This window comes from Psychrosphaera sp. 1_MG-2023, from assembly GCF_030548245.1.
Classification (GTDB): domain Bacteria; phylum Pseudomonadota; class Gammaproteobacteria; order Enterobacterales; family Alteromonadaceae; genus Psychrosphaera; species Psychrosphaera algicola.
The window spans coordinates 173015-230685 of record NZ_JAUORW010000004.1 but is presented as its reverse complement, the minus strand read 5'-3'; the positions used below and the strand labels follow the sequence as shown (position 1 = coordinate 230685).

The following is a 57671-nucleotide window of genomic DNA, read 5'->3' as shown; positions in this document are numbered from 1 at the left end:
TGCAAAGACTCAGTAAGGTTTAAATCTGGGAATTTACCCAAATCTTCACTCATGATGGTTTCTTTAGAGTTTATTGTTTCGCGTTTCTCAAAAAGGGCGCGGGACAAAGAGCCTCTAAAGCCTTTAACTTCGATAACTTCGACGTCTGACTTGTTTCTTTCTGCATCTGACTCATCTGCGGCGATAGCAGTGAGTGAAGTTGTTAAGCCTCCTGCCAGTATCATTGATGTCATTAACCTGTTGAGTTTGTAATTTGACTTCACGATGGTCTCCTCGTGTTTTTATAATTATTGTTAAGCTAAATTTCTAAATTGTTTGTGCTGTTTTTATACGCTTCATGTTTATTCTGATTTTAATGCATCTCCGGTTTCAATATTCTATTTTTGAAAATGCCACCGGTGGCACAAGATTCATTTAAGCTTAATTTTTTAGTGCTTGTCAATAGTCTAGTTTAAAAAATGTTCATATATTTTTTTTGTTTGAAATTTAATGATTTATTGCATATTACGATCTAAGAAAAATTAATGTAAATAAATATTTTTAATAAATACAATTATTTAGGATGTTTTTTAGATAAAAGAAACTAAAATGTTTAAAAGTAGGGTTTGACACCATACCCCATTTTTTGCCAATATTGACAGTCGTTGCCACCGGTGGCAAAATGAGTCAATGCACAGTGAGTAAATCGTTCAACAAATTGGCATGTATATGTTTGTAATTGCTCAATAATACATGACTAATTTAGGTTGCTCGGTAGGAAAATTTAAACAATACGGTTAGTTTAAATAATTATATAAAGCTCTCTTTTGTCTAATTTTAGGAGCATTTTTTGAATGACAAAAATTTCATCTTCAGGGTTAAAGCGCCGTAATTTGATTAAAGCTGCAGCCGCCACATCGGTTTTTTCGGCCCTCGCAACTAACCAAGCGCTTGCATCTTGGTTATTTAAGCCACAGCAATCACAGGATGATTGGTTAAAAGCGGCGGAAATACGCGCCAATACCTTAGTGCCTAAGTTTAGAGATCAAATTTTTAAACTTGCTGATTATAAGTTGGCAAGTGATTTAGATGACGAACTTTCTTTTCAACGCGCGATACAGGCGTGTCACAAGGCCGGTGGCGGACGGGTTGATGTTGTCAGTGGGCAATATATAACTGGCCCTATCCATCTGTTATCTAACGTAGAGCTGCACTTACAAAAAGGGGCAGTAGTAAATTTTGTTACCGATCCTAAGCGTTACTTACCGGCCGTTATTACGCGTTGGGAAGGTATGGAGTTGATGGGGTATTCGCCACTAATTTATGCTTATCAGCAAACAAACATCGCGATTACAGGGAAAGGCACGCTAAATGGTGGTGGCAATAATTCAACGTGGTGGCCGTGGAAAGGGCCTCATAAAGAAGGACATTGGGATCTAATTGCAGGTGAAGATCAAAAACCTGCACGGATGAAATTAATGGCTGATGTAGAGGCTGGCGTGCCGGTATCTCAACGATTGTACGCGGATGGCGCATATCTAAGGCCACCATTTATCCAACCTTATTTATGCCAAAATATTCTTATTGAAGATGTCACGATTACCAACTCGCCATTTTGGTTGGTTAACCCTGTCTTGTGTCAAAACGTGACAGTACGGGGCGTTAACTTTTTCAGCCACGGCCCTAACTCAGACGGCTGTGACCCAGAATCATGCGATCACGTTGTAATTGAAGATTGCTTGTTTGATACCGGTGATGACTGTATTGCGATTAAATCGGGGCGAAATGCTGACGGGCGCAGAATAGGCGTACCGAGTCAAAATATCGTAGTACGTAATTGTTTGATGAAAGAAGGGCATGGCGGAGTTGTCATCGGTAGTGAGATTTCCGGCGGGGTAAACAATGTTTTTGTTGAAGACTGCCAAATGGACAGTCCACACCTTGAACGCGCAATCCGCATTAAAACAAACTCCATTCGCGGCGGTGTTATCGAACACCTTAGATATCGCAATATCAATGTAGGCAAAGTTAAAAACGCCATTGTTGTTAACTTTTATTATGAAGAAGGCGATGCGGGTTCTTTCGACCCAACCGTGCGTGATGTTGTAATTGAAAATCTTAAATGCGGCGAAATTCTAAATCAACCGCTTAATTTACAAGGGTTTGAGCGCAAGCCCATAACCGATTTTCATCTTAAAAATTGTGAATTTAACAATGCTAAAAAATCTTCCGTTGTCCGAAATATTGATAATTTCACATTAGACAACGTCAAGATTAATGGCCAAATAGTTAACCAAGCTACGTTATTAAACGTCGGCTAATTCCCGATTGGGATAGGCAGTACAGGATAAATGAATGAGTAACCAACGCCAAAAATTAACATTGCACCCTGATAGATTGTTTTCGAGTGATGACAAGGTCATTGCTGTTGCAAGAGAGCTTTATGCAGCAATAAAAGATCTGCCTATCATCAGCCCACATGGTCATACGGACCCCAAATGGTTTGCTCAAAATAGCAATTTTGAAAACGCAACAGACTTGTTGATCCGCCCCGATCACTATGTTTTTCGCATGTTGTTTAGCCAAGGGGTCAGTTTAGAATCCCTTGGTATCCCGCAACAGGGTGAAAAAGGTGATTTAGATGCATCTCGACATGTTGATCCAAAAGCAACCTGGCAATTATTAGCGGACAATATGCATTTGTTTGCAGGCACGCCGTCGGGCTATTGGTTAGATGATACGTTCGCTAATGTATTTGGTTTTACCGAAAAACTGTGTAGCGACAATGCACTTGAATATTATGACGAAATTAACAAACAATTAGCGACACCTGAATTTACGCCGTTGGCGCTAATGGACCGATTTAATATCGAACTTATTGCGACGACTGAGGGGGCATTAGATCAATTGCCACACCACGTTGCGCTAAAAGGTACAGCGTTTGAAAGCCGCGTGATTACGTCTTTTCGTCCTGACGACGTCGTAGATGCGAGTCGCGAAGACTTTAAACAAAACGTCCAACGACTTGCTGAAATGACAGGTGAAGATACAACACTATGGACGGGTTACTTAGCGGCGATTCGTAAACGTCGTGCCTATTTTAAAGAACATGGCCGTGCGACGGCGACAGATCATGGTCATCCAACAGCCCTCACTGCCAATTTATCTGCAAGTGAATGTCAGGCATTGCTTGATAAAACCCTCGCGGGGGAGGCGGATGAAGGTGAACAAGAGTTATTCCGAGCTCAATGTTTAACGGAACTTGCCGGAATGAGTATTGAAGATGGGCTTGTTATGCAAATTCATCCGGGTGCCCATCGCAATCACAATCAACAGTTATTTGACCGCTATGGTCGAGACAAAGGTGCTGATATCCCTAGCCAAACGGAATATGTGAACGCATTAAAGCCTTTGTTAACAAAATTTGGCAATAATCCAGAGCTGAATATAATTTTATTTACCCTCGATGAAACGACTTATAGTCGGGAGCTTGCGCCATTGGCAGGTCATTACCCAAGCTTAAAATTAGGTCCAGCTTGGTGGTTCCATGACAGTCCGGCTGGTATGTTACGTTTTCGTCAACAAGTGACTGAAACAGCAGGTTTTTACAATACGGTTGGTTTTAATGATGACACGCGCGCGTTTTTGTCTATTCCAGCTCGCCATGATGTGGCTCGCAGAGTAGATTGTCGTTATTTAGCTGAGCTGGTAACTAATCACCAGATCACAATCGACGATGCCCATAAGTTAGCTTACGAACTGACTTACGGCTTAGTTAAAAAAGCATACAAATTATAATAATCAATAAAGTTGCTGGTTAGGAAGTGAATGATATGACATTAGAAAAAAGAAGCAAAATGTCGCTTATGGGTATTTCAACACTCACATTGTTAATGGGGTGTAGCGGAAATTCAACTATGGAAAATTCCGAAAAACATGATGACTCTAAAGTGGCGACCGCAGAAGTACATAACCCTTCAACATTCGACCGTCCTGATGAGTCAATTTATTTTAGTTATTACGATTTGGGATTGCCTGCCAAATTTAATAAGGCTTTGGTTTTTAAACGAAATGACCAAGTTTTAAATACTCAGGCGATCGATTCTGATTTTGACGGAAGCTTAGATGGTGTTGTTGTTTTAACATCGATGGCAAGTCGCGAAACATTTCAGCTTGACGCTTTTGTTACGAGCAATCCGCACATAACTGCTCAAAATAAACGTACTCAAGCTGAAATCTCTCAAAAAGAGGGGGGCAAATGGCAGCCTCATTCTCGTTATCCAAATAGTAAATACCAAGAATACGTTGGTGGTGATTTTGTCAATGTGGATTCGGTAACCTTGCCACCAAGCTACAATGATCATTCATTTTGGTTGCGCTATGAGGGCCCAGGTATTGAGTCTGATAAAGTAGGTTATCGGGTTTATCTCGATTGGCGTAATGGCTTTGACATTTTTGGCAAATTAACAGAACAACCGATATTACAAAATGTTGGTTTAGATGGCTACGACTCTTACCATGAGAAACAAAGTTGGGGCATGGACATCCTGAAAGTGGGAGATTCTTTAGGTAGTGGTGGTTTTGGCTTATGGCACGATAATAGCGTTGAGCGCATTACTAAAGCGGATACCCGCGGCGTGACTATCGATGCTAATGGCGATGTTTATTCTGCATTTACGATAAATTATGGTGGATGGCAAAGTGCCGTTGGCAAGCAAGACTTAGCGGCAAATATTTCTATGTCTGCCGGCAGTCACTTAGCCAACGTTACGTTAAATTTTGAAACTCCAATTGCGACAATGGCCGCGGGCATCGTTAAGCATAAAAATACAGAACTCATTACAGGTGATATGGATATCACAGGCAAAGCATATACCTATATTGCAAGTTGGGGACCGCAGTCGCTCGATGGCAGTAACTTGGGCATGGCGGTATTTTTCCGTAAAGAAATGTTGAAAGAGGTTACGACAGATAAGCACAATTACCTTGCGATTTTGACTCCCAAAGGAAATTCGATTCCATATAATAAAAATACGCAACAACTTGATTATTCGTTTGCAGCGTTATGGCAACCTGAAAGTGGCATCGCAACAAAGCAAGCGTTTGAAGTTTATTTAAAGCAACAGGCGGAACGTCTAACCGTTAAACCACGAATTAGACTAAAAACAAAATTAAGTGATACGGCAAAACAATCACCTATCGATGCCGAAGTTGCTCTATCATGGGCGAAAAAACTGGCCGATAGTGAACTTAACCGTAAATCATATACTTATGAATATGACGGTTGGGATGTTAACCGACGACGTTTACCTAAATTTGAATACGATATTATTGGTTTATACCCGCATACCTTAAATAAAATCACGGAAATAACAGGTGATAAAAAGTATCAACAAGCGCTACATCGTATTACAGGTTCATTTATCGACGCCGATGGTGGCATAAAACGCTATAAAATATCAAACTACAATATCGATGCCGTCGCCCCTGGGCGTGCTGTCTTGAAGTTGTACCAACTCACTAAAGACGAAAAGTATAAAAAGGCCGCGGCGTTAATACGTCAACAATTAGTTGAACATCCTAAAACAGTTGAAGGGGCTTTTTGGCACAAGAAAAAATACACTTCTCAACTTTGGTTAGATGGCGTTTATATGGGCATGCCATTTTTAGCGGAATATTCAAACATGTTTGAAGATGGTCACAGTTTAGATGAAGTCATTAAAGAGTTTACGTTAACCTATAAATATCTCCGCGACGCTACTACAGGTAATTATTACCATGCCTGGGACGAACAAAAGCAGCAGGACTGGGCAGACAAAAACACTGGATTGTCTCCTGAATTCTGGGCTCGAGGTATGGGATGGTTAGCGATGGCTCTAGTCGACGTACTTGAATTGATTGATGAGTCTGAAACCGAATTGCGCGCTCCTCTAGTTGCAATTTCTAATGATTTAGCAAAAACCATAAAATCAAATCAAGACGCAACAGGTACGTGGTGGCAAGTTATCGATAAACCTGGGCAAGTTGGTAACTATCGAGAGTCGAGTGCATCGGCCATGTTTACGTATTTTTTAGCCAAGGCAATTGATAAAAACATCATCAGTAATCAATATCTACCGATGACAAAACTTGCCTATGAAGGGTTAACAAATGAGTTTATTTTAGTCCATGACAATGGCGAAATAAGTTTAACAAATATTTGTTATGTTGCTGGACTTGGTTTTGGTCGCGATGGCAGTTATCAATATTATATGAATGAGCCAGTTGCCAAAAACGATCCAAAAGGAACAGTACCGTTTATGTTAGCGTCGTTAGCGATGTATGAATTATTAAAATAAACGGGCGATAATGACTAATAACGTTATCAATCCAATAACGATATACGGCACAAAAATAAGCATAAAGAAGTCCAGGTCTCCCTGGGCTTTTTTATTGGCGTTCTTACTGACAATATCGATGTTTCAAGCTAGTTCGTTTGGGGCTACTATTGCAATTGATGATGGTTATACGGTTTCAAAGCGGTTTGAAAAATATAAAAAATTGGACCCATCAATTTCCTTGCCTGTCATCGAGTTCGCCGCAAAGCAGCGCGTACAATTTAATTTAAGATATGCTGTTGTTGATGACCGCGAATTGCATCTCGACCTCTTCCACCGTGTAACTACGCTGCCAGAAAAAGGACTTATTGTGCTGATCCATGGCGGTGGTTGGCGAGCGGGTAATAAATCTCACTTTCATCCACTGGCGACGCTATTAGCACAACAAGGTTTTGACGTTGCCACGCCTGAATATCGGTTATCCATCGAAGCGCCTTACCCAGCAGCAACTGATGACATAAAAGTTGCTATGGACTGGTTGGTCAATAATAAAGAACTGTTAGGCATTAATACGCAAACAGTCACGATTGGAGGGGGGTCTTCAGGCGGGCATTTAGCGGCTTTAGTTGGTTTTAAAACTAATCACGACAATATTAACAGTAAAACTTCCAGCCCATATGAGGTTAACGCAGTTATTAGCTTGGATGGTTTACTTTCAACGACAACGGAACTTGCACTTAAATACGAAGATAAAAAAGGACACAAGTCCGCTCTTTCAATGTGGTTAGGCGGTGAATATGCCAAGCGAATGAATAAATGGCTTGAAGTATCCCCCGTCGAATACGTCTCTGATAAAAGCCCAAAGTTACTCGTCATCAGCAGTGGTCAACACAGATTTACTGCTGGCCGTGAAGTAATTAAAGGCAAGATTGAAACGCATAATGGCGTTTTTCAGTTAATAGAGTATCCAAAAATTATCCATACATTTTGGTTATTCGACCCCTACTTAACAGCGGTATCTAAGCAAATTACTTCGTTTCTAGCGACAAAATAAGTTCCTAACGAGGGACAATTGCCCACCAAATTTCCAATTTCCCACAATTCAGCTAGGCTTTAGGAAATACCACTGAGCATATTTTATGGTTTTTTAGCGACAATTAGGGACGAGACAGCAATGTGATAATTGCACCCAATTACATTTATGGAGGGAATTACATCTTTAGCTTGACCCTCTCACTTTATGCTGTTTGGATTTGACTAATTAAATACAAAAAATGGTATAGTACCGCGCTCATTAAATAGAGTTGTATTATTCTTTATAAATCAAAGGTTAAGGTTGTATGATAGACGTTTTCAAATGTTACAACGGGAGATGCGCTTGTTTCGTTTAGGTATTTTTGCGCTTGTAATATTGCTCACATGTGCCAGTTTTAATGGCTTAGCGTGTGAACTGGATCTGCGTAGTAAAAAAGTAAAACTCTACTTCCCACCCAAAATGGATACCAAGCAAGCTGAATTGGATTACGCATACCAACTTTTACATAAAGTATTAGAAGTGTCCGAAGCTCGTTACGGCCCCTGTGAGTTAGAATTGGTCAACAATGCATTATCTTTGAAACGCATTGAACATTTACTCGAACAAGGTGAAGAGTTACATGTAGGGTCATTTACCGTTACTCAGGAAAGGGATAAGCGTTTCGAAGCGGTTCCTATTCCTATCTCGTATGGCCTGCGCGGGTATCGATTGTTGCTAATTAAGAAAGGTAATCAATCAAAGTTTGAAGGTATAAAGGATTTACAGCAATTATCAACGTTCACCGCTGGACAGGGCGATGGATGGGCCGATAGCTCAATATTGCAATATAATAAATTGCCAGTTGTCGAAGCAGGAAGTATTAGTACAATTATCGATATGTTGACATACAATCGTTTTGATTATTTCCCACGAGGGGCGTTGGAAACGGTCACTGAGCTAAATAAATATATCGATAAACCTGTGCAATTAGAGGCGGGCTTGGTCTTAATTTATCCTAGTTTGAGCGTATTTTATGTTAATAAAGCGAATGAAAAACTAAAAGAACGATTGGCATTTGGGCTAAATATATTGTTTGAATCCGGCCAATTTAGACAATTTTTTGAAAACAACCAAACGGCTAAATCAGCACTAGATATACTCGATTTGAACAACCGGACTTCGCTTTTTCTATGTAATCCATACTTACCAGACTGGGTACCGCTTAATAAGCAGGAGTATTGGTTACAGCCTTGGCCGGACTATGTGAACGACAATAAATGTCTTTGAAAATCGCTTAGGCACTGCGCTGTTAAGTCGAGTGCCTAGCCGTTGATGACAGACTTTGTTAATCAGTGCGCTGTACTTTGTTAATCGTACCGTCTGCATTAAATGTTATCGGCTCCATCGCAGTCACTCGTTGTCGTTTATGACACGAGCTACCAGGGACATTTATCCATCGGTGATAAAACAACACCCATTGACCTTTAAACTGCACAATTGAATGGTGATTATTGGCATTATGTTCTTGGTCCATAAAGGTACCTTTATATTCCCAAGGGCCGGTAGGTGATTTTGCCATATAATAAGTAAGTACTCGGTTATTCTCCGGCATTGTGAAGTAATAATTATCCCCGCGCTTAAATACCCACGGACCTTCCATTTTTGGTGTATAACCGCCCATATCCATTTTGATAAATTTACCGTCAACGCTTAACAAGTCATCATTCATTTTGACCACATGATAATCATATCCTTTCGCGTGGAAATACAAGTAAGCCTGTCCGTCATCGTCGATAAATAAACTGGGATCATTGGTATAAGGTTTGGTCCAAAGCGGTTTACCTATGGCATCTTTAAATGGACCGGTCGGGGAATCACTTACCGCCATACCTAGACCCATCCATTTGGTGCTTTTTTCTGGGTTTATGCGATCTTTAAAACCGGTGCCAACAGGCAGGACGGCGTAATATTTACCATTTTTATATGCCGCATCGGGGGCCCAGGCGTAATTGTCGGCCCAACTAAAATCGTCAAGGGACATAAACGGTCCGTGATTGGTCCATTGCTTTAGATCGTCAGAGGAATAAACCAACCAATCTTTCATATGAAAGTCTTCTTGGCATTCAAGGTCGTGGCTGACATAGACGTACATTCTGCCGTCTTTCCATACGTGTCCAGATGGATCAGCGGTCAGTACATTTGGGCCAAAATCGAGTATTTTTGCATTCAGTGTGGTACTCGTCATTAACCCGATAAATGCCAACTTTATTAATGAAAATAAAGATATTTTATTATTATTATTTTTCATGGGTATGCCTTATAAACCTTTGTAATGATACTTCAAATGTTTCGGGTCTGGTGTTCGTAATTGTTGTATTAAAGGGTGATTAATTGCCCGTAGATTGGTTAACAGTAGTTGTGCAACTTCCCGTGCGCCTAGCTGATTTAAGTGGGTATTATCGGTAATGCCATTTGGGTAATTGGGGTGCAGATTGGGTTTTATATGCATAAACCTAAGAGCGGAAAGGGTTTTACCTTGAGACTGAAAATGCTGACGAGTCAATGATTCCATGTCAACAAAAGTCACATCGGTATCCTCGGCAATCTCTCTCACAATTTTCGCGTATGGATGGGTTAACTTCAGGATATTTTTGTCATCAAAGTGACGACGGGTTATTGGGGTCATCAAGATGACGTTTCCGCCTTTTTGTTGAGTGATTTGGATCATATTGCGAATGTTGGCTTCGTACTGTGCTGGTGTCGTGTAGCGGTCTGTTTTATGCGTTGATTGGTCGTTGTGACCAAACTGAATAAAAACATAATCACCAGGCGACAAATTATCTTCAATGTTTTGCCATAAACCTTCAGTGATAAAGGTACGTGTACTGCGACCATTTTTAGCTAAGTTAACTGTGTTAATACCCGGACCAAAAAAAGTAGCAAATGGCACGCCCCACCCAGTTTCGGGGTAGTCTTTGGGGTCTTTTATAGACATTGTAGAATCACCAGCCATAAAGATATTGATGGCTTGAATCGCAGGTTTTTTTGATGGTTCAGATGGGGATGGTGTTAGCTGCGCTTGATTGGCAAAGGCACAGCTTGTGATGAAAGTAATAAGTAGTAAAGGTAAAAGAATAAGTTGCGTTAGGTTGGACATTGTTTGGTTGACTCCCGAGTTATTAGGTATGGCTTCACCACTATTTTTTCCTTTTCTACACTTTGATCCGGCGAAATCGATTGGATTAGTTTTTTGGTGGCAAGGCTCGCAATTTTTTCTACTGGACGACGAATAGTGGTCAAAGATGGAATGATCCGAGATGCAATTATGTTGTCATCGAATCCAGCAATAGATAGATCGTTAGGGATCTTTAGCCCAAGATCTGTTGATGCTCGAACGGCACCGGCAGCCATTTCATCATTGTTGGCAAAAATAGCAGTCGGGCGTGGATCTTGTTTCAATAATGCCGTTGCACATTCAATACCGCTTTCGTAAGAGTTTTCACCTTCAAGTATGTGGCTTTGTGGTAATTCGATATTTCGTTTTTGCAGGGCGTTTCGAAATCCTTCAAAACGTTCCTGTGATGAACAAAAGGTCATGGGACCGGTGATCATTGCAATATTGCTATGGCCAAGGTCGACCAAATGATCGGCAATATCTGTCATCGCAGCTCGGTCATCAGTGATGACTATGTTGTCGCTATCTTCTAAGTCAGTTGACGCAATACGGATATAAGGCAACTTAATTGACTTGAACGTTTGCGCCAATAAGTCACTTTCCGAAACAGGAGGAATGATAATGACACCATCTACTCGAGAGCGACCTATGAAATTGAGACAATCGTCAATAAAGTCTTCACTTTGCCACTGACAAGGATGAACAACGAGCTCAAAGCCAAGAGATGAACATATATCTAACGCACCACGCTGAACTTGGTCGATGTAAAGGGCATCTGGGTTATCGTATATGAGTCCCAATAAATAGGAACGATTTGAGGCTAAACCGCGGGCTTGTTTGTCTGGCTGAAACTTAACTTCTTTAATGATTTCTTCAACACGCTCACGAGTGGCTTTTCCGACCATAGGCGAACCATTGATAACACGGGACACTGTTCGTTTAGACACACCAGCGATTCGTGCGACATCATTAATTGTAACGTTGGTTTTGCTTTCCATTTTCTATTCCAATTTGAATTTGCCAATTATGACTAATTGGCAAACCTACATTTCAGTATTAGTTTCAGAATTAAAGTAGTCCCAGCATTCTTGGTAGCGTTTCACTTATAGCAGGGACGTAAGTCACCAACATAAGGACGATAAACATCACAAAATAAAGCGGTATCATCGGCTTTATAATTTTATGAATTGATGTTTTTGCTACAGCACAAGATACAAAAAGGACGCTGCCGACGGGTGGTGAGACCAACCCAATTGACAAGTTTAATACCATCATAATACCAAATTGTATAGGGCCCATGCCAAGTTCTGCTGCCACCGGTAGAAATATCGGGGTAAATATTAACACAGCAGGGGTCATATCAATGAACGCACCAACTAAAATCAAGATCAAATTAATCATTAATAATATAACGATTGGGTTATCACTAAACTGCAGAAAGAAGTCGCTTATACCCTGTGGTATGTGGGCATATGACAATAACCACGACATCGCAGATGAGGCACCAATAATTAGCATAACTATTGCTGTTGTTTCACAGGCTTTTAGAAATAAAGCCGGTAACGATTGGGTGGAAATTTCTTTGTAAATAAATACCGATAACCCAAGGGCATATAATACGGCAACAGCACCAGCTTCAGTGGCTGTAAAAACACCAGCAATGATGCCGCCGATTACGATAAATACTAATAATAAGCTCGGCAACGCGGCAAACACTTTTTGCGCAACAACGTTTAAAGGTAATCGCGCTGACACCGGGTATTTTTTCTTGATGGCATACAACATACATACCGTCATAAGTGCCAAACCAACAAGTATGCCTGGGACGTAGCCGGCCACAAATAACGCTGCAATCGACACACCACCACTTGCGATGGCATAGATGATAAGAATGTTACTTGGTGGAATTAGCATTCCCGTAGTGGCTGCTGAAGCGGTAACGGCTGCGGCAAAGTTTTCGTCGTATCCGTGTTTTTTCATTTCAGGGACCATAAAGCTACCAATTGCAGATGTTGCTGCAACAGCTGAACCAGAAATTGCCCCAAACATCATGCATGACATAACGTTTACTAAAGCGAGACCACCGGGTAATGCCCCAATCAACGCCATTGCACATTCAATCAATCTTTTTGCAATACCGCCCTGGCCCATGATTAAGCCTGATAAGATGAAAAATGGGATGGCCAATAATGCAAAACTATCAATACCGCCAGCCATTTGTTGGGCGATGGTTGTCGTCGCTGGTGTAAAGTCGATGTGCATTAAAAGCGACACCAAAGTGGCTAAACCAATACAGATCGAAATAGGCACATTAAAAAACAACATGGTAAAAAATACGAGCAGTAAAACTAGGGCTGTAATGTCCATTATTTACTCTCCTTATCATTAATGATTGAGTGAAGATTGGTGACGGCATATAGCGTGATGAGTACACCAGATAAAGGAATGACGGAATAAACCCAGCCCATTTGCAACCCTAAGGCCGCTGACGTTTGTTTGAGTTCTAACGTTAATGCAACCAAGTTGACACCACCGTAGATCATGACACAGGTGGCAAAAATAATGACCAGCACTTCGATCAATAGTCGGGCGTAGGTTTTAATATGTGTTGGCAATTTTTCAACAAACAAGTCGAGTCCAAGATGCGCTTTGGTTTTGTAAGCGTAAGCTGCGCCGAGTATGCCTATCCAAATCAGTAGGTAACGGGAGAGCTCTTCTGTAAAAGAACTCGGAGATTGCAGAATAAAACGAGAGAACACTTGCCAGCTAACAGTGACAACAATAGCCAGCATCATTAACATTAGCAGGCGTTCAAGTGCATAGTTGATTTTTGAGATTAGAGAATTCATCAGCGGCGCCTTACATCTTTTTAATTTTTTTGATTTGTTCGGCAACTGGACTGTTGTCAAACGTGGCATGAAACGGGGCAACTTTTTGTTGGAATGCCACTTTATCTGGATAAACCACTTCCACTCCTGCTTTTATTACCGCGGCTAATGCGTCATCTGACGCTTTTTGCCATAACGATTTTTGATACTCAATAGAGTCGCGCATCGCTTGTGATAACCAGCCTTGTTGCTCCATCGATAAGGATTGCCAAACTGGCAGGCTGGCTAAAATAATGTCAGGCACAAAAGTATGTTCATCTAAGCTGTAATATTTTGCTATCTCATAGTGGCGCGACAAGTAATAACTCGGTGGGTTGTTTTCAGCACCGTCAACTACGCCTTGTTGCAGTGCCGCATATAATTCACCCCAGGCAATTGGCGCGGCAGCGCCACCTAACGCTTTGACCATAGCCATAGCAGTTGGGCTATTTAAAACCCGAATTTTTTTACCGAGGAGGTCGTCAGGTTTGCGAATTGGTGCGTCAGAGGTATAAAAACTGCGACTTCCAGCATCGTAATACCCCATTCCTTTAAGTCTAGCTATGGCGGTTTTATCTAATAAAGATTGGCCAATTTCGCCATCTAAAACGCGCCAAAAATGCTCTCGATCGCGAATTAAATAAGGGATACTGAATAGCTTCATTTCAGGTACGAAGCCTTCAAGCGGACTGGCGGATACTTTTGTCATAGACAAACTGCCAATTTGCAGCAACTCGATCATTTCTCGTTCTGAGCCCAGTTGACCACCGGGATAAATAACCAGCTCCATTTGACCATCAGAGTAATGCTGTAAGCGCTCCCCCATATATTCCATAGCAAGGTGCACAACATGACGTGTGTCCAATGTGTGGCCTAATGTTAGACGAGTCTTACCCTGTTTTTCACCGCAACTTGCTAAAGTGAACATCGCGATGATTATTATTAGAATTCGCATGTTTTTACCTTGGTTATCTTAATGTGTCTGGGGCATGGAAATCCATGTCACTGTAATCGAGGTTTTCACCTGCCATACCCCAAATAAAACTGTAATTTTGAGTGCCGCAGCCTGAATGAATAGACCAAGGTGGAGAAATCACCGCCTGTTCGTTATGAACCCAGATGTGCCTTGTTTCGGTTGGCTCACCCATGAAGTGACAAATAGCCTGTTCTGGTTGTACTTCAAAATAGAAATACACTTCATTGCGTCTGTCATGTTGGTGCGCTGGCATCGTATTCCATACACTGCCTTCTTTTAAGCAGGTTATGCCCATTTGTAGCTGACAAGTTTCAACTACAGAGTTGATCATAGATTGATTAATGTCGCGCTCATTACTGGTCTTTAAACTGCCCATTTGGAGTTGTTTTCCGCCACCAAATTCGACCTTTTTATTAGAGTAAGAATGATGGGCTGGTGCGGAGTTTAAATAAAATCGAGCAGGATTCGCGGCATCCGAACTTTGAAACGTAACGTGCCTATTACCACTGCCCAAATAAAGTGAGTCTTTGTAATTTAATTCAAAGGCTTCGCCATCGGCGGTTACCGTCCCTTTGCCGCCAACATTAATAATGCCCAGCTCGCGACGGGACAAGAAAAACTCCGCCTTCAGCGCATCTAATGTTGCTAACGTTAGTGTCTCGTTAACAGGCACTGCTCCACCCACCATAAAGCGTTCATAGTGAGTATAAATCCAATTGACGGTGTCGTTTTGCATTAAATTTGCAGCCAAAAAGGCATCACGTAATTGCGCGGTATCAAAACCTTTTACTTCATTTGGACCAATGGCATAACGGTTTTCAAATTTTGTTTGTGTCATGTCTAAACCTTTTCTATTGCGTATTCGTATGTATAACGATGTTGATTTAACGGGCCAACCAACCACCATCTACTGCGAGAATATGACCATTTACATAGTTACTGGCATCAGAGGATAAAAAGACCGCAGCCCCCACTAAATCTTCTGGGTTGCCCCAGCGGCCTGCAGGGATCCGATTCTCAATTTCTTTGTTACGTACCGGATCGTCCTGTATCGCTTGTGTATTGTCAGTCCTAAAATAACCCGGCGCTATTGCGTTGACCTGAATGTTGTTAATCCCCCACTCATTGGCTAACGCTTTGGTTAGCCCTGCAACCGCGTGTTTGCTGGCAGTGTAAGCAGGGACGGTAATACCACCTGAGTAAGATAACATTGACGCAATATTCACTATTTTACCAATCCCTTTTTTCATCATAGCTGGGGCAAGTTCCTGGGCTAATAGAAAACTCGCATCTAAGTTGACGGCCATCACTTTATGCCATTCTGACAATGGATAATCGACAGCAGGGCTACGAAATATCGTGCCACCAACGTTAACTAAAATGTCGACGTTAGTCGCGTGTTCTAATGCCTGTTTTGCTAAACCTTTTACCGATTGGCTATCTGATAAATCGGCACTAATTTCATATGCTTGTTGGCCAGTTTGAATGATCTGGTTAACTGTTTCGGCGCAACCACCTTGGCGACTGCTACTGCAAATAACGTTTGCACCATGCTGTGCAAGTCCTATTGCAATTTGCTGACCCAGTCCACGGCTTGCACCTGTAACGAGGGCGGTTTTACCTGCTAAGCTAAAAAACGAATTGACCATCTGACACCTACATATTGTTCGTTAATAAAGGAGCAAGGTTTATAATGAGACATTGCTCTTAAAATTGATGAATTAGTATTCTTTGCTACCGGTGGCAAAATGTCAATTAAAAAGTTGCCACCGGTGGCAAAATGTCGTAATGTTAGAAAAAATACGTAACAAATCGGACAGATAATGAAACAGTTAAATCGACAAAACCACGCTTCTAAGCGCTATCCAACCAAAATTATGCAGTTTGGCGAAGGCAATTTTTTAAGGGCTTTTATCGACTGGCAAATTAACCACTTAAACAAAGAAAGTGGGCTAAACGCTGGGATCAGCATTATTCGTCCAATCGATTACGATGCTTTGCCTCTTCTTAACACTCAAGATGGACTTTACACCACGCTTGTTCGCGGCATTGATGAGTCGGGTGAAGCCACCGAGCAAGTTGATATTATTGAATGCGTAAATGAAGAAATTCCGGTTTATAAAGAATTCGATAAATATATGGCACTGGCGGAATGTGAAACGTTAAATGTTATTTTTTCAAATACAACTGAAGCTGGTATCGAATTTATTGATACAGACAAGCTTGGCGATGCACCAGCAAAAGCATTCCCTGGAAAATTAACACAGTGGTTGTACAAACGATTTAATCACTTTAACGGTTCAGCCGATGCTGGCTTGATGATCATCCCATGTGAATTAATTGACTATAATGGTGAAAAACTAAAAGAAATTGTAATGCAATATTGTCAGTTATGGCAGTTAGACGAGCAGTTTATCGCCTGGATTAACGATTCTAACCATTTTTGCTCCACGTTGGTTGACCGAATTGTTACTGGCTTTCCGCGCTCTGAACACGACGCACTACAGACAAAACTTGGTTATCTAGACAACTTTATGGTGACGTCTGAGTACTTTCACTTTTTCGTGATCCAAGGTCCAAAAGAGTTAGAAGATGTTTTGTGTTTAAAAAACACCAGTCTGAACATCAAAGTGGTCGACGATATTTACCCGTACAAACAACGTAAAGTTGCTATTTTAAACGGGGCGCATACGGCACTAGTGCCACTTGCCTATATGGCAGGAATTGAAGCCGTTGGCGAAGCAATGGATGATAACTTGTTTACCCAATATGTCGAAAAATTGATGTTTGACGAAATCATACCGACACTGAATTTACCTAAAGATGAATTGGTACAATTTGCTAACGACGTGATTAAACGTTTCCGCAATCCGTATATCCATCATTTGTTGCTGTCGATCTCTCTTAACAGTATGACCAAATTCCATACCCGAATTTTGCCGCAGTTACTGACATTTGTAGAAAAACATCAACAAGTACCGACTTTGATGGCTCAGGCGATTGCCGCACAGATATTAATGTATCGCGGGACGCGTGACGGTCAAGCAATTGAATTAAGCGACTCACCACAGTGGATGGCGTTATTTGCTGATGTTTGGCAACAACACTCCGAAGGGACGATGACAACGCAACAGGTGGTTGAAAGTGTCCTAGGTGCAAGTTGGCACTGGGAGCAAAACCTAAACGACGTGGAAGGGTTAACACTCGCTGTTACGTCAAGTTTAGCAGCATTTTTAAACAGCGGAGTCCGTGTAGAGCTAATGCGTACTCTGCAGGCGTAAGCCGGTTTTTAAACGTTTTAACACGTGATTTGGAAGTAGAACAAATGAAACATATTATCCGTTTGCACGCGACTGACACAGTCGCAATAGCGTTGGCCCCGTTGGTTAAGGGCCAAACGTATCATGATGGCGAGACATCAGTAACGCCAATTAGCGATATTGAAAAAGGCCACAAAGTTGCACTTATCGATATCGCCGTTGATGAAGCTGTTATTAAATATGGCGCGCCAATAGGTCATGCAATATCACCAATAGCGGCAGGTCAGTGGGTTCACACGGATAATGTGAAAACAAATTTAAAAGATGAATTGGAATATCGATACCAGCCTGAAAACATCACCTCAAACTTTGCTACTGACGACTCGCCAGAAGTGCAAATTTATCGTCGTGCCAATGGCGATGTCGCCATAAGAAATGAGCTATGGCTTATCCCTACCGTCGGCTGTGTTAATGGCATGACCGCCCAAATGGTGAAAGAATTTACCCGTCGGCACAAAGATTTGGCAATCGACGGGGTGTTTGCATTTCCACATCAATTTGGTTGTTCGCAACTCGGTGATGACTTAGAAACAACTCGGGTATTGCTGCAAAATATGGCAAAACACCCCAATTGCGGTGGCGCATTAGTCGTAGGCCTTGGCTGTGAAAACAATCAGGTTGTGGTTTTCGAAGATGGACTTGGTGATTATGACAAAGACCGGGTGAAATTTTTGGTTACCCAAATGGTGGAAGACGAAGTGGAAGCTGGCGTCGCCATGATGGAACAGATTTATCTTAAGATGCAGCACGATAAACGTGAAAAAGGACGTTTATCAGAAGTTAAATTTGGACTCGAATGTGGCGGCAGTGATGGGCTATCGGGCATCACAGCAAATCCATTGTTAGGTCAGTTTTCGGACTTTTTAATTACCCGCGGCGGCACAACCGTATTAACCGAAGTACCAGAAATGTTTGGTGCAGAAACCATTTTAATGTCGCGCTGCAAAGACGAAGAAACCTTCAATGACTTAGTTGGAATGGTGAATGGCTTTAAACGGTATTACAAAGATCACAATCAACCTATTTATGAAAACCCGTCACCGGGCAATAAAAATGGCGGTATAACCACGTTAGAAGATAAGTCTTTGGGTTGTACTCAAAAAGCGGGCTTAAGTCCGGTTCAAGCCGTTTTAAAATATGGCGAGATCATGACTCAACCAGGTTTAAACCTACTTGATGCTCCAGGCAATGATGCTATCGCAACGAGTGCTTTAGCAGCGAGTGGTTGTCATATGGTGTTGTTTACCACAGGTCGCGGCACACCTTATGGTGGTTGGGTTCCTACCTTAAAAATTGCAACAAACAGTGAAATGGCAACCAAAAAACGCCACTGGATTGACTTTGACGCCGGCCGCTTAGTTACCGATACCAGTATGGAAGATTTGTTAGCTGAATTTATCGACCTGTTAGTTAGAGCTTGTAATGGCGAGCAGGTGAAAAACGAACTTAATGAAATACGCGAAGTTGCTATTTGGAAGAAAGGAGTGACGCTGTAATGAGCGAGTTTAAACTTGCCATTATCGGTGAATGTATGGCTGAAATATCCGGCCGTGCATTAGGTACAATGCAACAAAGTTTTGGCGGCGATACGCTCAATACCGCGTTATACCTAAAGACAATTTTACCAAATACTGGCTTAGTGAGTTATGTCACAGCAATGGGCGAAGATGGGTTAAGCCAAGCGATTATTGGTCGCTGGCAAGATGTTGGCATCGATACCACTTTGGTATTGATTGACCCAAAGCGTCAAGTTGGTTTGTACATGATTGAAAACGACAACAGTGGCGAGCGTACATTCCAATATTGGCGTAACGACTCCGCTGCTCGGTATTTGATGCGGCACAAAGACTTAACGGCCGTTTTTGAAAAGCTAAGTGAATATGACACGCTATTTTTGTCTGGGATATCTTTAGCGATATTGCCAGACAAAGACAAATTTCAACTCATAGATGCTCTTAAAGCATTAAAACAACAAGGTGCCAAAATAATTTTTGACGGCAATTACCGACCAAAGCTCTGGGCCGATAAACAAACCGCTCAAATGTTTTATAACCTCGTTTACCCTATTGCTGATTTGGCTTTAATTACCTTCGACGATGAGCAATTGTTATGGGGTGATGCCAATATTGAAGTTTGTCGTGAACGCCTATTAACCCATCAAATTCCACATTTAGTGTTAAAAGACGGTGCTAATGGCTGTTATCACACGCACAAACGAGAAACCCTTCATATCCCGACAACGCCAATTGAAAATGTGATTGACACCACCGCAGCTGGAGATTCGTTTAATGCGGGTTTTTTGGCTGGTTGGTTAACTAATAAACCTGTTGGGCGATGTGGTGAATTAGGCAATAAAGTGGCTGGCCAAGTCATTCAACAAAAAGGCGCAATAGTGCCACTTAATTTAACCCAACTTGCGTTATAAAGAGGTTGGTGATGAATAAAGTTATAGTGACAGTCACGTATCTTTTGCTGTTTAGTATTGGCTTATTTTCCTCACTTGTAGCGTCAACGCCTTATGGTTCTGAGCCATTATCTGGTGACACTGAATTGTTGATAGTGGGTAAGAACCAAGCTTATCAAAGTATTCAAAGCGCAATAGATGACAGTTCAAAAGCCCTTCAAACTGTGATCTTTATTGAAGATGGCATTTACAACGAACGGATTTTTATAACCCGAAATAAGATAGCTTTAGTTGGGCAGTCAGCAAAAAATACCATAATAAAAACCTCTGTTTTACGTTCAACCTGGCGCGAAACACACCCATCTGATTGGGGGGCGGCGACGGTCAATATAAACGCCTCTGACGTCACGTTAGTGAACTTATCGATTATTAATGAATATGGTTTAGTCACAGGTGATCATGAACATCAATTTGCGGTTCGAGGTTTTGAACTCAGCGACAGGATCATTACGCATAACTGCAATGTTATTGCCGGTGGAGCCGACACCTTGAGTCTGTGGAATAAACATGGTCAATATTATCACTCCCACTGTTATTTTGAAGGTCATGTGGATTTTGTCTGTCCGCGCGGAACGGCGCTTATTGAAAATTCGACATTTTATAATCAAAAACAAGCCGCCACGATTTGGCATGACGGAGAACTAGCCCCCAATTACAAGCTTGTTGTGAGCGACAGTAAGTTTGACGGCATCCCTGGCTTTTGGTTAGCTCGACATCATTATGATGCCCAGTTTTATTTACTAAATTCGACGTTTTCAAAAAACATGGCAGACAAACCAATATTTAGAAAACGATATAACAACAAAAATAAAGAGCGTGCGAATCTCTATGGTCAACGTTACTTTTTTGAAAACAATACGTCTGACAATGACTATCCATGGCTAGAGTCAAACTTTAGAACCAGCGATGTATTAACAGAAGAACATCCGACATTGGCGTCATGGGTTTTTAATAATAAATGGCAGCCAAAGCAAAGTTTAGAAAGCTTGTCTGATTATTTAAAGCAACATCTTAAATCCCATGAGTTTGACAAGTTTAAGGTCAATCAATAACTAGGAAGCATTTGTTGATAGTTCTTTAGCTCGATGATTCTTCAGCTCAATCGCTCTGGGCTTTTCGACTCATCAATGATTACCGACCTGCCTAGATTGGCAAGTCAAACAGTGAAAGCTGAAACACAATCACACACACAAAACACACACAAAAAAACAGGTACACACATGAGATCATTTCGTTCATTAATGGCTGAGCAAGTGCTTTTGCCTATTATTCAAGCCGAAACAGTAGAACAAGGCGTCCAAGTAGCAAAAGCGATGCGCGCAGGCGGCATCCATCTGGTCGAGGTTGTTCTTCGCACAGAAGCGTCACTGCAAGCAATGATTGCAATAAAAAAAGCGTTTCCAGACATGATTGTCGGGGCGGGAACCGTTGTTTGCACTGACTCACTAAAAAGAGCAATTAATGCTGGAGCAGACTTTATTGTGACGCCGGCGATAACACCGAGTTTAGGTGCTCAATTAGCTGAATGTGGTGTACCCGTGTTGCCAGGCGTGGCAAATGTAGCCGACATTCTCACTGCACGAGAGTTTGGCTTCAAAGAGCTTAAGTTGTTTCCCGCTTCGTTGGCCGGCGGCGCTAAATTTATCGCAGCGATGTCGGGATTGTTTTCAGACACTTATTTTTGCCCAACTGGTGGTGTTAACCAAGCAAACAAAGCTGACTACTTGTCGCTTGGCAATTGCTTTGCAGTGGGCGGAACTTGGGTTGCTGACACAAAGTGGGTTGCTGCGAATGAATGGCATAAAGTCACTCAAGCCTGCCAACAAGTTGGTGTCTAGAGGAGGTGATATTATGGCAAAAGAACACATACCCAACATTCCAGTAGGGGTAGTTTTTGGCAAAAACGTATCGCAATTATTTGCCGACGCAAAACAAAACCGATACGCCATTCCTGCCGTCAATGTGACCGGAACCAATTCGATAAATGCGACGTTAGAAACGGCCGCTAACGTAAGTTCGCCGGTAATCGTGCAACTCTCGCACGGCGGGGCGAGTTTTTTTTGTGGCAAAGGGATTGGATTAGAAGTGCATCAACCTTCAATCATAGGTGCAATCGCCGCCGCCCATTATGTTCAGCAAGTTGCCCCGTTATATGGTGTACCTGTGATTTTGCATACCGACCATGCAGCTCGCAATTTATTGCCCTGGATAGATGGATTACTCGATGCAGGTGAACGACATTTTGAACAAACCGGCAAGCCGCTGTTTAGTTCACACATGATCGATTTATCTGAAGAATCACTCGAAGACAATATCGACACTTGCCAACGATATTTAAAACGCATGAGCGCAATCGGTATGACGCTAGAAATTGAACTCGGTTGTACCGGCGGTGAGGAAGACGGCGTTGATAACTCATCGTTAGATGTTTCTGATTTATACACGCAACCGCAAGATGTGGCCTACGCCTATAAAAAACTCAGTGCAATATCGGACAACTTTATTATTGCCGCGTCATTTGGCAATGTGCATGGAGTTTATAAACCCGGTAACGTTAAGCTCACGCCTAAAATTCTTCGCGACTCACAATCCTTTGTAGAACATGAATACAACTTAGCACACAACCCGCTCAATTTTGTATTCCATGGTGGCTCAGGATCTGAGCCGGAGTTAATTGCTGAGTCGATTGAGTATGGCGTAGTGAAAATGAATATTGATACTGATACTCAATGGGCGGCTTGGATGGGTATTCTCAATTATTATCAGCAATATGAAGAATATTTACAAAGCCAAATTGGCAACCCTGATGGGGATGATAAACCGAATAAAAAATACTACGATCCTAGGCAATGGTTACGCCGCGTTGAGCAAAGTATGACAACTCGACTTGAGCAAAGCTTTGTTGACCTTAATTGTCTCAATAGGTGGCAATAAACATGGAAAGACTGATCCCTACATTAAAAAAAGACGGAGTTGAACTCGACCTTATTTTACTTATCCGCACGATATTAGCGGCAACCAAAGAAATTGCATTTCGCGTGAGCCAAGGCGAATTATCTGGCGTATTAGGTTCGACCTTGGATGAAAATATTCAAGGTGAGGTACAGAAAAAGCTCGATGTATTGGCAAACCAATTATTAAAGGACATGTTAAGCGACGATGATTCAGTGCGGTCAATTGCGTCGGAAGAAGAAGAATTTGTAGTGCCTGTTCATTCGACCGCTCCTTATATTGTCGCCTTTGACCCATTAGATGGGTCGTCAAATATCGATATAAATGGTCAAATAGGCACCATATTTACCATCTATAGGGCGAGGGATGATGTTGCGGCAAACAGTCCAGAGCAATTTGCGCAATTAGGCACTGAACAGGTTTGTGCGGGCTATGTTTTGTATGGCCCTTCAACCTATCTGATGATGACAACGGGAGGCCCGACAAGAGGTTATACGCTGGATCTAACCCATGGTGGATACTTACTTACGGTGCCAGAAGTGACGTTGTCGCAAGATAGCATGGAGTTTTCCGCAAACATGGCTAACTACCGTTATTGGCAGGAAGGTGTGCAACACTACTTTGACCAAGTATTGTATTCGTCAGAAGACTATAAAGACGTGACTATGAGGTACAACGGCGCCATGGTCGGAGACATTAACCGAATTTTGATAAAAGGCGGTGTTTTTCATTATCCAAGCGATGCCCGTGCTGGCAATGAGAACGGAAAGATCCGTTTATTATATGAAGCAAACCCGCTTGCAATGTTAATTGAAAAAGCTGGCGGTAAAGCAACGGCCCACGGTAAACGGATAATGGCATTACCACCGACAAGCTTGCATCAGCGAGTCCCTGTCGTGATGGGGTCAAATAACCTTGTTGATGAATTTGATAAAGCCATTTTTAGTAATTCAAATGTTTAACTGAGCAAAAAAAAGGAGAGGAATTACCTAAGTAATTTTCTCTCCTTAAAGGATTAGCCATTGAGTTATGTCATAACAAATGCAGACTTGAAGGTCGGCAATACCACAACAAAAACACCAACAACATCATCAGGGTATCGTTACATGTAAACTTGCTGGTAGTTACAGTCTCGCTTGAACAAATTGCGCTATTTGCTCATCTTTACAGTTTTCAAAGAAACACGCTTGGAAACGAGGTCCGCCAATCGCTTGTTTAATTAGCTCAGGGTCAATGGCTTCTAGTGCATCAAGGTAATCTTTTGCAACGGCAGATTTAAGCTGAGACAAAATTCCAGCATTGGCCACTTGAGACTCTTTCCGCTCAGCAGGGTAACCTTGACCTTTTTCGCCAGAAAACGCTTTTTCAAAAATGTATTTAATATTAAGTTCAGCACCCCATCCAAATCCTTTAGCAAAAGGCAGGGCAAGGGCATTGCCGTTATTAATTTGGGCAAAAAGATACGCATCTGAAGGGTCAATACAATATCCACACGCCACACCTGGAAATGCGTTTGTTGCCATTAGGGCACCTTGACCTGTACCACAACCGGTCACGACAAAGTCTACGGCTTTACTGTTTAACAATAAGCTGGCAATGATACCAAGGTGAATGTAAGTCAATCTGTGGTCGTTATCGCCGTCCATACCAACGTTAAATACTTGATGGTTTTGTTGTTGTGCGACTTCTTCAAGTTGCGTTAGTACTATAGGGTTCTTTGCCGCTTGGCTAAATTCATTCATTAAAGCGATTTTCATAGAGGGCTCCAATCTGATAATTAAAATTATGGCCGGATTTTAACGTAAACTTAGTTCAATCGCCACCGGTGGCATTAAGTTTTTTTGATCAAATTAAGCGCAGTTGATAGACATAATTTTCAGCAATTAATGTTTAGTTATCTTTAGCGCAAAACCGGCATTGAATGCCGATTTAAGCCAGGATTTGACTTAGTGCTTAGTTGGTAATGTCGCTAAACTTATTTTTTAGCTAGGCGAGTAGGGAATTAAACATCCTGATCTTCACCTGTGCACCAGCTTCGATTCGGCCGTCATTTTGAGTTAGCAAAATGTAGCAATTAGCATTACACATAGACGATAAAATACCGGAACCCTGTGAATTTAGCGCCGTGACTTCTAGTTGACCTTGTTGATTAACTGACGCGACTCCGCGTTGGAAGTCAGCTCGACCAGGGCGTTTTTTTAGCGCCGTAAGTGTGGTTGCGGTGAGCTCCATATTAGAGGTTGGCAAGGCCCCCATCATTTTGATAATGGTCGGCGCAACTAGGATATCAAAGGTGACGGTGGCGGAAACGGGGTTGCCCGGTAAGCCAAAAAATACGCTGTTTGGTAACAGGCCAAAGGCAAATGGTTTACCTGGTTTCATTGCGACTTTCCAAAAGTTGATGTCGCCAATTTCAGATAAAACATCTTTGGTAAAATCCGCGTCGCCAACGGATACGCCACCCGAGCTAATAATAGCGTCGGCGTCCTGATCGGCCTTGATAAAGGCATTTTTAATCGCCTCAACATTGTCAGGAATAACACCAAGGTCAATAACGTCGACATTTAAACGTTTGAGCATGGCTTTTATGGTTTGTCTATTTGAGTCGTATATATCGCCGACATTCAACGTTTCGCCAGGTAATTTGAGTTCATCACCAGTGGAAAATACCGCAACGGTTAACGGTTGAAAAACAGTCACGTTGGCAATTCCGAGTGAGGCCATCATACCAATGTCGACACTGCGAATTTTATGGCCGGCAGAAAATAGCGTTTCACCGGTTTTAATGTCTTCGCCACAAAAGCGAATGTTGTCGTGTAAAACAGGTACTTTTGAAAGCGTTATAACATCATCTTGGCGAACGACATTTTCCTGCATAACGACTGCATTACACTCAGTAGGTACCGGCGCGCCCGTCATTATTCGGATGCATTCGCCTTGATTTATCCGCCCGGTATAAGGATTTCCCGCCATTGCTGCACCCACAACTACTAAGTTTATGTTGCTGGAATGTTTTGGTTTGTCAGAGCTTAAGTCAACTAAGTTTACCGCATATCCATCCATTGCGGAGTTGTTTACCGGCGGGACATTAACGGTAGCAACAACATCTTCACTTAATATTCTGCCGTCGCTGTCATCAATATTGATTTTAATGGTTGAGGTTACCGACTGAACTGCGGATTGTAATTTAGCTAAGGCATCATTAACGGGGAGCAAACTTGGCGCGCTGCAACTGTCTAACATTGGATTTCCATTTTGGGCAAAGGTCGAATATGGCAGAGCCAAATATTTGAACTTGGCTCACAATTTAACGTATTGTCTGGCTTTATGTGCAAATGCGCAAATGGATTTTGTTTCTAGCGAATGCCAATCCAGTTAACAGCCAAATTTTTTGACGTTTATTAGGCTCAAGATAAATTGTTTTTTTTGCCTGAAATGCATTTTTGTGGAATAGGTTTAGGCTTTTAAGAAAACCCAAAAAAAGCCATTTAATAAACAACTGCTTGAATAAAAAGGGCTGTTCTAAAAAAAGGCTGCTTGAAAAAAGGCTGCTTGAAAAAAGAGGGGAACAAAAAATAAGGCTTCGAACAACAAAGCACGATGCCATAAGTTAAATCGGGCTTTACAAGGTAAAGCCCGATTTATCATTCTAGCGTGCGTTTGTGCTTTCAAAAATTTTGTCAGCAGAAGCTGCGACAAAACCGGTATAAAGTTTACCGTTTGGCATTTCATATCGCAGTGCAAATTCGTAGAAACAACTCGGAATGGTTTTGTTACCGTCGGTAAATTCAACAGTAGCGTCATCCGCAAGCGTGGCTGATTGTTCCAATAACACCTCAGCAGAACCTTTTATTTCACCACCCGTTGTATTCAGTGGGAAACCAGCGGCCTTCAATTTGTCGTTGACCGACTCAAGAGTATCGAAGTCCTTTAAGGTATTTACGTTCACCGTAAAGTGATTTGCACGATAACCCCAAGCGGCTGTCCAAGCAGCATATTCACTTTCTTCTAACAGCATATCGTAAGTTGCAGAATCTAGCTCCCAATGGCGGCCCGAATATAAGAAGTTATCGGCGGTGACAGCTGACGCATCAATGTTATCTACAAGCGTTTTTATCACTTGTTGCAAAGGCGCTGAGAACTTTTCTACGAGCAGTTCAGAGATGAATACTTTTGGTTGGTTTGGATCTGAGTGTTCAAAGTGCTTAGCGTATAAACATTTTGCGTCGAAATGGTATTCACCGCATTCTTTATAGCCTACAGCTTCAAAGTGTGCCGCGAGTTTATCTAAACCAACTTTAGGTAGGTTAAACGTACGTAACGCAATATGGTCATTAACAATGTCGTCTTGCTGTGTTGAACCAAGTAATTGATGAATTTTATTGGCTGAAGGTGTAACGGTTAGGTAGTTCTGCCACAAATTGTCAAAGAGTTCGTTCACGTTGTTATGCATGTGTGTGTCCTTAAATCCGGAAATATTAATTAGCTAAATTAGGTTAAATAGATAAGCCTGGCGACAAGGTTGCCGGTAAACTCACTTCTGTTGCTTCTACCGATGCGACTGGGTAGGCACAGTAGTCAGCAGCGTAGTAAGCACTCGCTCTGTGGTTGCCACTGGCACCTATACCACCAAATGGCGCTGCACTTGACGCACCTGTGGTCGGTTTATTCCAATTTACAATACCAGCTCGAATGTGTTTGAAAAACAGATCGTAATCATCTTGCGAATCACCAATAAAACCGGCTGACAATCCAAACGACGTATTATTCGCTTCATTAATGGCTTGGTCAAATTGAGTATAACGATATACTTTTAAAAGTGGTCCAAAGTGTTCTACATCTGGCAGTGGATTGGCATGTGTAACGTCGATGATCCCTGGGGTAACAAAGCCGGTATCCGTATTTGTGTGCTGCAATTCAACTAATACTTTACCACCAAGTTCAACAATTTTCTGCTGGGTAATTGCCATCCCTGCAGCGGCTTGTTTTGAAATCATTGAACCAAAAAAAGGTTGATGTTCGGCGAATGGGTCGTCAATTTTGATGTTATTTGTAGCGTCAATTAGCTTTGCTAAAATCGCATCGCCATTGGTACTCTTTTCAATAAACAATCTGCGAGCACAGGTACAGCGCTGACCCGTCGTAACAAATGCCGATTGAATAATGTCATGAACGGCAGCGTCGATGTTTTTCACATCTTTAACGATAAGCGGGTTATTGCCACCCATTTCCAATGCCAAAATTTTACCTGGGTTGCCCGCAAACTGCTCGTGTAACAAATGTCCAGTGGTTGAGCTGCCGGTAAAAAACAAGCCGTCGATACCGATATGAGAGGCCAAAGCCTTTCCGGTTTCGACCTTGCCCTGAACTAGATTTAACACACCAGCTGGAAGGCCAGCTTGTTGCCAAAGGCGAACGGTTTCTTCGGCAACTAACGGTGTTAAGTCCGATGGCTTAAATACTACGGTATTGCCAGCAATAAGCGCTGGCACAATATGTCCATTTGGTAGGTGGCCTGGGAAATTATAAGGACCAAATATCGCTACGACACCATGTGGTTTGTGACGTAATTTTGCGGTTGCCCCCGGAATGTCATTGGTCACTGAACCCGTACGTTCATTGTAGGCCTTGACCGAAATGGCAATTTTACCCACCATAGCACCGATTTCAGTTTTACTTTCCCACAGTGCTTTACCCGTTTCCTGAGCAATAATTGCAGCGAGGTGATCGGTATTCTCTTTTAACAATTCAGCGAAGCGGGTAATGATAGAAATACGTGCGTCGAAGGTCATATCTGACCAATCTAAAAATGCATGGCGTGCCGACTTAACAGCGACATCAATTAAGTCTGCACATGCTGAAGCACCTTGCCATATGCGAATATCATTGGCGGGGTTAATCGAATTGAAAATAGGGCCGGTGCCCGCTTGCCACTCACCATTAATGTATTGAATTGCTTCTGTCATTGTATTTCCTAAATTCATTGTGATGGGGTTATTTACAGCACCAAAATACGTAAAGAGTCACCTTGTTGCACGGCCAATGCGTCAGCCATCGATTGTGAAACCAATACCAGTGTTTGGTCAGCTTCGGTATGTAAAATTATTTGCTGGGTAAACGTGGCCCTAAATTGCTCAACATGAAGGTTACTAAGTCCGTAAGTTTTTGCATTTGGATCAATATTGGTTGGGAGTTGATCGTCTGCACAAATAGTGACGGTGGCCAAAAAGCTGTTTTTTACCGATTTAATCTGCGGTAATTTAGCTTCAACGGTGGGGCCTGCGTCAAACAAGTCCACGTAGCCTCTAGGTTCAAACCCTTCTTTTGTTAACAAACCTAAAGCGGGTTTGGTTTTGTCATGAACTCGACCAATAACTGCCTGCGCTTCAGGGCTTAACATACTTGAGTAGATTGGGTGTTTGGGCATCAGCTCAGAAATAAATCCCTTGTTTCCTAAGCCAATTAAATGATCAGCCATAGAAAAATCGATACCAAAAAAGTGTTCTTGTAACCATTGCCAAAACGGCGAATTACCCTGTTCGTCAGACACGCCACGCATCTCAGCAATAATAGTGTTAGAAAAACGCTCAGTGTGATCCGCCATAAACATAAACCGCACTTTTGATAATAATCGTCCGGCACGGGTTTTACGGTAAGCTTGCTCTAAAAACAGTGTGCATATTTCAGTTGCACCGGTGTAATCGTTACATACGGCTAACGTATCTAAGCTTTTATAGATCCCAAGTTGTTTAGAGTGGTGAACAATTTTACTCTGACGGTAGTGGTACAGGGGCACACTTAAGCCAACAGAGGCTTCGATGCCCGTTGTTCCAACAATTTTTCCTGTCTCGGTATCTTCGAGAACAAACAAATAACTTTCTTCTGCACGTTGGGTAAAAGGGGCGTTAATGCTATTTACCGCCCGTTCTATTTTTTCCATCAGACGCGCATCGTCAACTGGTAATGAGGTAAACCCATAACCTGAATTGATGGCAATCTGCTTGAGGCCATCAAAGTCAGTTTTTTGAATTGGTCGAACAATTAACATATGAGTTACCTATTTTGGCGATATCCGTCTTAGCTATTTACAATGTTTGCAACAGCTTGCTCAAATCGTTCTAGACCTAATTGAATGTCTTCAAGTTCGATAACTAACGACGGCGTAAATCGGATCACATTTGGTCCCGCAATTAAGCACATAACTCCAATGTCAGCGGCAGCCATCAAAAACTCTTTTGCGCGTCCTTGGTATTTTTTGTTGAGTGCAGCACCAAGTAATAACCCTTTGCCTCGAATTTCGCTAAAAATATCAAATTTGGCATTTATCGCGTTTAGGCCTTCACGAATAACGTGTTCTCGTTGTGAAACACCATCTAATACGGCTTTTGTGTTAACAGTATCAAGTGCTGCTTCAGCTACTGCACAGGCTAGGGCATTACCACCGTAGGTTGAACCATGTGTGCCAATTTTGAGGTGTTTTGCAATCTCAGTGGTGGTCAACATCGCAGCGATTGGGAATCCACCACCTAATGCTTTTGCCGTTGTCAAAATATCAGGTGTCACACCTAAATCTTGATACGCATATAAGTGACCTGTGCGGCCTACACCGGTTTGCACTTCATCAAAGATCATTAACGCATTGTGTTTGTCACACAGTGCACGAACACCTTTAATAAATTCTTGCGTTGGTGAAATGACACCACCTTCACCTTGCAATGGTTCTAACATTACAGCACATGTCTTGTCTGAAATTAGTGCTTCTAGAGACGCTAGGTTGTTGTATTCAGCGTGTGAGATACCACCTGGTTTTGGCCCAAACCCGTCAGAATAAGCCGCTTGACCACCAACAGTAACAGTGAAAAATGTACGACCATGGAAGGCTTTATCAAACGCGATGATTTGATCTTTTTCTGCACCGTAGTTATCTAAGGCAAAACGACGTGCTAATTTTAATGCGGCCTCATTTGCTTCGGCGCCTGAATTGGCGAAATAGACTTTTTCGGCAAAAGTCGCTGCACATAGTTTTGAGGCTAAACGAAGAGCGGGTTCGTTAGTCATCACATTAGACAGATGCCAAATTTTTTCACTTTGTGTTTGCAGCGCATTTACCAAATTAGGATGACAGTGACCTAAACAACTCACCGCGATACCACCGGCAAAATCGACATATTCTTTGCCATTTTGGTCCCATACACGAGAACCTTTGCCTGATACTGGAATTATGGCCGCTGGGGCATAATTTGGGACCATAACCTGGTCGAATAAATCTCTTGAAACCTTCATGTAATTCCCCTTGAACCAAGGCTGTATAGCCGTTGTTTATTATTCAGTCTTATTGATATTGGTCTATTATGTGGATTAGTGATGTTAAAATGCAGCGTCAAATGGTTAAATGTGATCATTATTTTAGTCAAATTAACGGGGTTAGTTGTCAAAATGCTAAGTGAACAAGAGATAAAGCTATTATTACTGCTGCGTGAAAACGCTAGAATGAGTGTGTCTGACTTGGCAAGGGCATTAAATTTGTCTCGCACAACTGTGCAAAATAGGATCACTAAGCTAGAAGAAACAGGGGTGATAAAAGGGTATTCCGTCGAATATGGTAGCGACTTTTTATCAGACCAAGTTATGGCCCACGTGCATATCAAAGTAAAACAACAATTGACTACTAAAACGTACATTGCTTTAAAGCAGTTTTCTATGGTTGCTGAGTTATACGCGATAAGCGGTGAATACGACTTAATCGCTGTCGTACAAGCAGAGTCGCTAAGTCAGTTAAATCAAACCTTGGACAATATTGGTAATCTCAGTGGCATTGAGCGCACTAACTCTTCCGTTATTTTAGAGACTAAATTTAAGCGTTAGTGTGACCAGACTGTCATTGAATTAAAATGTGTTAAATCATTAATTTTTAACTAAGCTTATGTAAATTGGTAGTTTACGCCACGTAAATGTGGCTAATTCACTTTGAGTCGAGATAAGTTAATGAAGTTTTTTTCTATCCTCGTAATTTTGATTTTTTGCGCCCCTCTGGTGGCTAAAGAAAAAGTAACATTACAACTAAAATGGTTTCATCAATTTCAGTTTGCTGGTTATTACGCAGCACTTGAGCAAGGCTATTACGATGAAGTTGGATTGGATGTTGAAATACGAGAACGAGACCGAAATACGTCACCGATAGATGATGTTATTAAGGGTAAAGCAAACTATGGAATATCAGACTCGAGCATTGTTGTTCAGCGTATGGCAGGCAAACCTGTAGTCATTGCATCCACTATTTTTCAAGCAAGCCCGTTAATATTTATGTCATTGGCTGATAAAGGCATTACAAGCCCTTACGATCTGGCCGGTAAACGCATTATGTTTCAACGAAGTGTTGATGACGCGCCTCTTCTTGCTCTTTTAAAAATGTTTGGGATCCAAGCAACTGATTATCAATTTGTTAAACACAATTTTAACGATGAATCTCTCATTAATGCCACCACTGATGTTATGTCTGGTTATCGGTCAAATCAACCGGTTAAATACAAAGAGCTTGGCCATGAAGTTAATATAATAGACCCGAGCAGCTACGGTGTAGATTTTTATGGTGATCTTATATTCACTACAGAAGACGAAGTTAAAAACCACAAAGGTAGAGTGAAAAAATTTGTTTCAGCGTCAAGATTGGGATGGATATATGCGCTGGAACATCAAGAGGAAATTGCAGATCTTATTATTAACAAATATGGTTCTAAAACGGCAAAACCACTATTACTTCAAGAAGCAAATGAAACTGCAAACTTGGTTAAACATAAATTTGTAGAGTTAGGCACGGCATTCCCAAACCGATTTAACAGTATCGCTGAAACTTATAAAGATTTAGGCATGGTTGGCAAAAGCAGTACGATAGATGGCTTGTTTTTATCCGAATATGAATTTTCTTCGTTTAAAGTTGATAATCGCTATTTATATCTTTTGATCTCAATTTTGATAGCGGTGCTTGCGTATTCTTATCATCAAAAGACGTTTAACCGACGACTTAAACGATTGGTAGAAGAGCAAACGATTGAGCTTGAGCAGAATAATAATAAATTGAAGGAAAATTTAACCTTATTGGAATATAGCAATCGTGAACTGGCGGTAGCAAAGCAAGCAGCAGATAAGGCGAGTAGTGCTAAGTCGTTGTTTTTAGCAAACATGAGCCACGAAATAAGAACACCGATGAACGGCATTTTAGGTACCTTACAATTACTCAAGCAACAACCTCAAAATGATGAAAGTAGCCAACTACTGAGTGATGCGTCATTGTCATCCAGGGCATTGCTAACCATCATTAATGACATTTTAGATTTCTCTAAAATTGAGGCTGGCAAATTAAGTATTGAAAATGTGCCATTTGATTTAAATGCCATTTTACAAAGTGTTGAAAGCTCCCTTAAACCAGATATTGAAGAAAAAGGTTTACAGTTTAATATCGAGAAAAAAGACAGTTACCTTCGCTATTGGTCGGGAGATTCAGTTCGAGTTAAGCAGATATTACTAAATATTGTTTCCAACGCAGTCAAATTTACTGAACAAGGCGCAGTAAATATTACATTGGCTAAGTCGGTCCAAAACTATTTAGAAATTAAAATATCCGATTCGGGTATTGGAATGTCTGACCAACATCTACATAATTTATTTAGTCGCTTTGAGCAAGCAGACAAATCGACCACTCGAAAATTTGGTGGTACCGGTTTAGGGATGGCCATTACCAAGAGTTTGGTTGACATTATGAATGGCACAATAGATGTTAAAAGTGAGTTAGGGAAGGGGACCGTATTTACTATTTTATTGCCACTTAAACATGTTGAACAACATGAGATAGGGGCAAAACATGAACCCAAACTAACCTTGCCTAAGCTAGAAAAGCTCACTGCAATTCTTGCTGAAGATAACAAAATAAATCAGACCATATTCTTATCCATGATGAAAGGCACTGGGATCCAAATACGCGTTGCAAATAATGGTCAAGAAGCCGTTGATTTGGTGGCTGACAGTGTTCCTGATGTGATTTTTATGGATATTCAAATGCCGATAATGGATGGTATGGAGGCGTGTACAATCATTAAAAAGTCACACCCAGAAATTAAAGTCATTGCTGTAACTGCTAACGTTATGGATGAAGATATCGAAATGTATTTCGCGGGGGACTTTGATTACTATTTAGCAAAACCTATCGAACTTTCTCAGTTATACCAAGTATGTAATGAATTAAATAATGAGCTTGATGTTAGATAATTTGGCAATAATATTTAAGTTAAACTTACGGGACTTAAATTATGAAAACTCCTAAAAATGTAGGACTGAACGATACTTTTATTACGTTAGTCCAAGTCGCAAAAGAAGATCCCACGGTTCAAGCAACGCTGGTGAGAATATTGTCATTACAACCAGAGCTTAGGCAGACTGCGATAAAACAGCTTGTTGGCCAACTTGAAGCAAGTCAAGCTCCAAAAGAATTTGTCGTTGCATTGGCATATTTACAAGACGATGACATTGCTAATGCACTTTTTGTCGAGCTTTCAAAAATCTGACAGATCCTAAACGAGAAGTTGATTAAACTCGCAGTCGTTGTTGACTGATATACCTCACTTGCTCAACAGTTAAACATTCACCGTTAGTTTATGTAGCACTTATAATGTATTTTTGGACGTTAAGCATGTTGTTTTTCTGTCGCTTGATTTGCGCTATCATGTCGCCTTGAAAGCGTCGAGTTGAGCCGTTATGTCAGTTGCTTTCCACTAAATAAAGCGAGTTTGTCGTAATAACGAAAAGCAGACGTTGCGACACTTGATAATTTGGATAGCTCCCCAATCTTCATAGTTTACCCAACAATATGTTGAATCTAAAGTTAGCTTTAACTTTAGAAAATTCATCAATCAATTATTCACTTTAAAGAGTCTATTTATGCCCAACCGAGTTGATCTATTTTCGTCGTTTACGTTACCAAGCGGTTTAACGTTAAAAAATCGAGTCGTTAAGGCCTCGATGGAGGAAGGGCTAGGAAATGGACAGCAATTACCAGACAGTGAAATATTCAAATTGTATCAGACATGGAGTGAAGGTGGCGTAGGCACGATTTTAACCGGAAATGTGATGGTAGACCGTCTAGCGATGACCGGCCCAGGCGGGATCGCCCTAGAACATAATACTGACCTACGTCCTTTTGTAGAATGGGCACACAAGGGTAAACTGAATGGTGCCCGACTAATCATGCAAATTAACCATCCGGGTCGTCAAGTATTCGCTAACATGGAAGGTAAAGTATTGTCACCGTCCGATGTGGCGTTAGATCAAGGCAAACACAGTAAATTGTTTGGTCAACCCAAAGCAATGACCGAAGAAGACATTACCGACGTGATCAATCGCTTTGTTACGACCTCAAAACGTGCATATGATGCTGGGTTTGATGGAGTTGAAATTCATGCCGCACATGGATACTTGATTGCCCAGTTTTTGTCTCCACTCACCAACAAACGGCATGATAAGTGGGGCGGAGAAATTGAAAATCGAGCTCGTCTTTTATTCGTCATTATCGAACAAGTTAAAGCTGCAGTGCCGTCACACTTTAGCGTCTCAGTAAAACTTAATTCAGCCGACTTTCAACGTGGCGGTTTTGATGTTGACGACGCCGAGTGGGTTGTTAAAAAGCTGTCAATGTTAGGCCTAGACTTTGTCGAACTTTCCGGTGGTAGCTACGAATCACCTGCGATGCAGGGTAAAACTGCAGATGGTCGTACCTTGCAAAGAGAGGCATATTTTTTGGAATTTGCAGCGAAAATTGCTAAAGTGACAGACCTGCCAATTATGACAACGGGCGGGATTAAACGGTTGCCAGTTGCTCGACATGTTGTCAATTCAGGACCGCAGTTAGTCGGAATTGCAAGTGCATTCGCCTTTGTTCCAAACTTAGTCGATAGATGGCAATTAGATTCTCAATTTGTTGCACAAATAAAAGTTGTTCGTTGGCACGACAAAACATTAAGCGGTTTAGCAAATATGGCATTAGTGACAAGTCAACTGCGTCGTATAGGTAACGGTAAGAAGCCGAAAACCAATGCATCTGGGATTTGGGCGTTACTTATTGATCAAATTAGAAAACGCGCATTAACAAAACGTTATATTGCTAATAAATCTGAATAATGGCTGTATCGATATATCTACGGAATATAGTTAACAATATGTTTTGTTAAGCCTTAAATAACTAATTTTCAGTAGGCAAATTATTGTCTTAGTCTTAATATAGCCTTAAGCGGTTATATGAACTGTCGCAACAGCCTCCCAAAAGACGAATGAATAGTGTAGAGGTTTGTTTTTCGTGTTTTTTTAGTTCTTTGTAACTAGGAAATTAAGTTAATAGGTAATAAAACGATGGCTAGCTCAATAAATATGGACCAACTTCATCCTGCACAAATCCGGAAAATGATCCGTGATGGTGAATGGCAAACACATACTTCTGGTTTAGCGAATGGCTATGTTCAATGTAATTTGGTGATATTGCCTGAATCAGACGCTAACTTTTTCCTGCGTTTTTGCCAACGTAATCCAAAACCCTGTCCAATAATTGCTATGTCGTCTGAAGTCGGTTCTCCATTTGTTGATGTTGGTGGTGAAGAACCAATCGATATTCGCACAGATTTACCTATGTTTAAGATATTCGAGAAGGGCGTCGTTGTCGATGAGGTCCCTGACATCAGGTCGGTATGGCGAGATGATTTAGTCGTCTTTTTGTTAGGGTGCTCATTTTCGTTTGAAGAAGCTTTATTGGCTGATGGCATCGAAATTAGAAACATTACCGAGCAAGTAAATGTACCAATGTACAACACTAACATTGCCAATAGTGCTGTTGGGCCTTTAGGAGGTCAATTGGTTGTTAGTATGCGACCTATGTTAGCGGCTGATGCAATTCGGTCTGTTCAGATCTGTAGCCGTTTTCCGAGTGTTCACGGTGCGCCTGTTCATTTTGGTGACCCAAGCTTGATTGGAATAAAGGACATTGCAACACCTGATTATGGTGATGCGGTAACGATTAAAAAGAATGAAGTTCCGGTGTTTTGGGCATGTGGTGTCACACCTCAAAATGTTGTACGAGAAGCCAAACTCGATTTTTGTATCACTCATAGTCCGGGCTGCATGCTGATAACGGATATTCCTAATAGCAAACTTTCGGTTTTATAAATAAACATGACAACAAAATTAAAATTAAATTGTGATTTAGGTGAGAGCTTTGGTTCATGGAAAATGGGACTAGACGACGCTGTCATGCCGCATATCGATATGGCTAATATTGCCTGTGGTTTCCATGCAGGTGATCCAGACGTGATGTTTAATACCCTGTTGTTGGCAAAGAAATACAATACAGTTATAGGTGCGCATCCCTCGTATCCAGACCTGCAAGGGTTTGGTCGGCGCTCGCTAAATTGCAGTAAGCAAGAAATTACCAACATGGTTGTTTATCAAGTAAGTGCTTTGATTGGGATGGCTTCGACGCTCGGTTTGACAGTAGAATATGTCAAACCTCACGGTGCGTTATATAACGACATGATGAAGGACAGCGCAATTCAAGACGCAATATGTTGTGCCATAAAATTGTTAAATCAGTCGGGACATTCGTTAAAACTCATGATGTTAGCAACCAAAGATAACGCTAAGCATGCAGACACGGCCGCACAACAAGGTGTGTCTTTATTATTTGAATCTTTTGCAGACCGTCGTTATACCGATGAAGGCACTTTACAACCTAGAAGTGAAAAAGGTTCAGTGTTGGATAAGGACGAAATTCTCGTCCAAGTGCGACAATTATTGAACGCTCAGGTAACCACTGCAACGGGTCATCAACTCGCTGTCAATTCAGATACAATTTGTGTACATGGCGATAATGAAGCCGGTGTGAGTTTAATCGCTGACATTCATAAACTATGTAATAGCTAAGTCGTTTATATTGTTCCAACTTTACTTTACAAACATAGAAAAGCAGGGCACTTAAATAAAATGTCTGACAATTTAATTCGAGTTGAAGTCGCGTCTGAACGCGCGTTGATAGTTTATTTTGAGCAAGAACTATCAACTAAATTGGCCGCTATTATTAGCCTTTTTTGCCAGCAATTAGGTCAACATCGTGGTGCGTTAACCTTAGAGGTGATCCCATCTTATACCTCTGTGCTTGTCCAATATTCACCATTTGAAACAGATCATTTTGCCATCCAAAAATTAATATCCAACGTGTTCGAACAATTAGAGACGCAACTAGCCGATACGTCAAACTCGAGTCCAACAGGTTTGGCTCAAAATAAAGCCGCAAATGTTGTAGAGTTGCCAGTATATTATGGCGATGAAGTCGCGTTGGACCTAGAACGTATTGCGCTTCATCATAACTTGTCGAAAGAACAGGTGATTGATATTCACTGCGAACAGTTGTATCGAGTTTTTGCCATCGGTTTTGCCCCTGGATTTGGATACTTAGGTGAAGTCGACAGCCGTATTGCAATGCCTCGGTTAGAAACCCCACGGATGACAGTACCAAAAGGCGCTGTAGCGATAGCCGATAGGCAAACAGCCATTTATCCAGCGGTTTCCCCAGGTGGTTGGAATATTATTGGACGTTGCCCAATTGCTATGTTTAACCCTTCAACTGTACCCCATATGCCTTTTTCGGTTGGTGATAGTGTTAAGTTTAAAGCCATAGATAAAGTGCAGTTTGTGGAACTAGGAGGCGAATTATGACAGCAGTTATCGCCAACGGATTTGTTGTAAAACAACCGGGCATGTTAAGCCTTATCCAAGACGCAGGACGTTTTGGTCAACACCATTTAGGATTAACTGAGGGTGGACCGGCTGATAAAAACGCATTTGATTGGTGTCATCGACTTTTAGAAAACGTTAATAATGAAACTGCAATTGAAGTCTCAATTGGTGGTTTGATTTTGCAAAGTCACTGCCATACAACCGGTTGTATAACCGGGGCGAATAATGTTGTGAAGAAAAATGGCAAAGTGCTACCACTTTGGCAAACATTTGAAATTGTCCCTAACGATGTTATTGAATTTGGTTACGCTACAACTGGTGTTCGCAATTATTTTTCTGTCGCTGGTGGTTTTCAAATGCAACCTCAATTTGGCAGTTGCGCAACGGTTGTCCGAGAAGGTATCGGTGGCATAAATGGCAAAGCACTCACCGCAGGCGATAATTTAGCGACAATGAGTAATAAAAATAAACGGGTTTGTTCTTTGGCAAAATCCAAACAACCTGAGTATTTAGATGCGGTTCAGTTACGTATTGTTTTAGGCTATCAACTTGACTGGTTTACAAACCATCAAGTTCAACGATTTTTAAACGCCAGTTATGAAGTTAGTAAACAATGGGACCGTATGGGCTATCGGTTATCGGGGGCAAAGATTTCCGCTAATAAAACCGCCATGTACTCTGAGGGCATAGCACTAGGCAGCGTGCAAATTCCGGCAGATGGTCAACCAATTATTTTATTGCACGATAGGCAAACCATAGGCGGGTATCCTAAAATTGGAACCGTTTTATCTTTAGACTTAGACCGACTCACTCAATGTAGGCAAGGCGCCAAAATAACATTTGAGTCGATTTCTATCGAGCAAGCGCACAATGCCTTACATTTGGCGAAATTCAATTTTGAAAATACGTCGGTGGTGAAAGCTAACGATGTTGCGGGTAGTTAGATTATGAAAAAAACGTCGAAACAAATTAGTTGTGAGATTGAAGATAGGCTAGTGGCCCTAGATGTTAGGGGAATGCAGTTTGCTCAGCGTTGTTTGTCAGAAGGGTATTATTACCGGGCGGCTAAATTACTGAACAAAGTAAATGGCACAGTGTTAATTGGCACTGGCTTTCCAATTGATGACACCTATGAAACCGATGGGCCGGTTGGGGCGATAGTGCTTTATCAAGCGCTTAAATCCTGCGGCATGTCGCCGATTATTGTTTGCGGAGACCCCCTATATTCCGCATTGGAACCTGACTTCGACTGTCTAAAATTACGAGTTGATGATGATATAAACGCTAAGTTTGTAGCGCAATCTGCATTGGCTGACATTGAACCTGATTTGATCATCTCCATTGAACGCCCTGGTAGTACGGCGGATGGCACCTACCGCAATATGTTTGGGCTCGACATTTCATCAAGATGCGCCAGATTTGATGATTTTATTCTATATGCTTCTTGCCCTACAATTGGTATAGGCGATGGGGGTAATGAAATTGGCATGGGGAATATTGCCAAGAAGCTGGCTAAGCTAGACATTCATGCGTCGACCACTCGATGTGATGAATTGTTAGTGGCAGATGTTTCTAATTGGGCTGCATACGGTTTATTAGGAATGTTGGGAGTAATTCGCCACCAAGATTATTTGGCGAATGTAAATCCAAAGGCAATCTTGCAATACTTATCAGACCGTGGAAGTGTCGACGGCGTAACAAAGCAAAATACATTAACCGAAGATAGTTTAAGTTACACAGAAGGGTTGTCGGTGATAGCTGACATTCGCGCCTTATGTGGCAATATTGAAAATAAAGCTCAGGAAACAATATGAATATCGTATTTTTAAATGGTGAATATATGGCGCCAAGCGAAGCAAAAATATCCCCGATGGATCGTGGCTTTTTGTTTGGCGATGGCATTTACGAAGTTATCCCGAGTTACGGTGGTAAGTTTGTTGGTCTGGAATTGCATTTACAACGCATGTTCCAAGGATTAGCGCATATTGATTTGGAGCACCATTTCACTATTGAAGAGTTTAATGGCATTTGTGAACACTTGGCAATGCAAAATGGCGCTGGCAACTTAGGGATCTATATTCAAATATCTCGAGGCACTTCACCTGTTCGCCAGCACGGATTTACGGATGACTTAGTACCAACCGTATTTGCGTATGCTTTCGAAATTCCGCCAATGCCAGATGCAGATGATAAAAATCGTCATTTTTATAAAGTGAATACGCAAGTTGATGCGCGTTGGCAAAAACGTCATATAAAATCGACATCTTTATTAGGCAACGTTTTACATTATCAAAATAGTAAAGACGCTGGATTTGACGAAACGTTGTTATTTAACGATGCAAATGAGCTTACCGAAGCGGCTGCTTGTAATGTCTTTATTGTAAAAGACAATGTTATCTATACACCATTACTTGATAACCAAAAGCTTCCTGGTATAACCCGCGCAATGATCATTAATATTGTTAAACAATATAGTGATATTTCATTGGTTGAAGGCGTTATTACCCGTTCAGAAGTAGAAGCTGCGGATGAAATTTGGATAACAAGCTCGTCAAAACAAATTGCGCCAGTTTGTCAGCTTGACTCAGCACCAGTTGGCAATGGCAGTGATTATCCGGTTTGGTATCAAGTACAGACGTTGTTTTCGCAGCATATGTTTGACGATACAAGTGTAAGTTAAGTGCGGTAACACGGTATTTTAAGGAAAAACGTCATTCCAATTAAACAGAATGGCGTCATTCCTAATAACACAGAAAAAACCGTCATCCCCTAGCTTGTAATATGAGTCGAGCCACAGCGATATTAGGGATCTCCAACCGAATGCAGAGGAAGTCCATAATTCGCCCTAAATTGACTCATAATTTCAGAACAAAAAACGTCATTCCAAAAGAGCCTAAGCGATATTTGGAACCTCCAACCAAGTGCTGAGGAAGTCCATAATTCACATTAAATTGGCTCATAATTTCAGAATAAAAACCGTCATTCCAAATCAACAGAAAAAACCGTCATCCCCTAGCTTGTAATATGAGTCGAGCCTAAGTGATATTTGGGATCTCCAACCAAGTGCAGAGGAATGTCATATTTAGCCTTGCAGGCTGCGCCTTTCTTTGCCTTGCGGACGGCTATTTCGCCTAAAGGCGAGTCACTTTTCTCAACAGCTAAAAAAGTAACCAAAAGAGCCGCTTTCGGCCAAATCCCTAATCCTTAATTGATATTTATATTATCGTCGAAGACGGAATGTACGCACATCCCTATGCACATTCCTTGCAACGGCGTCCCTGCCGTTCACTTCGAGATATAAATCTCAACTAAGGGGGATTTAGACGAAGTAATCTGTAGCCAGAACTTTAAGTGTAATAGTACGTTGTTTTGAATAAAACCGTCATCCCTAATAAACAGAAAAAACCGTCATCCCTAGCTTGTAATATGAGTCGAGTCACAGCGATATTAGGGATCTCCAACCAAGTGCAGAGGAAGTTCATAATTCACATTAAATTGATTCATAATTTCAGAACAAAAACCGTCATTCCAAAAGAGCCTAAGCGATATTTGGAACCTCCAACCGAGTGCAGAGGAATGTCATATTTCGCCCTAAATTGACTCATAATTTCAGAACAAAAAACGTCATTCCAAAAGAGCCTAAGCGATATTAGGGATCTCCAACCGATTGCAGAGGAAGTTCATAATTCGCCTTGCAGGCTGCGCCTTTCTTTGCCTTGCGGACGGCTATTTCGCCTAAAGGCGAGTCACTTTTCTCAACAGCTAGAAAAGTAACCAAAAGAGCCGCTTTCGGCCAAATCCCTAATCCTTAATTGATATTTATATTATCGTCGAAGACGGAATGTACGCACATCCCTATGCACATTCCTTGCAACGGCGTCCCTGCCGTTCACTTCGAGATATAAATCTCAACTAAGGGGGATTTAGACGAAGTAATCTGTAGCCTGAACTTTAAGTGTAATAGTACGTTGTTTTGAATAAAACCGTCATTCCTAATAAACAGAAAAAACCGTCATCCCCTAGCTTGTAAAATGAGTCGAGCCACAGCGATATTAGGGATCTCCAACCAAGTGCAGAGGAAGTTCATGATTCACATTAAATTGACTCATAATTTCAGAACAAAAAACGTCATTCCAAAAGAGCCTAAGCGATATTTGGGATCTCCAACCAAGTACAGAGGAAGTTCATAATTCGCCTTGCAGGCTGCGCCTTTCTTTGCCCTGCGGGCGGCTATTTCGCCTAAAGGCGAGTCACTTTTCTCAACAGCTAGAAAAGTAACCAAAAGAGCCGCTTTCGGCCAAATCCCTAATCCTTAATTGATATTTATATTATCGTCGAAGACGGAATGTACGCACATCCCTATGCACATTCCTTGCAACGGCGTCCCTGCCGTTCACTTCGAGATATAAATCTCAACTAAGGGGGATTTAGACGAAGTAATCTGTTGCCTGAACTTTAAGTGTAATAGTACGTTGTTTTGAACAAAAACCGTCATCCCAAAAGAGCCACAGCGATATTAGGGATCTCCAACCAAGTGCAGAGGAAGTTCATAATTCACTTACATTTGGCTCATAATTTCAGAATAAAAACCGTCATTCCAAATCAACAGAAAAAACCGTCGTCCCCTAGCTTGTATTATGAGTCGAGCCACAGCGATATTAGGGATCTCCAACCGAATGCAGAGGAATGTCATAGTTCACCTTGCAGGCTGCGCCTTTCTTTGCCCTGCGGGCAGCTATTTCGACTGCGTCGACCATACTTTTTGCAACAGCCCAAAAAGTAGGCAAAAAGGCCGCTTTCGACCAAATCCCTAATCCTTAATTGATATTTATATTATCGTCGAAGACGGAATGTACGCACATCCCTATGCACATTCCTTGCAACGGCGTCCCTGCCGTTCACTTCGAGATATAAATCTCAACTAAGGGGGATTTAGACGAAGTAATCTGTAGCCTGAACTTTAAGTGTAATAGTACGTTGTTTTGAATAAAACCGTCATCCCTAATAAACAGAAAAAACCGTCATCCCCTAGCTTGTAATATGAGTCGAGTCACAGCGATATTAGGGATCTCCAACCAAGTGCAGAGGAAGTTATAAAATCAGCGACTCTGACCCCACTGGTCGGTTTATTAACGTTAGTAAGTGGCAATGAATTAAATAATTTGCTACTAATATAATCATTGTTAAAAGAGGAAAGTTTCCTCTGTTTAAGCTGTCATACAGCATGAGTGTAAATGGACATAAAAGAGTATATTGAATGTTTCGACGAAATTTCCCACTTAAGTAGGGATAAACAGTTTACCGTGCTTGAAAAGGCTCGAGACGAAATTCAATCAAACACTTCATTACCTAGTTTTGCATTTATTGCGTTTAGTGTGCGAGTCAGTTTTATCTTTTTATTCTTAGGTGCCAATTATTTCCTCTGGGAGCTTTCGATTTTGAAATTTGTTGTTTCGGTGCTGTTAGGCTTACTATTTGCCAGAGTTCTTGTTTCTGAAATTAATAGCCGTTTAATGCAGAGAGGGCTTAAACGAGTACTGCGCAAAAACACCGTTTGACGACTAAATTGGTATACGGATGAAATTGGATTATTTGAGTATAAATAAACAAGCGTGGGACAGAAGAACGAAGGTTCATGTTGAGTCTGAGTTTTATGATGTTGCGTCATTTAAAAATGGGAAATGCTCGTTAAATCCAGTTGAGTTGAATCAAGTTGGAAATGTACAAGGAAAATCGCTACTTCATCTACAATGTCATTTTGGTCAGGATACCTTGTCATGGGCGCGCTTGGGGGCGGAAGTTACTGGTGTAGATTTATCTGCTGATGCAATCGAGCAGGCAAACTTTTTGAAGCAATCGTTGGGCCTAACAGCCAATTTTATAGAAAATGACGTTGTTCAATTCGGTCGTGAAAACTCCCAACAATTTGATATCGTATTTACGTCATACGGTGTGCTGTGCTGGTTATCCAATTTAACGGATTGGGCGCAAATAATTTATAGTTCATTAAAACCCGGTGGTGAGTTTCACCTAGTTGAGTTTCATGCTTTTAATGACTTGTTGTCGGGTTATTCTTATTTCCCTAATGATGCGCCTGATATCGAAGAAGAAGGTACTTATACCGAAAACTGCGACGGTAGTCGCTCAACCATTGTGACCTGGCCGCATTCCATTAGTGAAGTTATCAGTGCTTTAATTGTTGCGGGATTAACAATAGAGTCTTTTTCTGAATACCCTTTTAGCCCTTATAAATGCTTTGATGGCTTAGAGTTAGTACCAGATTTAGGGTATCAAATGTTGCATAAGGGTCAGCAGGTTCCATTATTGTATTCAATTAAAGCAAGAAAAACCGGATAAAAAACTGTCTGTGAAAGCGACTCACTATCTGCACTACTAGTTATTTTTATATTGCCGACGGCCGGTTAAGTCGGTTACTAAAAAACGAGTTGTGAGCTTTGCGACATACACTAATTTTAGACGGCGATAATAAGCCCTTAAGGGCGATTTCAGTTGTTCACGAGGATTATAGTGTCAAATATTAACGTTGTATTAATTATTACAGTGGCTACATTTTTTAGCGTGGTTACAAGCGCTTCACCAACATCTAATGAGTTTGTGCCTTGCAATAAATTAGCTGTGGCCACGTTGCAACAATGTTTAGATAATGATGCCGACCGCTGCTGGTTTAAATCAAAAACTAAATATAAGTCATGTCGAATAGAAGTGATTGAAAATCATGTTACTGACGCTGAAAAAATAACAGCGGAGAAACAACAAATAGATGACATTAAGAAGAATATTTAATGAAGCCGGTGGGGACGAGCTCTTCGACAATACTTGGTAAGTGAATATCTAATTGTGTTTATCTGGACATTCATGTGTTTACAAATGTTGAAATACCCTAAAATAATTTGGTTTTTTACTTGAGGGCAATCAAGGTTTGTGTTGTTGGTTTAACTATTATGGCTTAAATATACCGCTAGATAGCGGGATTGTAATCTGTTTGAAGACCCAGATATTTAGGGCCAAATACATTAAGACCTTTCTCTGTTGTGAATTCTTTTGGGGCCGGCAGAATAACAATTGCTACATTCATACCATTGACAAAGTTAGGGTTGGTAACGGGTTCTAATTTGTCCATGTCTAGGCAGCAAATTAAGTCTGGAATAGTGACATCAATTTTGCCATCAAGTGTTGCCGATAAGTTTTCGTTTTTAACATTAACCCGATATTGCCTACCTGCAAACTCACCTTCGCCAGCGATGTTAAATGAGCCAATTGTAAAGCCTTCGATAGTACTAAATTCGAAGTCAGTTACTACCCCTCTAAAGCGTACTATTCCCTTACCAAATTCAGCGACGCGTGTCGCAATGTCTATGTTTTGCTCTTTGGCATATCGGTAGGCTTCGCCAATAGCCAAAGCTTTTGAAATTGTCCCCTTGATTACAGCATGTTTCATAATTGAAACCGGTAGGGCGTGATCGATAGCGGCTATGTCGTTACGACTAACCATAGCTAACGCACGGACAATGCTTTCAGCCCTTTGATCATCTATTACATTTTCGCAAATAAAACATTCACCAAATTCGTTTGCTGTAATAATTGGTGCGGCTGGTAAATTGTTTAGGTAATAAGTTGAATGTGTGATTTCAGGTACGGCCCTTCCAGCAGGATCTGCGTCCACTATCACGCCATCTATCATCGCAGCGAGATAAAATGATATTGCCGTATTGGAGCCACCTAACTCGCAGCAAATAGTGCCGTGAAACTGAGCACCTGTGTATTCCTGCAATCGTTTAAATGCAGTCATAATCGGTGGTTGCTTCGACTGGGGTAAACCTTGGTATGTATCATCTTGCTCAATCGCTAGTGCGCCTAACATATAAGGCGTACAAAGCATTTTGTCATCGTCTAACTGATCAATGTCGACAAGTTTGAACTCTTTTCCAGCGGCAAGTGCTTTTTCAATAAACTCAAAACCTTCAGCAAGTTCACCACCACCACCAGTGCCTAATATTGCACAGCCATAGAGGATGTCTGATATTTGTTGTCTGTTAAGGGTTTTCATATAACTCAGCTTATAAATTCTTAAATTGACAATATTCTACATAGCGCGAAAAAATTAAATGTTTGAAAATACGACATTGCACAAACGAAAATTTTTACTATTCACGTACTATAAAAACATTAATTAGTTTGATGATTAAATTGGCATAAGAACCAGTAAACACCTGCCGAAATAACAAAGGCGTCAATTGCTTCAACACCGGAAAAACTTATCCCACTTTGGTTTGATAAATAGGTCGCGACTACGCCAAACATCCAAGCCGTAATTGCCGAAACGTTGAAGTCTTTTATGTCGGAAAGCTTTTCAATCTTATAAATACGTTTTTGATTTATGATAAAAAAGTCAACCACATAGATAGCGGCGACTGGGGTAAATATGATGGCTAAACTGAACAAAAAGTCTGTGAATGAATCTAGTAGATTTAGAGTTGACGCTGCGGTTCCAAATAGACCGGCAATAACAACCAGTTTACGTTCGGCAATTTTGGTAAACACAGAACTTAATCCTAGGCCAATACTGTATAAATTAACAACATTGGTGACCCAGCTAGAGATAATGAGCAACGTAAATGCAAAAAGTCCTAAACCTAAAGTGAGCATGACATTGAGTACGTCAGATTCCATTAATAAGATCCCTGACATCGCTGAAACAATATATACAAAGCTGCTTAGTCCAAGAAAAGGAAGAAAAGAAGAAATCGCCGTGTCTTTGTTTGTTTTGGCAAACCGTGTAAAGTCTGGCATCAAAACAACACTGACAATAAAACTTCCCACGACCGCTGAAACGGCTTCGCCAAAACTAAGTTCATAGGGAATGAAAGTTGAAGTACTTGTTGGTCCTTGCCAAGTTAAGGTTTGATACAACATAAACACTAAAATTAAAGCTAGGATAGGCACAAATAAATTGGAGACTTTTTCGAGTAAAGTAAAACCCCAAATTGTGGTAATGGTAATGATGATACCTAAGCAAATCTCTAACAACCAAACGGGCGGGGAAAGATCAAACTCTTGTTGTAACAGGGCTAAACTTACTTCACTAAAGAGGTCAATGTTTACGCCATACCACCCAAGTAAAGATAGAACAAAAGCAAAAGAAATTAAATTGGCTCCCTTTATGCCAAATACAAACTTCATTGTCATATAAGAGGTTAATCGGTTATAGCGGCCAACTAACCCGGTGACATAACCTAATATTGATAAGATTAAGCCACCAAGAATGAAGGCCATAAGACTGTCTTTAAATCCTAATGAGGTGCCTATCTCTAACCCTGTTATTAAACCGGGAACTGCAAATGCCAAATTACCGTTAATCATACCAATGCCGACACCTCCAACTGTTTTATTTAGTGGAACCGGCGTCGTTGTATAATTTTGAATTACGTCATCGTGTTTTGCCATTTGGCCAACTTATTAATATAAAGTCCTCATAAGAGGACTTAAGTTTTCGTTAAAGTTCTTAGTTAAAAGCTATAGCTGGCTTCCATTACGATACTTCTAGGTTTGTTCGGTTGACGCGCTAAATCAGTCACACCATCGCCAAACAAAAAGATATCTTCAATAGTACGTTCATCAGTTAAGTTCTTTGCTGCTAATTTTATTGTCCATGAATCTGAACGAATACCAATTGAAGCATTAACAAACTGATCCGAAGATGACGTTACATCCGGCATCTCGATATCGAACGACTTAGGGCCTTCACCATAAAAGTTGCCGTGAGCAAAAAGCTGCCAATTGGCATTCAGCTCGGTTTCATAGTCAGCTGAAAAAGAAAAGTTATAATCAGCCACATAAACCTGAGAGTATCCCTCTAATTCAGGACGGTCTGAAAATTCAACAATTTCCGAATTAACCTTACCTAAACTGGCTCGTAAATTTAAGTTCTGGCTAACTTTATATCCAAGTTCAAACTCAAATCCAGACGTTTCTACGGTGTCGATACCCAAGTTTTCTAAGGTGAAGGTATCAACATTAAACTGAGTAATTTGAGCATCTGACTGTGCGATGAAAAATGCCGCGCCGTTAATTGTCAATCCGTCAAATATAGTAGATTTGAACCCCGCCTCGTAGCTGTCGGAAACTTCTTTATCAAATGTTCGGCTAATCCCTTCGGCAGGCTCATTAAAGCCGCCACTTCTAAAACCTTTTGAGTAACCAGTATAAATGAGTACGTCTTTTTGTAGTTGATAACCAATTGTTATTTTAGGTTGCCATTGCGCAAAACTTTTTTCTGCAAAAGTATCTGCTTGGTAGTTCGGATCGTACGATTGACGGTCGTCTTGGTCAAAACGCAGAGCACCAGTGAGCTCCAGTTTGTCGGTAATGTCGTAGTTAATTTGACCCGCGATACCGTATGCTTTGCTTGAATTAATATCGGCAATTGTTAAGTAAATTTGGTCGGCTGGAAAATCAGCAGCAAACAGAGATACATCGCCCTCAAAGTCATCATAAAAATTGACGGTATTGTCGCGTTCTCGATCTTGATAAAAAGCAGCGACAGACCAGCGAAGTTGTTTATCATTGTTTGATGTAAAACGAGATTCTAAGGTCGTTGATTCAACCTTAAAATGGCCTCCGGTTGCAAATGGCGCTCGGAACCAATCAGGTTCGTCAATATAGGTAGGATCTGCTGAATAGTCACCATCGTAAAAGTGTTCATCATCAGATGAATTGTAAGCTGCGATAATTTCGAAGGTACCGAGTTCGAACTCTTTATTTAATTTGGCGCTAAATTCAGTCACATCACGTTCGTCAATATTGTTAACGTTTTGTGAAGTCTCAATATCAAAATCTTCTTTGTTGTGCTCCGAGACATTTTGATAATAGGCAAATCCAGCTTCGGTTGTGGTGTAGCGTCCTTGAAGGCTTATTTCACTGCCATACAATCCTTCAAATTGTACTTTACCAAATACCCCTGTCTCTTCTAGAAAGTCGCTTTCTTTATTTAGGAAAGTATTTTTAATCTGTCCATCCGTGCCCTTTGTATATGCACCAACCCTAAAATAACCATCAGTATCTTCAGTTAAGCCACCAGAAATTGTCGTCCCTAAATGATATGAACCCGCATTACCAATTGAGGCTTTAACATTGCCTTCCAATTCGTCATAGCCATCTTTTGTGGTGATCAAAATCGCCCCACCGACAGCTCCACGTCCATATAAAGCGCCTTGAGCACCACGCATGACTTCAATGCGTTCAATATCCACCATTTCTTGGTTAATAAATTCAATATCAGAGGCCGTTATACCGTCGACTACATAAGCAATCGGAGGATCGCCAACTTGAGGAGTCACTAGCCCGCGAATCGTTATTCGAGACAAGCCAGGTCTAAAGTTGTCTAGTTGACCTAAGTTAGGCGTCAAATTTGCAATATCACTAAAGTTTTTAATATTAGCATTTTCAATTGTGTTGCCTGAAATTGCGGTGATTGAATCCGGTACGCTTTGAATGGTTTCAACGCGTCCACGAGCTGTTACTGTAATCTTCTCAATATCTTGCTCAACAGAGGTTTCTTGTCCCTGAGCTAATGCGGTGGTTGATATTGAAAAACTAACAGAAGCGGCAAGTAGTGAAAGGCGATAGTTATTATTCATGTTCATTTCCAACTTAAGGCTGATTACTTGTGGTTATTTTTTATCTAATTAGTATTAAACGCCTTATTCACAAAATAATATTTTGTATTGCCTACTAATTCTGTACATTATTTAGCGCCTATTACGCTACAGCTACAAAAAATTGCCATTTAAGCTGATACCATCTCGTCCTTACCATATGGAATAAGCAAACTTATGAAAAAATCTATTAAAATAGATACGTATAATAAAAAGATTTTGGCGACCTTGCATTTGCAAGCTGATTTAACTAATGTTGAATTAGCTGAAATCGTTAATTTGTCTCCTAGCGCTTGTTTTCAAAGAGTTAAATCTCTAAAAGAAGCGGGGTACTTCAGAACTTTTCATGCTGACGTCGACTTAGACCAAATTTGTGAACATATATTGGCCTATATAGAATTTACTTTAGACGATAATAGCGCGCCACAAATCCGAAGGTTTACTTCCGAACTTGAACAAATACCAGAAATTATGGACTGCATGCAATTAAGTGGAGATGTTGATTTTATCTCACTAAGTTGCTTTCCAAACCTTAAGGCGCTCAATGATACGTGCAATGTATTATCGGAAAATAGTTCTCTTTCAATTAAACGAATAAAAACGAGAATTGTTTTAGAAAGAACAAAATGGTTTTTAGGATACCCGTTGGAAAAGCTCAAGTGGTTAGATGAACATTAAGCCCATTTGAGTTGTGCAAACGCCGCAGCGTTAACGACTTCAAAAATAATGAGTTTAAATACCAACCCTCATAACCCAACTGGTTAATAATGAGGATTGGCATCAAAGCGAGTTTTATAAATGAAAGACAGTAAATCCAAAATCGGAGGAATTTGGTTAACTCCCGCTCTAAAAGCGAGGACTGTTTATCTTTTTAATGTAAGTTATTTAATCCAGTTAATTGTGGGCGAGCTTAAGACCGACAATTCCGGCGCATATTAACCCTAAGCTCACTAGCTTTAGTACGTCAGTCGACTCATCAAATAGCAATATGCCAAATACAGCAGTGCCGACAGCGCCAATACCTACCCATATCGCGTAGGCTGTGCCTACTGGAAGTGTTTTCAATGCGATACCTAATAATAAGAAGCTGGCGATAAGCGAAAACATAGTGCCAACCGTCGGCCAAAGTTTTGTAAAACCGTCCGTATATTTTAATCCAATGGCCCAGCTAATCTCAAATAAGCCCGCAATGAATAAAATTATCCAACTCATAAATACCTCTCAAATAGTTATGGGGCCGTCCCCTAATGAAATTTGAGAGGTGAGGTCGTCCTCACTTCGTAACCGTATGAGCCTGCAGTATAACTCATGTTTAGTAAATTATTTAGATTAGAAACCTTAGCGAGTTTTTCAGCTATCTTCAATTTTGTTGCCTAGATATTAAGATTTTTCTCTGATTTAACTCGAAAAATGTAGGTCAAATTGATTTTAATACAATAGCATTTTTGTCTTTTTACCGGTTACTAAAGGGAGTGGCATCATTACGCTGCACGCAATAAAAATTTTCACCATTAAGTTTTATTATGGTTTTTGATTTGTGGATTGTTTTAAAACTAAGCATAAACAATTACGCTCCCCCAACTGGTATATAACTAATCCATGAAAAATTTTAAACATGTTTTGAAAATTGCTTCATTATATTCATCCTTAAGCTTACTCCTTTTTGTTAAAACTGGTTTTGCCGAACAGCGACCAAATATCTTATGGCTGACCTTTGAAGATACAAGTGCCTATGAGTTAAGTCTTTATGGTAATAAAGATGCAAAACAGCCAAATATTGATGCCTTGGCAGCGAGTAGTCTGGTTTTCCAACAAGCCACATCAAATGCACCGTATTGTTCGCCAGCAAGGTCGACGTTAATTTCGGGAAATTATGCCACCAGTTATGGTGCCGACCATCATCGTGCCGCGGTTGATGCAAGTCCGAGCCGAATGTATTTCCCAAGCTTATTAAAAGATGCGGGTTACTTCACGAGTAATAACAAAAAACGTGACTATAACGTTAAGCTTTCTAAAACAGAGTTGGCACAAATTTGGTCTGAGTTCGACAAAAAAGCGACATATAACAGCCCAAAACGAAAATCAGACCAACCCTTTTTCTCTGTTTTTAACGGCCATATGACACATATGAGTCGTTTGACGTCTTATACCTCGGCACAACGTCGAGATTTTAGTCAATCGGCAGGTGTATCAAGTGATGCTAAACCTGACTACTTACCTGATTTACCAGAGGTAAAATCTGATCATCAATTTCACTTAGAAGGTGTTGTGGATGTTGATAGTTGGGTTAAGTTTTTTATTGATGATTTAAAAGCAAAAGGTCTGTATGAAGATACGATTATATTTGTTTATTCTGACCACGGCGGAAGTTCACCGATGGGCAAAGGATTTTTGTCATTTAGACACTCACTGCAAGTACCTTTGGTGATCCACGTGCCAACTAAATTTAAGCATCTCGTACCGACTAATGTTGAGACGTTACAAAACAAGCAAGTCAGTTTTGTCGACTTTGGACCTACGGTATTAAGTTTAGCTGGCATACCAACACCTAAAGAAATGCGTGGTCAGGCGTTTTTGGGCGAACTTGAAAACCATACAAGGCAATACAATCATAGCTTTAGAACCAATCAAGAAGACCATTTTGATCCCTGGCGTGGGGTGAGTGATGGTCGCTATCATTTTGTGCAAACCTATTTGAAGCGCAAGCCTATAATGCTTAGAAATGATTTCCAATGGGGCATGCCGTCAAACATTGCACTGGATGAGTTTGCAAAGACTAAATCGGGTCAAGTGTTTAGAAGAAAATATTATAGTTTCAAACGCGGTGAGTATCTCTACGACACTAAAACCGACCCTTTGGAACAAACGCCGTTAAGAAATCTAACTGCGGAACAAATAGCGGTTCATAGCGAACTGACTGCGCAAGTGAGTCGTTTTATAAGAGAAACAAAAGACTTAGGCTTTGTACCTGTGGAATTCAAGAAAGACAAACAATTTGAGCAATGGTTGGCTGCTGATTTCAATTACAATAAGCTTTATGATCTTGTCGAACTCGTCTCGACAGTTTCGTTAAATAATGTACCTGAGCTTACCAAACTGATTGATGACAAGTCGCCAGTTATCCGTTTCTGGGCGGTTCAGGGGTTTGCTGAACTTGCTGCTCAAGGTGTTTTGAAAAGTGTTCCAAAACGCTTTATTGAGGTGGCTAATAAAGATCATTCGGCGGTAAGTGCAGTTGCTCTTGAAACGTTAGTGTATTTAGAGCAAAAAGGAGCAGTGGAGGCATTGATTAAAAATGATTCTAAACTTCAAAAGCGTTCTGCCTTAGAGACAATTGCCTATCTTCGTCCAGAGTTATTGTTGTCACATGTAAGACGTCTCGAACAATCCAATTTAAATAAAACGACAGTAAAGGTGATTAAGTCGGCGCTTGGTGTTATTAAAGCCACCGCAATTGCGTCTAAAAAACAGCTTAAAGATGGGATCGCAGTGAACAAAGAGCGACGAGAACTCTACCCACTACCGAGTGTTAAGCAGAAATAAGAGTTATTGGTTATAAGTCTTGAGGGCAGAAGCCACATAAATAGTACGTTTCTATGTAAGTTTTACGTATTTATTATGTGGCTTTTATCGTTTTTGGCGCGGGTTAACTGAGCATTAATAATATCTATTTTACTGAAAACTTATGTTGAAAATTAGCAGTACATCAATCTAAGTGGCTAATATTGAGGGTGCAGTAATTCTGGAAAATGTATCTGGGCTCATTGCCTAAATTACCCCCCAATCAACTGTTACTAACTCAACTGCTACTAACTCAACTGCTACTAACTCAACTGCTACTAACTCAACTAGCACGCGGTTTCCATTGCTCACCTTAACTCTTAAGTAACAATAAATGTGCCTTGTTTAAGACACATTTAATTACTCAAACTCTAGCTAGTAAGCTTAACGTAAAACAATTAAAGGCACTGCGATACGTTCAAGCATTTTAATAGTATTACTACCAACAAAAAATTGGCGTAGCTTTGAGTGGCCAAATGCCCCCATCACTACGAGGTCAATTGCATTTTCAACTTGATAGCGCAACAGCGTTTCATTGATATTACCTTCTAATACCGCCGTCGTTACGTTTAAGCCTTTGTCCTTGAGTCTTTCGGCCGCCGAGTTAAACTTATCTATTAGCAGTGGTTCATTGTTTTTTATCGAAACGAGGTGGCAGTCTATTCCGTGCAATAACCCGCCGTCGATTACTTTTTGTAGCGCTCTATCAGCTGTTTCTCGTCCATCATAGGCGATCATAAATGACTTAGGTTCCACAAACTGTTCAGGCACAACAAAGACGGGGTCACTGGCTTTACGTAATAGGGTTTCAAGATGTGAGCCTAACGCTTTAAAATCGCCTTCATGTTCGGCTCCTTTGCGTCCAATGACAATGAGACGTGTTTGGTCTTCAAGACTCATAATTGCATCGACAATATCTCCGTGTCGTTGCGCTTTCTCAATGTTTACAACACCACTTGAGCGCGCTGCCGTTGCCGCTGAATTTAGAAGTTCATCGCCCAATTTAACAGCAAGTCTGCTTTTTTGTTCATCGAGCTCAGTCATTTCCTTTAATAACTTGGACTGTGCACCAAGGCCAATCGCGCCACTGTAGTCATCGGCTCCATGTTGTTGCTTTTTTTCCAGTGTATGCAAAAAAGTTAGGGTTTTATCTAACTTTTTTGCTGCCCATGTTCCAGCATTTACAACCGATGTTGTTATAGCTGAACCATCAATACATGTAATTATTTTTTCCATTATAATTTCCTTAGTGTCCACCTAGTAACTTATCAACTTCATTTGGATCATTATGCACACCAAATTTGTCGACAACGGTCTCTGTTGCTTCATTCATGCCTATAATATTGACAGTCGCCCCTTCTCTTCGAAATTTGATGACGACCTTATCCAATGAAGATACTGAGGTAATATCCCAAAAATGTGCATGGGTTAAATCAATAATGACAGTACTAACGACTTCTTTAAAGTCGAAGTAATCGATAAATTGCTCCGCGGAGGCAAAGAAGACTTGGCCTTTAACTTCATAGGTGCGAATTCGTTGGTCTTCGTCAAAATTTGACTTAACCACCATGAAACGTCCAATTTTATTAGCGAAGAATAGTGTCGCAAGCAATACGCCAATAAAGACACCTATCGCAAGATTATGGGTCATAACGACCACAACAACGGTGGTTATCATAACAATATTTGATGACAGTGGATGTTTCTTCAGATCGGTAATTGACGTCCAGGAAAAAGTCCCTATCGAAACCATAATCATTACCGCAACCAAAGCTGCCATAGGAATAAGGCGTAACCATTCATCCAAAAAGACGACCATTACCAATAGAAAAGCGCCGGCAACAAAGGTTGATAATCGGCCTCGGCCCCCAGATTTAACGTTAATAATTGATTGACCAATCATGGCACAACCGGCCATGCCACCAAACAGTCCTGCGCCAATATTAGCTATGCCTTGACCTTTACACTCTTTATTTCTATCACTCGTGGTGTCTGTTAAGTCGTCAACGATTGTCGCTGTCATCATTGACTCAAGTAAACCGACAACGGCAAGGCCAGCAGAATAAGGGAAGATAATCGCTAGTGTTTCAAAGTTAAGAGGTACATCAGGCCATAAAAAAATAGGCAGAGTATCAGGCAGTTTCCCCATATCACTCACCGTTCGGATATCTAATCCCATGATCACGGATACTATCGTTAATGTAACAATACACACTAGAGGAGAAGGAATCGCTTTACCGATTACAGGTAAGTAGGGAAAAAGATAAATAATCATTAAGCCTGCGGTCGTCATGGCGTAAACATGCCATGTAACATTGGTCAGTTCGGGTAACTGGGCCATAAAGATCAAAATAGCGAGTGCGTTAACAAACCCTGTCACAACTGAGCGAGAAACAAAGCGCATCAACTCACCAAGGCGCAAAAATCCCGCCGCTATTTGCAATATACCGGTCAATAACGTTGCCGCGAGTAAATACTCAAGGCCATGTTCTTTGACTAGTGTAACCATAAGAAGCGCCATTGCACCTGTGGCTGCCGAGATCATACCCGGTCTTCCGCCGACGAAGGCAATTACGACAGCGATACAAAAAGATGCATACAATCCAACCTTAGGATCGACCCCTGCAATAATTGAGAAAGCGATAGCTTCAGGAATAAGGGCAAGCGCCACTACTATTCCCGCAAGCACATCACCGCGAATATTAGAGAGCCAGTCTCTTTTAATATGTTCAAGCATGAAAAATAACCTAATTGAAATTATCCTCTAAAATGAGGAATAAAAATTTAATGAAAGATGCAAACAAGTCTCGCGTTTGACGCGATAATCAGAGCTCTAAGACGAGCAAAAGGTAGGGGGATCTTATGGTGGCGTAAGTTTCAAAAAAACCTCTATACAATCAAAATTTTACTCATTGTATATTACTTAATCAGTAGTTCAATTCACATTTTATATTTATTGGTAATTAAATACGTAAAAGTTGCATAACTGCTGCTATTTTCTGAGATTAAACAAAAAAAATCCATCAATTGAATTTTAAGGTTATTAATTCACAGAGTTAGAAAAGTGGATCCTATTGGTAATTTTAAAACATGATAAATGGACATATATGATAATAATTATCAGCTATGTCCGTTTATTTTATTTCTGAATGACTTTTTGTTGCAGATCTGACTTTACAAGTTCAATTGCGAGCAGGGCAACGTCAATATCGACTTTATTGTTTTCGAGAAGAAAAATTAAATCCACTGCCAGTTTCACGTGTTCAGGAGCGTCCGCCAATGCATCGGACTTAACCTGTTGTTCTAGTTGCTCTTCTAACACTTCTATTGATCTCGCCTTTCTCGTGAACTCATAAATTCAAGTGCACGTTCGATAGACTCTCGTACATTCATTTCCATTTCAAACCGTTCTGCAGCTGGCAGGTAGAAAGCCATGTCGACTTCATGGCGAATATATTTAGAAGGCAACTGGTTCAAAACGATACAACATAAATCGGACAAAAATTCATAATCAAATTTTTGATCTAACTTGTGTGCATTGATGTAATCAATTACCAGCTTTTCATAATAATTATGAATGTCGTCACTCATTTGCATAACGT

The 57671-nt window shown here is 40.9% G+C and carries 50 protein-coding genes (1 of these 50 cut by a window edge); 27 read left to right on the top strand and 23 right to left on the bottom strand.

The genetic code is table 11. The features are described 5' to 3' along the window. Positions 1–233: the 5' end (the start) of a TonB-dependent receptor gene (locus tag Q4575_RS05185; protein WP_303521649.1), read on the bottom strand. 2476 nt of this gene lie to the left of the window's left edge; only the first 233 of its 2709 coding nucleotides appear in the window; the start codon lies at positions 231–233; the stop codon falls past the left edge of the window. 600 nt (positions 234–833) lie between these two features. Here Q4575_RS05185 and Q4575_RS05180 point away from each other — a divergent pair. The 5 genes from Q4575_RS05180 to Q4575_RS05160 all read left to right on the top strand — a co-directional run bounded on the left by Q4575_RS05180 (position 834) and on the right by Q4575_RS05160 (position 8598). After that, positions 834–2300, top strand: coding sequence for a glycoside hydrolase family 28 protein (locus Q4575_RS05180; protein ID WP_303521563.1), 1467 nt, complete (start codon positions 834–836; stop codon positions 2298–2300). Positions 2301–2334: 34 nt separating this feature from the next. After that, on the top strand, positions 2335–3777 hold the full coding sequence (gene uxaC / locus Q4575_RS05175; RefSeq protein ID WP_303521561.1) for a glucuronate isomerase: 1443 nt from the start codon (positions 2335–2337) through the stop codon (positions 3775–3777). A 35-nt stretch (positions 3778–3812) separates the two neighbouring features. Then, positions 3813–6317: a glycoside hydrolase family 88 protein gene (locus Q4575_RS05170; RefSeq protein ID WP_303521559.1), complete on the top strand. Its 2505-nt coding sequence runs from the start codon at positions 3813–3815 to the stop codon at positions 6315–6317. A gap of 10 nt (positions 6318–6327) precedes the next feature. Next, a complete protein-coding gene (locus Q4575_RS05165) occupies positions 6328–7350 on the top strand; it encodes an alpha/beta hydrolase (RefSeq protein ID WP_303521558.1) in 1023 nt (340 codons plus the stop codon). Positions 7351–7653: 303 nt separating this feature from the next. Beyond that, the gene (locus Q4575_RS05160) at positions 7654–8598 is read left to right on the top strand and encodes a hypothetical protein (protein ID WP_303521556.1); all 945 of its coding nucleotides are present in this window, start codon (positions 7654–7656) and stop codon (positions 8596–8598) included. A gap of 58 nt (positions 8599–8656) precedes the next feature. On the opposite strand, the gene Q4575_RS05155 is transcribed toward Q4575_RS05160, so the two are convergent. The 8 genes from Q4575_RS05155 to Q4575_RS05120 form a co-directional block, all read right to left on the bottom strand. Further along, positions 8657–9619 carry a family 43 glycosylhydrolase gene (locus tag Q4575_RS05155; protein ID WP_303521555.1) on the bottom strand — a complete coding sequence of 321 codons (963 nt, stop codon included), beginning with the start codon at positions 9617–9619 and terminating at the stop codon, positions 8657–8659. A 9-nt stretch (positions 9620–9628) separates the two neighbouring features. Then, positions 9629–10468 (bottom strand): rhamnogalacturonan acetylesterase, encoded by an 840-nt coding sequence (locus Q4575_RS05150; RefSeq protein ID WP_215965017.1) that lies wholly within the window; start codon positions 10466–10468, stop codon positions 9629–9631. Then, positions 10456–11484, bottom strand: a complete 1029-nt coding sequence (locus Q4575_RS05145; protein WP_215965016.1) for a LacI family DNA-binding transcriptional regulator — start codon at positions 11482–11484, stop codon at positions 10456–10458. The genes Q4575_RS05150 and Q4575_RS05145 overlap by 13 nt, the downstream gene beginning before the upstream one ends. 70 nt (positions 11485–11554) lie before the next feature. Next, the gene (locus tag Q4575_RS05140) at positions 11555–12853 is read right to left on the bottom strand and encodes a TRAP transporter large permease (RefSeq protein WP_303521554.1); all 1299 of its coding nucleotides are present in this window, start codon (positions 12851–12853) and stop codon (positions 11555–11557) included. Further along, positions 12853–13335, bottom strand: coding sequence for a TRAP transporter small permease (locus tag Q4575_RS05135; RefSeq protein ID WP_215965014.1), 483 nt, complete (start codon positions 13333–13335; stop codon positions 12853–12855). The genes Q4575_RS05140 and Q4575_RS05135 overlap by 1 nt, the downstream gene beginning before the upstream one ends. A gap of 10 nt (positions 13336–13345) precedes the next feature. Further along, the gene (locus tag Q4575_RS05130) at positions 13346–14308 is read right to left on the bottom strand and encodes a TRAP transporter substrate-binding protein (RefSeq protein WP_215965013.1); all 963 of its coding nucleotides are present in this window, start codon (positions 14306–14308) and stop codon (positions 13346–13348) included. Positions 14309–14321: 13 nt separating this feature from the next. Then, positions 14322–15167, bottom strand: coding sequence for a 5-dehydro-4-deoxy-D-glucuronate isomerase (gene kduI / locus Q4575_RS05125; RefSeq protein ID WP_272182019.1), 846 nt, complete (start codon positions 15165–15167; stop codon positions 14322–14324). Between the two features lie 46 nt (positions 15168–15213). Continuing rightward, positions 15214–15978: a glucose 1-dehydrogenase gene (locus Q4575_RS05120; RefSeq protein ID WP_215965011.1), complete on the bottom strand. Its 765-nt coding sequence runs from the start codon at positions 15976–15978 to the stop codon at positions 15214–15216. Positions 15979–16152: 174 nt separating this feature from the next. On the opposite strand from Q4575_RS05120, the gene Q4575_RS05115 reads away from it, so the two are divergent. The 7 genes from Q4575_RS05115 to Q4575_RS05085 all read left to right on the top strand — a co-directional run bounded on the left by Q4575_RS05115 (position 16153) and on the right by Q4575_RS05085 (position 24027). Beyond that, on the top strand, positions 16153–17610 hold the full coding sequence (locus Q4575_RS05115) for a tagaturonate reductase (protein ID WP_303521553.1): 1458 nt from the start codon (positions 16153–16155) through the stop codon (positions 17608–17610). Between the two features lie 44 nt (positions 17611–17654). Continuing rightward, a complete protein-coding gene (locus Q4575_RS05110) occupies positions 17655–19145 on the top strand; it encodes a UxaA family hydrolase (RefSeq protein ID WP_303521552.1) in 1491 nt (496 codons plus the stop codon). Further along, positions 19145–20074 (top strand): sugar kinase, encoded by a 930-nt coding sequence (locus tag Q4575_RS05105; RefSeq protein WP_215965008.1) that lies wholly within the window; start codon positions 19145–19147, stop codon positions 20072–20074. The genes Q4575_RS05110 and Q4575_RS05105 overlap by 1 nt, the downstream gene beginning before the upstream one ends. Positions 20075–20085: 11 nt before the next feature. Next, a complete protein-coding gene (locus Q4575_RS05100) occupies positions 20086–21165 on the top strand; it encodes a pectinesterase family protein (RefSeq protein ID WP_303521551.1) in 1080 nt (359 codons plus the stop codon). A gap of 168 nt (positions 21166–21333) precedes the next feature. After that, positions 21334–21951: a bifunctional 4-hydroxy-2-oxoglutarate aldolase/2-dehydro-3-deoxy-phosphogluconate aldolase gene (eda, locus tag Q4575_RS05095; RefSeq protein ID WP_303521549.1), complete on the top strand. Its 618-nt coding sequence runs from the start codon at positions 21334–21336 to the stop codon at positions 21949–21951. Positions 21952–21964: 13 nt separating this feature from the next. Continuing rightward, the gene (gene fbaA / locus Q4575_RS05090) at positions 21965–23047 is read left to right on the top strand and encodes a class II fructose-bisphosphate aldolase (RefSeq protein ID WP_303521548.1); all 1083 of its coding nucleotides are present in this window, start codon (positions 21965–21967) and stop codon (positions 23045–23047) included. Between the two features lie 2 nt (positions 23048–23049). Next, positions 23050–24027, top strand: coding sequence for a class 1 fructose-bisphosphatase (locus tag Q4575_RS05085; RefSeq protein ID WP_303521547.1), 978 nt, complete (start codon positions 23050–23052; stop codon positions 24025–24027). Between the two features lie 162 nt (positions 24028–24189). On the opposite strand, the gene Q4575_RS05080 is transcribed toward Q4575_RS05085, so the two are convergent. The 6 genes from Q4575_RS05080 to Q4575_RS05055 all read right to left on the bottom strand — a co-directional run bounded on the left by Q4575_RS05080 (position 24190) and on the right by Q4575_RS05055 (position 31348). Beyond that, on the bottom strand, positions 24190–24822 hold the full coding sequence (locus Q4575_RS05080) for an RpiB/LacA/LacB family sugar-phosphate isomerase (RefSeq protein ID WP_215965003.1): 633 nt from the start codon (positions 24820–24822) through the stop codon (positions 24190–24192). A 229-nt stretch (positions 24823–25051) separates the two neighbouring features. Next, entirely contained in the window at positions 25052–26308 is a 1257-nt protein-coding gene (glp, locus tag Q4575_RS05075) for a gephyrin-like molybdotransferase Glp (protein WP_303521546.1), read from the bottom strand. 406 nt (positions 26309–26714) lie between these two features. After that, the gene (locus tag Q4575_RS05070) at positions 26715–27518 is read right to left on the bottom strand and encodes a DUF1338 domain-containing protein (protein WP_303521545.1); all 804 of its coding nucleotides are present in this window, start codon (positions 27516–27518) and stop codon (positions 26715–26717) included. A gap of 43 nt (positions 27519–27561) precedes the next feature. Beyond that, positions 27562–29031: a succinylglutamate-semialdehyde dehydrogenase gene (gene astD / locus Q4575_RS05065; RefSeq protein ID WP_303521544.1), complete on the bottom strand. Its 1470-nt coding sequence runs from the start codon at positions 29029–29031 to the stop codon at positions 27562–27564. A 32-nt stretch (positions 29032–29063) separates the two neighbouring features. Further along, positions 29064–30113 (bottom strand): arginine N-succinyltransferase, encoded by a 1050-nt coding sequence (gene astA, locus Q4575_RS05060; RefSeq protein WP_303521543.1) that lies wholly within the window; start codon positions 30111–30113, stop codon positions 29064–29066. A 29-nt stretch (positions 30114–30142) separates the two neighbouring features. After that, positions 30143–31348 (bottom strand): aspartate aminotransferase family protein, encoded by a 1206-nt coding sequence (locus tag Q4575_RS05055; protein ID WP_303521542.1) that lies wholly within the window; start codon positions 31346–31348, stop codon positions 30143–30145. Positions 31349–31501: 153 nt separating this feature from the next. Between Q4575_RS05055 and Q4575_RS05050 the strand changes: the two genes are divergently transcribed. The 13 genes from Q4575_RS05050 to Q4575_RS04990 all read left to right on the top strand — a co-directional run bounded on the left by Q4575_RS05050 (position 31502) and on the right by Q4575_RS04990 (position 45637). Then, positions 31502–31930, top strand: coding sequence for an Lrp/AsnC family transcriptional regulator (locus Q4575_RS05050; protein WP_303521648.1), 429 nt, complete (start codon positions 31502–31504; stop codon positions 31928–31930). A gap of 120 nt (positions 31931–32050) precedes the next feature. Next, a complete protein-coding gene (locus tag Q4575_RS05045; protein WP_303521541.1) occupies positions 32051–34327 on the top strand; it encodes an ABC transporter substrate-binding protein in 2277 nt (758 codons plus the stop codon). A gap of 41 nt (positions 34328–34368) precedes the next feature. After that, positions 34369–34623, top strand: coding sequence for a hypothetical protein (locus Q4575_RS05040; RefSeq protein ID WP_272182032.1), 255 nt, complete (start codon positions 34369–34371; stop codon positions 34621–34623). A 373-nt stretch (positions 34624–34996) separates the two neighbouring features. Continuing rightward, the gene (locus Q4575_RS05035) at positions 34997–36232 is read left to right on the top strand and encodes an NADH:flavin oxidoreductase/NADH oxidase family protein (RefSeq protein WP_303521540.1); all 1236 of its coding nucleotides are present in this window, start codon (positions 34997–34999) and stop codon (positions 36230–36232) included. Between the two features lie 228 nt (positions 36233–36460). Continuing rightward, entirely contained in the window at positions 36461–37267 is an 807-nt protein-coding gene (locus Q4575_RS05030; RefSeq protein WP_303521539.1) for a putative hydro-lyase, read from the top strand. A 6-nt stretch (positions 37268–37273) separates the two neighbouring features. Then, positions 37274–38020, top strand: coding sequence for a 5-oxoprolinase subunit PxpA (locus Q4575_RS05025; RefSeq protein WP_303521538.1), 747 nt, complete (start codon positions 37274–37276; stop codon positions 38018–38020). 60 nt (positions 38021–38080) lie between these two features. Next, on the top strand, positions 38081–38812 hold the full coding sequence (gene pxpB, locus Q4575_RS05020; protein ID WP_303521537.1) for a 5-oxoprolinase subunit PxpB: 732 nt from the start codon (positions 38081–38083) through the stop codon (positions 38810–38812). Continuing rightward, a complete protein-coding gene (locus tag Q4575_RS05015; protein ID WP_272182036.1) occupies positions 38809–39777 on the top strand; it encodes a biotin-dependent carboxyltransferase family protein in 969 nt (322 codons plus the stop codon). The genes pxpB and Q4575_RS05015 overlap by 4 nt, the downstream gene beginning before the upstream one ends. Positions 39778–39780: 3 nt before the next feature. After that, complete coding sequence (locus Q4575_RS05010; RefSeq protein ID WP_303521536.1) at positions 39781–40647, top strand: glutamate cyclase domain-containing protein; 867 nt, start codon at positions 39781–39783, stop codon at positions 40645–40647. Next, a complete protein-coding gene (locus Q4575_RS05005) occupies positions 40644–41513 on the top strand; it encodes an aminotransferase class IV (RefSeq protein WP_303521535.1) in 870 nt (289 codons plus the stop codon). The genes Q4575_RS05010 and Q4575_RS05005 overlap by 4 nt, the downstream gene beginning before the upstream one ends. A 2554-nt stretch (positions 41514–44067) precedes the next feature. Further along, complete coding sequence (locus Q4575_RS05000) at positions 44068–44391, top strand: hypothetical protein (RefSeq protein ID WP_303521534.1); 324 nt, start codon at positions 44068–44070, stop codon at positions 44389–44391. Positions 44392–44416: 25 nt separating this feature from the next. Beyond that, on the top strand, positions 44417–45190 hold the full coding sequence (locus tag Q4575_RS04995; protein WP_303521647.1) for a bifunctional 2-polyprenyl-6-hydroxyphenol methylase/3-demethylubiquinol 3-O-methyltransferase UbiG: 774 nt from the start codon (positions 44417–44419) through the stop codon (positions 45188–45190). 171 nt (positions 45191–45361) lie between these two features. Next, positions 45362–45637, top strand: a complete 276-nt coding sequence (locus Q4575_RS04990) for a hypothetical protein (RefSeq protein ID WP_272182041.1) — start codon at positions 45362–45364, stop codon at positions 45635–45637. A gap of 175 nt (positions 45638–45812) precedes the next feature. On the opposite strand, the gene Q4575_RS04985 is transcribed toward Q4575_RS04990, so the two are convergent. The 3 genes from Q4575_RS04985 to Q4575_RS04975 all read right to left on the bottom strand — a co-directional run bounded on the left by Q4575_RS04985 (position 45813) and on the right by Q4575_RS04975 (position 50490). Beyond that, a complete protein-coding gene (locus tag Q4575_RS04985) occupies positions 45813–46901 on the bottom strand; it encodes a DUF917 domain-containing protein (RefSeq protein ID WP_303521533.1) in 1089 nt (362 codons plus the stop codon). A gap of 119 nt (positions 46902–47020) precedes the next feature. Then, complete coding sequence (locus Q4575_RS04980) at positions 47021–48298, bottom strand: cytosine permease (protein ID WP_303521532.1); 1278 nt, start codon at positions 48296–48298, stop codon at positions 47021–47023. A 62-nt stretch (positions 48299–48360) separates the two neighbouring features. Continuing rightward, complete coding sequence (locus Q4575_RS04975) at positions 48361–50490, bottom strand: TonB-dependent receptor (RefSeq protein WP_303521531.1); 2130 nt, start codon at positions 50488–50490, stop codon at positions 48361–48363. Positions 50491–50685: 195 nt separating this feature from the next. Between Q4575_RS04975 and Q4575_RS04970 the strand changes: the two genes are divergently transcribed. Further along, positions 50686–51186 (top strand): Lrp/AsnC family transcriptional regulator, encoded by a 501-nt coding sequence (locus tag Q4575_RS04970; RefSeq protein ID WP_215964283.1) that lies wholly within the window; start codon positions 50686–50688, stop codon positions 51184–51186. 216 nt (positions 51187–51402) lie between these two features. On the opposite strand, the gene sugE is transcribed toward Q4575_RS04970, so the two are convergent. Further along, positions 51403–51720: a quaternary ammonium compound efflux SMR transporter SugE gene (gene sugE / locus Q4575_RS04965; RefSeq protein WP_272182047.1), complete on the bottom strand. Its 318-nt coding sequence runs from the start codon at positions 51718–51720 to the stop codon at positions 51403–51405. A 387-nt stretch (positions 51721–52107) separates the two neighbouring features. Between sugE and Q4575_RS04960 the strand changes: the two genes are divergently transcribed. Next, positions 52108–54051: a sulfatase-like hydrolase/transferase gene (locus Q4575_RS04960; protein ID WP_303521528.1), complete on the top strand. Its 1944-nt coding sequence runs from the start codon at positions 52108–52110 to the stop codon at positions 54049–54051. 402 nt (positions 54052–54453) lie between these two features. Here the strand turns inward: Q4575_RS04960 and Q4575_RS04955 are convergent, their stop codons facing one another. The 4 genes from Q4575_RS04955 to Q4575_RS04940 all read right to left on the bottom strand — a co-directional run bounded on the left by Q4575_RS04955 (position 54454) and on the right by Q4575_RS04940 (position 57666). After that, positions 54454–55305 carry a universal stress protein gene (locus Q4575_RS04955; protein ID WP_303521527.1) on the bottom strand — a complete coding sequence of 284 codons (852 nt, stop codon included), beginning with the start codon at positions 55303–55305 and terminating at the stop codon, positions 54454–54456. A gap of 10 nt (positions 55306–55315) precedes the next feature. Beyond that, the gene (locus tag Q4575_RS04950) at positions 55316–56806 is read right to left on the bottom strand and encodes a SulP family inorganic anion transporter (protein WP_215964287.1); all 1491 of its coding nucleotides are present in this window, start codon (positions 56804–56806) and stop codon (positions 55316–55318) included. A 402-nt stretch (positions 56807–57208) separates the two neighbouring features. Further along, positions 57209–57391 (bottom strand): DUF2496 domain-containing protein, encoded by a 183-nt coding sequence (locus Q4575_RS04945; protein ID WP_303521526.1) that lies wholly within the window; start codon positions 57389–57391, stop codon positions 57209–57211. A gap of 2 nt (positions 57392–57393) precedes the next feature. Further along, positions 57394–57666 (bottom strand): late competence development ComFB family protein, encoded by a 273-nt coding sequence (locus Q4575_RS04940; RefSeq protein ID WP_215964289.1) that lies wholly within the window; start codon positions 57664–57666, stop codon positions 57394–57396. Positions 57667–57671: the final 5 nt, after the last annotated feature.

Excerpts from the sequence above, each read along its gene's own strand:
- Q4575_RS05180 (WP_303521563.1), top strand. The coding sequence starts at position 834 with ATGACAAAAATTTCATCTTCAGGGTTAAAGCGCCGTAATTTGATTAAA.
- uxaC (WP_303521561.1), top strand. The coding sequence starts at position 2,335 with ATGAGTAACCAACGCCAAAAATTAACATTGCACCCTGATAGATTGTTT.
- Q4575_RS05170 (WP_303521559.1), top strand. The coding sequence starts at position 3,813 with ATGACATTAGAAAAAAGAAGCAAAATGTCGCTTATGGGTATTTCAACA.
- Q4575_RS05165 (WP_303521558.1), top strand. The coding sequence starts at position 6,328 with ATGACTAATAACGTTATCAATCCAATAACGATATACGGCACAAAAATA.
- Q4575_RS05160 (WP_303521556.1), top strand. The coding sequence starts at position 7,654 with ATGTTACAACGGGAGATGCGCTTGTTTCGTTTAGGTATTTTTGCGCTT.
- Q4575_RS05155 (WP_303521555.1), bottom strand. The coding sequence starts at position 9,619 with ATGAAAAATAATAATAATAAAATATCTTTATTTTCATTAATAAAGTTG.
- Q4575_RS05150 (WP_215965017.1), bottom strand. The coding sequence starts at position 10,468 with ATGTCCAACCTAACGCAACTTATTCTTTTACCTTTACTACTTATTACT.
- Q4575_RS05145 (WP_215965016.1), bottom strand. The coding sequence starts at position 11,484 with ATGGAAAGCAAAACCAACGTTACAATTAATGATGTCGCACGAATCGCT.
- Q4575_RS05140 (WP_303521554.1), bottom strand. The coding sequence starts at position 12,853 with ATGGACATTACAGCCCTAGTTTTACTGCTCGTATTTTTTACCATGTTG.
- Q4575_RS05135 (WP_215965014.1), bottom strand. The coding sequence starts at position 13,335 with ATGAATTCTCTAATCTCAAAAATCAACTATGCACTTGAACGCCTGCTA.
- Q4575_RS05130 (WP_215965013.1), bottom strand. The coding sequence starts at position 14,308 with ATGCGAATTCTAATAATAATCATCGCGATGTTCACTTTAGCAAGTTGC.
- kduI (WP_272182019.1), bottom strand. The coding sequence starts at position 15,167 with ATGACACAAACAAAATTTGAAAACCGTTATGCCATTGGTCCAAATGAA.
- Q4575_RS05120 (WP_215965011.1), bottom strand. The coding sequence starts at position 15,978 with ATGGTCAATTCGTTTTTTAGCTTAGCAGGTAAAACCGCCCTCGTTACA.
- Q4575_RS05115 (WP_303521553.1), top strand. The coding sequence starts at position 16,153 with ATGAAACAGTTAAATCGACAAAACCACGCTTCTAAGCGCTATCCAACC.
- Q4575_RS05110 (WP_303521552.1), top strand. The coding sequence starts at position 17,655 with ATGAAACATATTATCCGTTTGCACGCGACTGACACAGTCGCAATAGCG.
- Q4575_RS05105 (WP_215965008.1), top strand. The coding sequence starts at position 19,145 with ATGAGCGAGTTTAAACTTGCCATTATCGGTGAATGTATGGCTGAAATA.
- Q4575_RS05100 (WP_303521551.1), top strand. The coding sequence starts at position 20,086 with ATGAATAAAGTTATAGTGACAGTCACGTATCTTTTGCTGTTTAGTATT.
- eda (WP_303521549.1), top strand. The coding sequence starts at position 21,334 with ATGAGATCATTTCGTTCATTAATGGCTGAGCAAGTGCTTTTGCCTATT.
- fbaA (WP_303521548.1), top strand. The coding sequence starts at position 21,965 with ATGGCAAAAGAACACATACCCAACATTCCAGTAGGGGTAGTTTTTGGC.
- Q4575_RS05085 (WP_303521547.1), top strand. The coding sequence starts at position 23,050 with ATGGAAAGACTGATCCCTACATTAAAAAAAGACGGAGTTGAACTCGAC.
- Q4575_RS05080 (WP_215965003.1), bottom strand. The coding sequence starts at position 24,822 with ATGAAAATCGCTTTAATGAATGAATTTAGCCAAGCGGCAAAGAACCCT.
- glp (WP_303521546.1), bottom strand. The coding sequence starts at position 26,308 with ATGTTAGACAGTTGCAGCGCGCCAAGTTTGCTCCCCGTTAATGATGCC.
- Q4575_RS05070 (WP_303521545.1), bottom strand. The coding sequence starts at position 27,518 with ATGCATAACAACGTGAACGAACTCTTTGACAATTTGTGGCAGAACTAC.
- astD (WP_303521544.1), bottom strand. The coding sequence starts at position 29,031 with ATGACAGAAGCAATTCAATACATTAATGGTGAGTGGCAAGCGGGCACC.
- astA (WP_303521543.1), bottom strand. The coding sequence starts at position 30,113 with ATGTTAATTGTTCGACCAATTCAAAAAACTGACTTTGATGGCCTCAAG.
- Q4575_RS05055 (WP_303521542.1), bottom strand. The coding sequence starts at position 31,348 with ATGAAGGTTTCAAGAGATTTATTCGACCAGGTTATGGTCCCAAATTAT.
- Q4575_RS05050 (WP_303521648.1), top strand. The coding sequence starts at position 31,502 with ATGCTAAGTGAACAAGAGATAAAGCTATTATTACTGCTGCGTGAAAAC.
- Q4575_RS05045 (WP_303521541.1), top strand. The coding sequence starts at position 32,051 with ATGAAGTTTTTTTCTATCCTCGTAATTTTGATTTTTTGCGCCCCTCTG.
- Q4575_RS05040 (WP_272182032.1), top strand. The coding sequence starts at position 34,369 with ATGAAAACTCCTAAAAATGTAGGACTGAACGATACTTTTATTACGTTA.
- Q4575_RS05035 (WP_303521540.1), top strand. The coding sequence starts at position 34,997 with ATGCCCAACCGAGTTGATCTATTTTCGTCGTTTACGTTACCAAGCGGT.
- Q4575_RS05030 (WP_303521539.1), top strand. The coding sequence starts at position 36,461 with ATGGCTAGCTCAATAAATATGGACCAACTTCATCCTGCACAAATCCGG.
- Q4575_RS05025 (WP_303521538.1), top strand. The coding sequence starts at position 37,274 with ATGACAACAAAATTAAAATTAAATTGTGATTTAGGTGAGAGCTTTGGT.
- pxpB (WP_303521537.1), top strand. The coding sequence starts at position 38,081 with ATGTCTGACAATTTAATTCGAGTTGAAGTCGCGTCTGAACGCGCGTTG.
- Q4575_RS05015 (WP_272182036.1), top strand. The coding sequence starts at position 38,809 with ATGACAGCAGTTATCGCCAACGGATTTGTTGTAAAACAACCGGGCATG.
- Q4575_RS05010 (WP_303521536.1), top strand. The coding sequence starts at position 39,781 with ATGAAAAAAACGTCGAAACAAATTAGTTGTGAGATTGAAGATAGGCTA.
- Q4575_RS05005 (WP_303521535.1), top strand. The coding sequence starts at position 40,644 with ATGAATATCGTATTTTTAAATGGTGAATATATGGCGCCAAGCGAAGCA.
- Q4575_RS05000 (WP_303521534.1), top strand. The coding sequence starts at position 44,068 with ATGGACATAAAAGAGTATATTGAATGTTTCGACGAAATTTCCCACTTA.
- Q4575_RS04985 (WP_303521533.1), bottom strand. The coding sequence starts at position 46,901 with ATGAAAACCCTTAACAGACAACAAATATCAGACATCCTCTATGGCTGT.
- Q4575_RS04980 (WP_303521532.1), bottom strand. The coding sequence starts at position 48,298 with ATGGCAAAACACGATGACGTAATTCAAAATTATACAACGACGCCGGTT.
- Q4575_RS04975 (WP_303521531.1), bottom strand. The coding sequence starts at position 50,490 with ATGAATAATAACTATCGCCTTTCACTACTTGCCGCTTCTGTTAGTTTT.
- Q4575_RS04970 (WP_215964283.1), top strand. The coding sequence starts at position 50,686 with ATGAAAAAATCTATTAAAATAGATACGTATAATAAAAAGATTTTGGCG.
- sugE (WP_272182047.1), bottom strand. The coding sequence starts at position 51,720 with ATGAGTTGGATAATTTTATTCATTGCGGGCTTATTTGAGATTAGCTGG.
- Q4575_RS04960 (WP_303521528.1), top strand. The coding sequence starts at position 52,108 with ATGAAAAATTTTAAACATGTTTTGAAAATTGCTTCATTATATTCATCC.
- Q4575_RS04955 (WP_303521527.1), bottom strand. The coding sequence starts at position 55,305 with ATGGAAAAAATAATTACATGTATTGATGGTTCAGCTATAACAACATCG.
- Q4575_RS04950 (WP_215964287.1), bottom strand. The coding sequence starts at position 56,806 with ATGCTTGAACATATTAAAAGAGACTGGCTCTCTAATATTCGCGGTGAT.
- Q4575_RS04940 (WP_215964289.1), bottom strand. The coding sequence starts at position 57,666 with ATGCAAATGAGTGACGACATTCATAATTATTATGAAAAGCTGGTAATT.